Annotated in this window: 41 protein-coding genes, 1 tRNA gene and 5 pseudogenes (1 of these 47 cut by a window edge); 23 read left to right on the plus strand and 24 right to left on the minus strand. The window is 71.6% G+C overall.

The window, feature by feature from the left end; all coding sequences use genetic code 11:
- Positions 1–526 carry the start of a hypothetical protein gene (locus tag ACFYZL_RS09365; RefSeq protein WP_384747389.1) on the minus strand. The gene continues 1,280 nt to the left of window position 1, outside the view, so 526 of the gene's 1,806 nt are visible here — the first part of the coding sequence; the start codon lies at positions 524–526; its stop codon lies off the left edge, out of view.
- Positions 526–601: transfer RNA gene (locus ACFYZL_RS09370), tRNA-Ser, on the minus strand. Before ACFYZL_RS09370 ends, ACFYZL_RS09365 begins: the two co-directional genes overlap by 1 nt.
- A 212-nt stretch (positions 602–813) precedes the next feature.
- On the opposite strand from ACFYZL_RS09370, the gene ACFYZL_RS09375 reads away from it, so the two are divergent.
- Complete coding sequence (locus ACFYZL_RS09375) at positions 814–3,840, plus strand: alpha-mannosidase (RefSeq protein ID WP_388677500.1); 3,027 nt, start codon at positions 814–816, stop codon at positions 3,838–3,840.
- Between the two features lie 8 nt (positions 3,841–3,848).
- Here the strand turns inward: ACFYZL_RS09375 and ACFYZL_RS09380 are convergent, their stop codons facing one another.
- Positions 3,849–5,285 carry an alpha/beta fold hydrolase gene (locus ACFYZL_RS09380; protein ID WP_388677503.1) on the minus strand — a complete coding sequence of 479 codons (1,437 nt, stop codon included), beginning with the start codon at positions 5,283–5,285 and terminating at the stop codon, positions 3,849–3,851.
- Between the two features lie 234 nt (positions 5,286–5,519).
- Between ACFYZL_RS09380 and ACFYZL_RS09385 the strand changes: the two genes are divergently transcribed.
- From ACFYZL_RS09385 to ACFYZL_RS09395, 3 genes are all read left to right on the plus strand, one after another.
- Complete coding sequence (locus tag ACFYZL_RS09385; RefSeq protein WP_388677506.1) at positions 5,520–7,544, plus strand: FAD-dependent oxidoreductase; 2,025 nt, start codon at positions 5,520–5,522, stop codon at positions 7,542–7,544.
- Between the two features lie 56 nt (positions 7,545–7,600).
- Complete coding sequence (locus tag ACFYZL_RS09390) at positions 7,601–8,014, plus strand: PaaI family thioesterase (protein ID WP_384747399.1); 414 nt, start codon at positions 7,601–7,603, stop codon at positions 8,012–8,014.
- 73 nt (positions 8,015–8,087) lie between these two features.
- On the plus strand, positions 8,088–9,437 hold the full coding sequence (locus tag ACFYZL_RS09395) for an MFS transporter (protein ID WP_388677510.1): 1,350 nt from the start codon (positions 8,088–8,090) through the stop codon (positions 9,435–9,437).
- Here ACFYZL_RS09395 and ACFYZL_RS09400 read toward each other — a convergent pair.
- Positions 9,367–10,953 (minus strand): alpha/beta hydrolase, encoded by a 1,587-nt coding sequence (locus ACFYZL_RS09400; RefSeq protein WP_384747415.1) that lies wholly within the window; start codon positions 10,951–10,953, stop codon positions 9,367–9,369. The two genes, ACFYZL_RS09395 and ACFYZL_RS09400, sit on opposite strands and share 71 nt — an antisense overlap.
- Positions 10,954–11,135: 182 nt before the next feature.
- Between ACFYZL_RS09400 and ACFYZL_RS09405 the strand changes: the two genes are divergently transcribed.
- The 4 genes from ACFYZL_RS09405 to ACFYZL_RS09420 all read left to right on the plus strand — a co-directional run bounded on the left by ACFYZL_RS09405 (position 11,136) and on the right by ACFYZL_RS09420 (position 15,205).
- Entirely contained in the window at positions 11,136–11,708 is a 573-nt protein-coding gene (locus ACFYZL_RS09405; RefSeq protein WP_388677513.1) for a hypothetical protein, read from the plus strand.
- Between the two features lie 131 nt (positions 11,709–11,839).
- Complete coding sequence (locus tag ACFYZL_RS09410; RefSeq protein WP_384747407.1) at positions 11,840–12,424, plus strand: helix-turn-helix transcriptional regulator; 585 nt, start codon at positions 11,840–11,842, stop codon at positions 12,422–12,424.
- Between the two features lie 145 nt (positions 12,425–12,569).
- The gene (locus ACFYZL_RS09415; protein WP_384747410.1) at positions 12,570–13,778 is read left to right on the plus strand and encodes an MAB_1171c family putative transporter; all 1,209 of its coding nucleotides are present in this window, start codon (positions 12,570–12,572) and stop codon (positions 13,776–13,778) included.
- Entirely contained in the window at positions 13,775–15,205 is a 1,431-nt protein-coding gene (locus ACFYZL_RS09420; protein WP_388677517.1) for an NAD(P)/FAD-dependent oxidoreductase, read from the plus strand. Before ACFYZL_RS09415 ends, ACFYZL_RS09420 begins: the two co-directional genes overlap by 4 nt.
- Before the next feature lie 114 nt (positions 15,206–15,319).
- On the opposite strand, the gene ACFYZL_RS09425 is transcribed toward ACFYZL_RS09420, so the two are convergent.
- Positions 15,320–16,528 (minus strand): IS701 family transposase, encoded by a 1,209-nt coding sequence (locus ACFYZL_RS09425; protein WP_388677520.1) that lies wholly within the window; start codon positions 16,526–16,528, stop codon positions 15,320–15,322.
- A 74-nt stretch (positions 16,529–16,602) separates the two neighbouring features.
- Positions 16,603–16,860 (minus strand): annotated as a pseudogene (locus ACFYZL_RS09430) (IS5/IS1182 family transposase); the annotation flags it as partial.
- A 171-nt stretch (positions 16,861–17,031) separates the two neighbouring features.
- Here ACFYZL_RS09430 and ACFYZL_RS09435 point away from each other — a divergent pair.
- A complete protein-coding gene (locus tag ACFYZL_RS09435; RefSeq protein WP_388677523.1) occupies positions 17,032–17,556 on the plus strand; it encodes a hypothetical protein in 525 nt (174 codons plus the stop codon).
- A gap of 82 nt (positions 17,557–17,638) precedes the next feature.
- On the opposite strand, the gene ACFYZL_RS09440 is transcribed toward ACFYZL_RS09435, so the two are convergent.
- The 3 genes from ACFYZL_RS09440 to ACFYZL_RS09450 are packed head-to-tail and all read right to left on the minus strand — an operon-like array spanning position 17,639 to position 20,328.
- Positions 17,639–18,904: a multidrug effflux MFS transporter gene (locus tag ACFYZL_RS09440; RefSeq protein WP_388677526.1), complete on the minus strand. Its 1,266-nt coding sequence runs from the start codon at positions 18,902–18,904 to the stop codon at positions 17,639–17,641.
- 3 nt (positions 18,905–18,907) lie between these two features.
- A complete protein-coding gene (locus ACFYZL_RS09445; RefSeq protein ID WP_388677529.1) occupies positions 18,908–19,552 on the minus strand; it encodes an NAD(P)-dependent oxidoreductase in 645 nt (214 codons plus the stop codon).
- 23 nt (positions 19,553–19,575) lie between these two features.
- Complete coding sequence (locus ACFYZL_RS09450; protein WP_388677532.1) at positions 19,576–20,328, minus strand: MBL fold metallo-hydrolase; 753 nt, start codon at positions 20,326–20,328, stop codon at positions 19,576–19,578.
- An 81-nt stretch (positions 20,329–20,409) separates the two neighbouring features.
- Here ACFYZL_RS09450 and ACFYZL_RS09455 point away from each other — a divergent pair, with 81 nt between their 5' ends.
- Together ACFYZL_RS09455 and ACFYZL_RS09460 are read left to right on the plus strand one after the other, a co-directional pair.
- Complete coding sequence (locus ACFYZL_RS09455; protein ID WP_384746483.1) at positions 20,410–21,039, plus strand: winged helix-turn-helix transcriptional regulator; 630 nt, start codon at positions 20,410–20,412, stop codon at positions 21,037–21,039.
- Between the two features lie 671 nt (positions 21,040–21,710).
- Positions 21,711–21,836, plus strand: a complete 126-nt coding sequence (locus ACFYZL_RS09460) for a hypothetical protein (protein ID WP_388677535.1) — start codon at positions 21,711–21,713, stop codon at positions 21,834–21,836.
- 1,049 nt (positions 21,837–22,885) lie between these two features.
- Here the strand turns inward: ACFYZL_RS09460 and ACFYZL_RS09465 are convergent.
- Positions 22,886–24,964 (minus strand): glycosyltransferase family 4 protein, encoded by a 2,079-nt coding sequence (locus ACFYZL_RS09465; RefSeq protein ID WP_388677538.1) that lies wholly within the window; start codon positions 24,962–24,964, stop codon positions 22,886–22,888.
- Between the two features lie 229 nt (positions 24,965–25,193).
- Here ACFYZL_RS09465 and ACFYZL_RS09470 point away from each other — a divergent pair, with 229 nt between their 5' ends.
- On the plus strand, positions 25,194–26,480 hold the full coding sequence (locus ACFYZL_RS09470) for a glycosyltransferase (protein WP_388677541.1): 1,287 nt from the start codon (positions 25,194–25,196) through the stop codon (positions 26,478–26,480).
- A 26-nt stretch (positions 26,481–26,506) separates the two neighbouring features.
- On the opposite strand, the gene ACFYZL_RS09475 is transcribed toward ACFYZL_RS09470, so the two are convergent.
- Positions 26,507–27,208: a YqjF family protein gene (locus ACFYZL_RS09475; protein WP_388677544.1), complete on the minus strand. Its 702-nt coding sequence runs from the start codon at positions 27,206–27,208 to the stop codon at positions 26,507–26,509.
- 565 nt (positions 27,209–27,773) lie between these two features.
- Here ACFYZL_RS09475 and ACFYZL_RS09480 point away from each other — a divergent pair.
- Together ACFYZL_RS09480 and ACFYZL_RS09485 are read left to right on the plus strand one after the other, a co-directional pair.
- On the plus strand, positions 27,774–28,109 hold the full coding sequence (locus tag ACFYZL_RS09480; RefSeq protein WP_388677547.1) for a hypothetical protein: 336 nt from the start codon (positions 27,774–27,776) through the stop codon (positions 28,107–28,109).
- Positions 28,110–28,452: 343 nt separating this feature from the next.
- Positions 28,453–28,632, plus strand: a pseudogene (locus ACFYZL_RS09485) (hypothetical protein); the annotation flags it as partial.
- A gap of 22 nt (positions 28,633–28,654) precedes the next feature.
- On the opposite strand, the gene ACFYZL_RS09490 reads toward ACFYZL_RS09485, so the two are convergent.
- From ACFYZL_RS09490 to ACFYZL_RS09505, 4 genes are all read right to left on the minus strand, one after another.
- Positions 28,655–29,422 carry an amino acid ABC transporter ATP-binding protein gene (locus tag ACFYZL_RS09490; protein WP_388677550.1) on the minus strand — a complete coding sequence of 256 codons (768 nt, stop codon included), beginning with the start codon at positions 29,420–29,422 and terminating at the stop codon, positions 28,655–28,657.
- Positions 29,419–30,324 (minus strand): amino acid ABC transporter permease, encoded by a 906-nt coding sequence (locus ACFYZL_RS09495; RefSeq protein WP_384726004.1) that lies wholly within the window; start codon positions 30,322–30,324, stop codon positions 29,419–29,421. Before ACFYZL_RS09495 ends, ACFYZL_RS09490 begins: the two co-directional genes overlap by 4 nt.
- 10 nt (positions 30,325–30,334) lie before the next feature.
- Positions 30,335–31,213 (minus strand): ABC transporter substrate-binding protein, encoded by an 879-nt coding sequence (locus ACFYZL_RS09500; RefSeq protein WP_384746489.1) that lies wholly within the window; start codon positions 31,211–31,213, stop codon positions 30,335–30,337.
- A 208-nt stretch (positions 31,214–31,421) separates the two neighbouring features.
- On the minus strand, positions 31,422–32,267 hold the full coding sequence (locus ACFYZL_RS09505; RefSeq protein WP_388677555.1) for an SAM hydroxide adenosyltransferase: 846 nt from the start codon (positions 32,265–32,267) through the stop codon (positions 31,422–31,424).
- A gap of 1,223 nt (positions 32,268–33,490) precedes the next feature.
- Between ACFYZL_RS09505 and ACFYZL_RS09510 the strand changes: the two genes are divergently transcribed.
- On the plus strand, positions 33,491–33,772 hold the full coding sequence (locus tag ACFYZL_RS09510) for a hypothetical protein (protein ID WP_384746491.1): 282 nt from the start codon (positions 33,491–33,493) through the stop codon (positions 33,770–33,772).
- Positions 33,773–33,807: 35 nt separating this feature from the next.
- On the opposite strand, the gene ACFYZL_RS09515 is transcribed toward ACFYZL_RS09510, so the two are convergent.
- Positions 33,808–34,296: an ANTAR domain-containing protein gene (locus ACFYZL_RS09515; protein WP_388677558.1), complete on the minus strand. Its 489-nt coding sequence runs from the start codon at positions 34,294–34,296 to the stop codon at positions 33,808–33,810.
- On the opposite strand from ACFYZL_RS09515, the gene ACFYZL_RS09520 reads away from it, so the two are divergent.
- Positions 34,268–34,570 carry a hypothetical protein gene (locus ACFYZL_RS09520; RefSeq protein WP_388677561.1) on the plus strand — a complete coding sequence of 101 codons (303 nt, stop codon included), beginning with the start codon at positions 34,268–34,270 and terminating at the stop codon, positions 34,568–34,570. The two genes, ACFYZL_RS09515 and ACFYZL_RS09520, sit on opposite strands and share 29 nt — an antisense overlap.
- A 2-nt stretch (positions 34,571–34,572) precedes the next feature.
- On the opposite strand, the gene ACFYZL_RS09525 is transcribed toward ACFYZL_RS09520, so the two are convergent.
- Together ACFYZL_RS09525 and ACFYZL_RS09530 are read right to left on the minus strand one after the other, a co-directional pair.
- Positions 34,573–35,073: an ANTAR domain-containing protein gene (locus tag ACFYZL_RS09525; protein ID WP_388677625.1), complete on the minus strand. Its 501-nt coding sequence runs from the start codon at positions 35,071–35,073 to the stop codon at positions 34,573–34,575.
- Positions 35,033–36,604, minus strand: a complete 1,572-nt coding sequence (locus tag ACFYZL_RS09530) for an FAD-dependent oxidoreductase (RefSeq protein ID WP_388677564.1) — start codon at positions 36,602–36,604, stop codon at positions 35,033–35,035. The genes ACFYZL_RS09525 and ACFYZL_RS09530 overlap by 41 nt, the downstream gene beginning before the upstream one ends.
- Before the next feature lie 853 nt (positions 36,605–37,457).
- Between ACFYZL_RS09530 and ACFYZL_RS09535 the strand changes: the two are divergent.
- Positions 37,458–37,661 (plus strand): annotated as a pseudogene (locus tag ACFYZL_RS09535) (plasmid stabilization protein); the annotation flags it as partial.
- 180 nt (positions 37,662–37,841) lie between these two features.
- Here ACFYZL_RS09535 and ACFYZL_RS09540 read toward each other — a convergent pair.
- Positions 37,842–39,131, minus strand: a complete 1,290-nt coding sequence (locus tag ACFYZL_RS09540) for a serine/threonine-protein kinase (RefSeq protein ID WP_388677567.1) — start codon at positions 39,129–39,131, stop codon at positions 37,842–37,844.
- Positions 39,132–39,829: 698 nt separating this feature from the next.
- On the opposite strand from ACFYZL_RS09540, the pseudogene ACFYZL_RS09545 reads away from it, so the two are divergent.
- Positions 39,830–40,185, plus strand: a pseudogene (locus ACFYZL_RS09545) (transposase); the annotation flags it as partial.
- 48 nt (positions 40,186–40,233) lie between these two features.
- Here the strand turns inward: ACFYZL_RS09545 and ACFYZL_RS09550 are convergent.
- The 5 genes and pseudogenes from ACFYZL_RS09550 to ACFYZL_RS09570 form a co-directional block, all read right to left on the minus strand.
- Entirely contained in the window at positions 40,234–40,671 is a 438-nt protein-coding gene (locus ACFYZL_RS09550; protein WP_384746496.1) for a VOC family protein, read from the minus strand.
- Between the two features lie 441 nt (positions 40,672–41,112).
- Positions 41,113–41,612, minus strand: a pseudogene (locus ACFYZL_RS09555) (translationally-controlled tumor protein).
- Between the two features lie 594 nt (positions 41,613–42,206).
- Positions 42,207–42,482: a hypothetical protein gene (locus ACFYZL_RS09560; RefSeq protein WP_388677570.1), complete on the minus strand. Its 276-nt coding sequence runs from the start codon at positions 42,480–42,482 to the stop codon at positions 42,207–42,209.
- 334 nt (positions 42,483–42,816) lie between these two features.
- Positions 42,817–43,104 (minus strand): hypothetical protein, encoded by a 288-nt coding sequence (locus tag ACFYZL_RS09565; RefSeq protein WP_388677573.1) that lies wholly within the window; start codon positions 43,102–43,104, stop codon positions 42,817–42,819.
- A 30-nt stretch (positions 43,105–43,134) separates the two neighbouring features.
- On the minus strand, positions 43,135–43,446 hold the full coding sequence (locus ACFYZL_RS09570; RefSeq protein WP_384746500.1) for a hypothetical protein: 312 nt from the start codon (positions 43,444–43,446) through the stop codon (positions 43,135–43,137).
- Between the two features lie 39 nt (positions 43,447–43,485).
- Here ACFYZL_RS09570 and ACFYZL_RS09575 point away from each other — a divergent pair, with 39 nt between their 5' ends.
- The 5 genes from ACFYZL_RS09575 to ACFYZL_RS09595 all read left to right on the plus strand — a co-directional run bounded on the left by ACFYZL_RS09575 (position 43,486) and on the right by ACFYZL_RS09595 (position 46,509).
- Positions 43,486–43,704, plus strand: a complete 219-nt coding sequence (locus tag ACFYZL_RS09575) for a hypothetical protein (RefSeq protein ID WP_384746501.1) — start codon at positions 43,486–43,488, stop codon at positions 43,702–43,704.
- On the plus strand, positions 43,701–44,396 hold the full coding sequence (locus ACFYZL_RS09580) for a DUF6875 domain-containing protein (protein ID WP_388677577.1): 696 nt from the start codon (positions 43,701–43,703) through the stop codon (positions 44,394–44,396). The genes ACFYZL_RS09575 and ACFYZL_RS09580 overlap by 4 nt, the downstream gene beginning before the upstream one ends.
- Positions 44,315–45,196 carry a protein kinase gene (locus ACFYZL_RS09585; RefSeq protein WP_388677580.1) on the plus strand — a complete coding sequence of 294 codons (882 nt, stop codon included), beginning with the start codon at positions 44,315–44,317 and terminating at the stop codon, positions 45,194–45,196. The genes ACFYZL_RS09580 and ACFYZL_RS09585 overlap by 82 nt, the downstream gene beginning before the upstream one ends.
- Positions 45,190–45,678, plus strand: a complete 489-nt coding sequence (locus tag ACFYZL_RS09590) for a GNAT family N-acetyltransferase (protein ID WP_388677583.1) — start codon at positions 45,190–45,192, stop codon at positions 45,676–45,678. The genes ACFYZL_RS09585 and ACFYZL_RS09590 overlap by 7 nt, the downstream gene beginning before the upstream one ends.
- A 306-nt stretch (positions 45,679–45,984) precedes the next feature.
- Positions 45,985–46,509, plus strand: a complete 525-nt coding sequence (locus ACFYZL_RS09595) for a hypothetical protein (RefSeq protein ID WP_388677586.1) — start codon at positions 45,985–45,987, stop codon at positions 46,507–46,509.
- Positions 46,510–47,176 lie beyond the last annotated feature (667 nt).

A 47,176-nucleotide genomic window follows, 5' to 3' on the forward strand; every position in this document is an offset into this window, starting at 1 on the left:
CGTTCGACTTGGGGTCCAGGTGCTTGGTGCAGCGGGTGTGCACGGCCGCGAGGGACCGGTACCGCTCCAGCAGCGCCGCGCCGTCGGCGGTCCACTCCGGGCCGTGGGCGTCCGCGCGCCGCCAGTGGGCGAGCAGCTCGTCCTCGTACGGCCGCCACACCGTCAGTGCCTCGCGTTGTGCCTCGACGGCGGCGTCGGGCCCCCGGCGCGCCAGCAGGGCGGCGGCCTCGCCGACGGTACGCCGGTGCACGAGTTCCGGGCCGGGGGAGGGCAGCTCCGCGGGCCGCGGGGCGAACCGCACCTCGTGGGCGTGGGGCCGCAGCTCGTCGACGAGTCCGGCCGCCGCGGCGGCCTCCCCGGCGCGCAGCAGCCAGGCCACGACGGGCAGCGCGGCCTCCTCGGGCGTGCGCACCTCGTACCGTCCGCTGTCCAGCAAGGAGCGCAGCCGGGCGAGGCCTTCGTCCGTGAGGCAGTGGGCGAAGAGCTCGGGTGGCGGCAGGTGCACGAGAGGATCGATGGTGTCCATGGTCGGCGTGGCAGGTTCCGCCCCTGCGCCCTCCGACTGAGCAAGTCGGTGCTCTGGCTGCTGAGCTACACGCCGTTACCGGGGAAACCTAGACGTTCGAACACCGCTCGCACAACCGGGATCCCGGCGGGGCACCCGCCCGCGGTTCAGCCGCACTCCCGCGAAGGGCAGGGCTTCACCCCGTGGGTGCCCGGGATCAGGGCCGTCTGCTCCTTCGGCGGCGCACGCCGCTCTTCGGGGAGGTCTTCGGAGGTATCGGATCGGATCCGGGAGGGAACCGACTCCCCATGCACGATGACCGCGGCATCACCGAACACCGTCTCCGCAGGGTCCTGGGCGAGCGCATCAAGCCCGCCGTCCGCTCGCACCGCGTTCCGCTGACCGTCGAGCGGTGGGACGCCCCCGGCGAACCCGTCCCCGTGGCCGAGGGCCTGGCGGCGCCCTACGGACCCTGCGCCCCCGGCGACGCGTGGGGACCGGCCTGGGGCACGACCTGGTTCAAGGTCACCGGTACCGTCCCCGCCGAGTGGGCGGGCCGCACCGTGGAGGCCGTCCTCGACCTCGGCTTCGACCGGATGATGCCCGGCTTCCAGTGCGAGGGCCTCGTCCACCGGGCCGACGGCGGTGAGATCAAGGGGTTGAACCCGTACAGCGACTGGGTGCGCGTGGCCGACCGGGCGGTGGGGGGCGAGCGGGTCGAGTGGTACGTGGAGGCCGCCTCCAACCCCGTTCTGGTCGACCAGACGGCCACCTTCGAGGGCGACCGGCTGACCTGCGGCGACCGGCCCCTCTACCGGCTCGCCCGGATGGACCTCACCGTCTTCGAGACCGAGGTCTGGGAACTGGTCCAGGACCTCGAAGTGCTCCACGACCTGATGACGCAGCTCGACACCGAGGACGCCCGGCGGTACGGGATCCTGCGCGCCATCGGCTCCGCGCTCGACGAGGTGGACCTCGCGGACGTGCCCGGCACGGCGGCCGCCGCGCGCGAACGCCTCGCCGGCGCGCTGGCCGCCCCCGCCGAAGCCTCCGCGCACCGGATCACCGCGGTCGGCCACGCCCACATCGACTCGGCGTGGCTGTGGCCGCTGCGCGAGACGGTGCGCAAGGTCGCCCGGACCGCCTCCAACGTGGTCGGTCTGATGGACGAGCACCCCGGGTTCGTCTTCGCCATGTCGCAGGCGCAGCAATTCGACTGGATCAAGTCCCACCGGCCGGGACTCTTCGAGCGGGTCAAGAAGAGGATCGGGGAGGGCCGCTTCGTGCCCGTCGGCGGCATGTGGGTGGAGTCCGACACCAACATGGTGGGCAGCGAGGCGATGGTCCGCCAGTTCCTCTACGGCAAGCGGTTCTTCCTGGAGGAGTTCGGCATCGAGACGCGCACCGTCTGGCTGCCCGACTCCTTCGGCTACTCCGCCGCACTCCCGCAGATCGTCGCGCTCTCCGGATCGAAGTGGTTCCTGACGCAGAAGATCTCCTGGTCGCAGGTGAACCGCTTCCCCCACCACACCTTCTGGTGGGAGGGCATCGACGGCACCCGCGTCTTCACCCACTTCCCGCCCGTGGACACCTACAACTCCGACCTCGGCCCCGCGCAGATGGCGCACGCCGCACGCAACTACCGGGAGAAGGGCCGGGGCTCGCGCTCGCTGGCCCCCTTCGGGTGGGGTGACGGCGGCGGCGGACCCACCCGTGAGCACCTCGCCCGCGCCGAGCGGCAGCGGAACCTCGAAGGCTCCCCGAGGGTGGAGATCGAGCGCCCGGACTCCTTCTTCGAGAAGGCCCACGCCGAGTACGAGGACGCGCCCGTCTGGACCGGCGAGCTCTACCTGGAGCTGCACCGCGGCACCTACACCTCCCAGGCCAAGACCAAACAGGGCAACCGGCGCAGCGAGTCCCTGTTGCGCGAGGCCGAGTTGTGGTCGGCGACGGCCTCGTCGCGGGTCCCGGGCTTCGCCTACCCGTACGAGGACCTGGAGCGGATCTGGAAGACGGTCCTGCTGCACCAGTTCCACGACATCCTGCCGGGCTCCTCCATCGCCTGGGTGCACCGCGAGGCACGCGAGACGTACGAGCGGGTACGGGAGGAACTCCGGGCCATCACCCTCGCCGCCCAGCAGGCGCTGGCCGGGCCGGGCACGGAGGAACTGGTCTTCAACTGCGCCCCGCACACCCGGCGCGGCATCCCGGCCGGCGGCGCGGGCCGCCCGCCCGGGCACGGGCAGCCGCCGGTCACGTCCGGTGAACGGCCCGGTGGCGGGTACGTCCTCGGGAACGGGCGGCTGGCCGTGGAGATCGACGGCCGGGGCCTGATCGTCTCGGCGTACGACCTCGAATCGGACCGGGAGTCGGTCGCCCCGGGCGCCGCCGCCAACCTGCTCCAGATCCACCCCGACTTCCCGAACATGTGGGACGCGTGGGACATCGACGAGTTCTACCGCAACAAGGTCACCGACCTCGTGGGCGTGGACTCCCTGGTGCTCGACGACGCGGGCCCCGCCTGCGCGACCGTCGCCGTGACCCGCTCCTTCGGCTCCTCGTCGGTGGTGCAGAGGGTCACCCTCCGGGCGGGCTCGCGGACGGTGGACATCGTCACGGACGTGGACTGGCACGAGACGGAGAAGTTCCTGAAGGCCGCCTTCCCGCTGGACGTGAAGGCCGAACGCACCGCCTCCGAGACCCAGTTCGGACACGTGTACCGGGCCACGCACACCAACACCTCCTGGGAGGCCGCCAAGTTCGAGATCTGCGCCCACCGCTGGATCCACGCGGAGGAGCCCGGCTGGGGCGTGGCCCTGCTCAACGACTCCACCCACGGCCACGACGTCACCCGTGACGTACGGGCCGACGGAGGCCAGACCACCACGATCCGCCTCTCCCTCCTGCGCGCCCCGCGCTACCCGGACCCGGAGACCGACCAGGGCCGGCACACCCTGCGGTTCTCCCTCGCCCCCGGCGCCGGCATCGGCGACGCGGTCCGCGAGGGCCACGCGCTGAACCTGCCGGAGCGGGTGGTCCGGGGCGCGGGCGTCGTGCCCCCGCTGCTCTCCGTCGACGACGACGCGGTCGTCGTCGAGTCGGTCAAACTGGCCGAGGACCGCGGCGGCGACGTCATCGTCCGCCTCTACGAATCCCTGGGCGGCCGCGCCCGGGCCACCCTGACGGCGGGCTTCCCCATCGCGGCGGCCGTCGAGAGCGACCTGCTGGAACGGCCCCTGGACGGCACGGCCGTGGGGGCCGCGGCCCCGGACGGCACGGTCGCCCTCACCCTGCGCCCGTTCCAGATCGTCACGGTCCGCCTGCGTCGCGCCTGATCCACCGGTCAGGCACCGGGCGCCGTCGCCGCCCTCCAGGCCTCGGGGCTGCGGTAGTGGTTGCGGTGTCCCGCGGCGAGCACCCGCCGCAGCGCGGGCAGGTGCTCGGTGTCGGCGGGCAGCCCCAGCCGGTCCAACAGGCCCAGCGCGGGCTCCGGTTCGAGGTTCCCGTAGACGTCGTGGTAACCGGCACGCAGGGCACGGAAGACGGCAGGGCGCAGCTCGGGCACCCGCGCCGCCGCCTCGTAGGTGGCGGCCTTGGCCTTCCACGGCACCGGGCCGGAACACTCCAGCACCCGGCGCGCCCGGCGCAGCAGCGGCTCCGGGGCGCCGGGCAGCAGCCGGTCGCGGTCGTTGCCGAGGACCTCGGCGAAGGCCTCCTCGGAGGTGTGCCAGACCTCGAACCAGTCGTACCAGAGGGAGTCGGTGATCGCGGGGTACTCCCGGACGGCTTCGAGCCTGCGGCGGTAGCCGCCCCAGAGCAGCTCCGCCGGCAACGGTCCCTCGGGCCCGAGATGGGCCGCGTGGACCTGGTGGGTCACCAGGGAGTGACCGCCGAGCAGGTCCATCAGCCCGAGCGCCACCCGCAACCTGCCCGCCAGGTCGAGCCGTTCGTCGGTGAAGGCCATCGAACCGAGATCGTTGCACAGGTCCTCCCCGGCGAGGTTCCGGGCGGGCGGCTCCGCGTCGTACCAGGCGTCGGGCCCGGTCTGGGTGATGCCGTCCTCGGCGAGCCGGCGCCGGGCGATCTCGGCGTCCGGTACGTCGGCCAGGAAGGAGGTGACCGCCGCGGTGAACTCCTCGGGAGCGGCGGCGTGCACCAGGTGGCCGACCGGGATCGTCGTGAGCCGGGCGTCCGGGATCCGGCGGACGAGTTCGGCGATGCCCTCGTGCGGGACGTGACTGTCGGGGCCGCCCGCCACCACCAGGGTCGGGGCCGTGATCCGCGACAGGCCCTCCAGCCAGGACGGGTCGGGGCGGTCGAGCTGCGGCCGGACCGCGAGCACCATCGCCCAGTCGAAGGCGAGCTCGCCTTCGGGCCGCACCGGGGCCACCGGTTCGCGGGGGAGCGGCGCCGGGGTGTCCTCCAGCACCAGCCGGACCACCCGCCACGGGCTGTGCTGGGCGACCAGGTGCGCGACCACGCCGCCCATCGAGTGGCCGACCAGGTCCACCCGGTCCAGGCCGACGGCGTCCAGGAACCCCAACACGTCGTCGCGCATCAGCGCCGGCGAGTACGTGCCGGTCCACTCGCTGCGGCCGTGGCCGCGCAGGTCCAGGGCGTACACCCGGCGGTCCCGCGCGAGCGCGTCGCCCACCAGGGCCCAGTCGTCCGAGGTCCGGCCCAGCGCCGGCAGCAGGAGCAGCGGGTCGCCGCCGGGCGGTCCGGCCACCCGGTACGCCAGCCGGACGCCGTTCACCGTGAGGGTGTGGTGTTCTGCCATCCGGCCGACAGTACGCGCCGCGGCCCGGCTGCTCACCCTGGCCGCCCGGGTCGACCCGTCGTCCTCGTCCGCCGGATCTCGGCGATACGGGCGGCGTGAACTCCGCCACAGCCGGGGCCCGCCTTCCCGGGGAATCCGGGGGAGGCGGGCCCCAGCTGTTTTGCACTTAGTTGCAAAACGGGGCTCCCCTCGCTAGAACAGGTTCATCACCCCCGCGCGAGGAGGCGCCCCCTCATGAGTTCCCAGAGCCGGTACCCGCACCTGCTGAGCCCCCTGGACCTCGGCTTCACCACCCTGCCGAACCGCGTGATCATGGGGTCCATGCACACCGGCCTCGAAGAGCACGAGGGCGGCTTCGAGCGCCTCGCCGCCTTCTACGCCGAGCGCGCCCGCGGCGGCGCCGGGCTCATCGTCACCGGTGGCATCGCGCCCAACGACGCGGGCCGGCCCTTCGAGGGCGGCTCCCGCCTCACCACCGAGGACGAGGCCGCCGAACACCGGGTGATCACCGACGCCGTGCACGCCGAAGGCGGCCGGATCGCCATGCAGATCCTGCACTTCGGGCGCTACGCCTACCACAAGGACCTGGTCGCGCCGAGCGCGATCCAAGCCCCCATCAGCCCCTTCGTCCCGAACGAGCTCACCGACGTCGAGGTCGAGCGCACCGTGGAGGACTTCGTCCGCGCCGCCCGCCTCGCCAAGCTCGCCGGGTACGACGGCGTCGAGATCATGGGCTCCGAGGGCTACCTGATCAACGAGTTCATCGCGGCCGCGACCAACAAGCGCACCGACCGCTGGGGCGGCGCCTACGAGAACCGCATGCGCTTCCCGCTGGAGATCGTCCGCCGTACCCGCGCGGCCGTCGGCGAGGACTTCATCCTCGTCTACCGCCTCTCCATGCTCGACCTGATCCCCGGCGGCTCCACCCTCGAAGAGGTCGTGCGGCTCGCCAAGGAGGTCGAGGCGGCCGGCGCCACCATCATCAACACCGGCATCGGCTGGCACGAGGCCCGCATCCCCACCATCGCCACCTCCGTCCCGCGCGGCGCCTACACCTGGGTCACCAAGCGGCTGATGGGCGCGGTCTCCGTCCCCCTCGTCACCAGCAACCGCATCAACACCCCCGAGATCGCCGAGGAACTCCTCGCCGACGGGCGCGCGGACCTCGTGTCGCTGGCCCGGCCCTTCCTCGCCGACGCCGACTTCGTGGCCAAGGCCGCCGCCGGTCGCCCCGAGACCATCAACACCTGCATCGGCTGCAACCAGGCCTGCCTGGACCACACCTTCAGCGGCAAGATCACCAGCTGCCTGGTCAACCCGCGGGCCTGCCACGAGACCGAACTCGTGCTCTCCCCGACGAAGCTGAAGAAGCGCGTCGCCGTCGTCGGCGCCGGCCCGGCCGGTCTGGCCTGCGCCGTCTCCGCCGCCGGCCGCGGCCACGCCGTCACGCTCTTCGAGGCCTCCGGCCACATCGGCGGCCAGCTCGACATCGCCCGACGCGTCCCCGGCAAGGAGGAGTTCGAGGAGACCATCCGCTACTTCGGCACCCAGCTCGCCGAGAGCGGCGTCGAGGTCCGGCTGAACACCCGCGCCGACGTCGAGACGCTCCAGGGCTACGACGAGGTCGTCGTCGCCACCGGAGTCACCCCCCGCACCCCGGAGATCGAGGGCGTGGACCACCCCAAGGTCGTCAACTACCTCGACGTGCTCCAGGGCGGCGCCCCCGTCGGCGAGCACGTGGCCGTCGTCGGCGCCGGCGGCATCGGCTTCGACGTCGCCGAGTACCTCACCGACAGCGGCGAAGGCGCCTCCCAGGACCCCGACGTGTACTTCCGCCACTGGGGCGTGGACACCTCGTACGCCGGACCCGGCGGGCTCGCCAAGCCCGAGCGCCCCGCGCCGCCGCGCAAGGTCCACCTGCTGCAGCGCAAGACCACCAAGGTCGGCGCCGGCCTCGGCACCACCACCGGGTGGATCCACCGCGCCGAGATGAAGCACCGCGGGGTCGTCTCCGTCGCCGGCGCCGCGTACGACCGCATCGACGACGAGGGCCTGCACATCACCGTCGGTGAAGAGCAGCACCTCGTACCCGCCGACACGGTGGTCCTGTGCACCGGACAGGAGCCGCGCCGCGACCTGTACGAGGCGCTGCGCGCGGCCGGCGTCGAGGCGCACCTGATCGGCGGCGCCGACGTGGCCGCCGAGCTCGACGCCAAGCGGGCCATCCGCCAGGGCACGGAGCTGGCCGCCACGCTTTGACCCGTGACGGCCGAAAGGGGATTGTGGCGGCCCGGCGGGGCCGCCACAATCGCCCGGTGACGTTCTCCCCCGCTGACGCAGACAAGATCCTCAGCCACCACTTCGCCCCCTGGGTGCTCGCCCTCGGCCTCACCGTCCAGGAGACGGGCGAGCGGCACGCCGTACTGCGGCTGCCCTGGTCCGACGAACTGGCCCGGGACGGCGGCGGCCTCTGCGGGCAGGCCATGATGGCGGCCGCCGACACCGCCACCGTCATCGCGATCTCCGCCGCGCGCGGCGCGTACGGGCCGATGACCACCGTCCAGCAGTCGACCAGCTTCCAACGCCCGGTGGTCGGCGCCGACGTGATCATCCGGGTACGGGTCACCAAGCTCGGCAAGCGGATGGCCTTCGCCGACATCATCCTGACCCCCGACGGCTCCGACGAGCCGGCCGCCACGGCGTCCACCGTCTACGCGCTGCTCGGCTAGGGCATTCCCGCCCCCTCCGCATGCCGGGGAAAAGCAAGTGACAGTCCGGGATTCCGGCCACTAGCGTCCCGGTGTGCGGGGGAACAAGAACTTCAACGTCTTCTGGCTCGGCCAGGCGCTCTCGGTCCTCGGCGGATCCATCTCGCTGCTCGCGCTGCCGCTGCTCGTCCTCGACGCCACCGGGTCCATCGTGCAGATGGGCCTCATCACCGTCGTCTCGGGCGCCACCGGCATCGGCACGGGCCTGTTCGCCGGATACGTGGTGGACCGGGTGGACCGCCGTCGGCTCATGATCGTCTGCGATCTGACGCGGGCGGTGCTGCTCGGCGCGCTGCCGCTGGTCTGGTGGGCGGGGCCCCGGATCTGGGTGCTGTACGTACTGACCGCCGTCGTCGGCGTGCTCAGGACCCTCTTCGACGTGGCGTACGTGACGGCGGTGCCGCAACTGGTGCGCCCCGAGGACCTGACCACCGCCAACGGGCGCCTGTTCGGCACCTTCGCCCTGGGGACCCTGCTCGGGCCGGCCGCGGCCGGGTTCATCGCCGCCGGGGTCGGCCCCGACTGGGCGCTCGCGGTCGACGGGGCCACCTTCCTCGTCTCCGCCGTCAGCCTCCGCTGGGTGACCTTCCACCGGCCGTCCGCGCCGTCCGGGCCGTTGGGGTCGCCGGAGCCGGCGGAACCGGCGGAGCCGTCCGGGAAGCGGCCGGCGGCCGGCGGGGAGGTGCTGCGGGAGATGTTCGTCGTCGGCTTCCGCTTCCTGTGGGGCCACCCGCTGCTGCGCCCGCTGACCATCCAGCTGACCCTGCTGACCTTCGTCACCATGGGCGCCACCGACCTCTTGGTCTTCCACGTCGAGGAGGACCTCGGCAGGGACTCCGTCACCCTCGGCTACGTCATCGCCGCGGGCGGGGCGGGGTCCGCCGTCGCGGCCCTCGCCGCCGGGCGGCTGCGCCGGGTCCTCGGCATCGGCGTCTGCTGGCCCGCCGCGCCGGCCCTGATCGCGGTGTCGGTCGCCGGCATCGGGATCAGCGGGAGCGTGCCGGTGATCGCCGTGCTGTCCGCGGTGTTCATGTTCGGCAGCACCCTCGGCGGGGTCTGCACCATGACCCTGCGTCAGGAGGTCACCCCGGACCACCTGCTGGGCCGCGTCACCTCCGCCTTCTGGACGGTGCACAACGCCTCGGGCCCCATCGGCGCGGCCGTGCTCACGGCGCTGGCCGCCCGCCACGGCGTCCCCGCGATCAGCCTGGCCGGCGGCGCGCTGTGCCTGCTGATCCTCGGCGGAGCACTGCTGACCCCGCTGCGCGGCGGCCGGGCCGATGCGCAGCGGGGTCCGTACGGGGAGGGTCCGGTCAGAAGCGGCCGGGTCCGGCGGGGAAGGGCAGCGGACCCGACGGAACCGGGGAACCGGGCCGGGCTTTAGCGGCCGGCGGCTGCGGGGCCGGGTTCCGGCAGGTCACGTCCCGGTCGGGCAGCCGGCCCGTGGCCAGGTACGCGTTCACGTGCGCGTTGGCGCAGGAGTTGGGGTCCGCCAGGTACACGCCGTGGCCCTCGCCGCCCTCCACCAGCACCATCCGCGAGCCGTTCAGCGCCCGGTGCAGGCCCTGCCCGCTGGTCAGCGGCGTCTGCGAGTCCCACTCGTTCTGCACGGTCAGCACGTTCGCCCGCGTCCGCATCGGGGTCGCGGCCTCCACGGGCCGGTTCCAGAAGGCGCACGGCTTGATGTTGGACGCGAAGTCCCCGTACAGCGGGTACTTCGCCTTGTCCCTCACCGCGTCACGCTCGTACTGCTCCGGGTAGCGCGGCCACGTGCCCGTGTCCCCGCACACCACGGACCAGAACACCGAGACGTCGTTGTCCGAGGCCGGTGCGGCGGCGCCGCTCCCGCCCGTGAGCAGCCGCTTCACCTCCGCGGCCGAGGCACCCGCCGGGAGCGGCTTGCCCTCGGCCGCCGCCTTGAGGGCCGCGACCATCGGGGTGGCCTGGGCCGGGTAGAAGAACACCGCCCGCGCGGCCCGGATGACGTCGCCCGTGACCTTGACGCCCTCGAACTCGATCGGCTCCCGGTCGGCGCGCGCCACCAGCCCCCAGAAGCCGGCGGACACCGCCTCCGGGCTGTCGCCGAGCCCGTACTCGGCCGAACGCTCGGCCGCCCACTTCGTCCACCGGGCGAAGGCGGGCTCGGCCTGCGTCGCCCACTGCTGGAGCATGCCCCGCCAGATCTGCTGCGGGTCCACCCCGCTGTCGAGCACGAAGCGGTCGGTGCGCTGCGGGAACATCTGCGTGTACACCGCGCCGAGGTAGGTCCCGTACGAATAGCCCACGTAGGAGAGCTTGCGCTCGCCCAGCGCCGCGCGGATCACGTCCATGTCGCGGGCCGTGTTGCGGGTGGTGATGTACGGCAGCACGTCGCCGGCCTTCTCACGGCACTTCTCGGCGACCGTCCGCGCCCACGCCACGTCGGAGGAGAAGCCCTCCGGGTGGTAGGGGCGGTCTATGGGCCTCTCGGCGTCGGTCAGTCCGCAGGAGAGGGGACTGCTCGCGCCGACCCCGCGCGGATCGAAGCCGATGAGGTCGTACTGGTCGCGTACGTCCTTGGGCATCGCTTCGTCCATCATCAGCGGCAGGTCGAGCCCGGAACCGCCGGGGCCGCCGGGGTTGAGCAGCAGTACACCGTGCCGTTTGGCCGGATTCTCGCTCTTGACGCGGGATATCGCGAGGTCGATGGTGCGCCCCTGGGGGCGCCGGTGGTCGAGCGGGACCTTGAGCGTGGCGCACTCGTACGAGGCCGGCTGCTCGGGGCTGCAACGGTGCCATGCGGGCTTCTGCTGCCCGGACTCCTGCGCGGGGGCGGCCGCCCAGGCGCCGGTCGCGGAGAGCAGGGGCACGGTGGTGGCGAGGAGAGCGGTGGTGGCGAGCAGCGGTGCGAGGCGTTTCATGCGCACGTGGCCGTTCCTTCCCTTCGGTCTGGAGGGCGAAGTCGTATGTCCCACCACCCTGTTGCACGCGCGGACGGGGCGAATCATCCCGGAGGGCGGGACTTCGTGCTCCTCACGAACGAGCCGAAATCAGGACAACTGGCCGACACGCGGAAGGTGGTGGCTGCACGCGGTCGCGGCCCGTGCGGGCCGGTCCTGAATTCCAGCCGACCGGCCCGCCCGGGATCGTGCTCGCCGGGATCCTCGCCGACCGCAAGATGCGGCACACGACGACCGGGCGGCTCGCGCCGGCCTCCGCCGTCTCCATCGACGCCGTCACCTGGGTCCTGCCGGCCCTGGCCGTCGGCCTGCCCCCGGGCCGGGACGGCTTCGCGACGGCACTCGCGGTGCTCGCCGTCGGGGCCCCGGCGGCCGCCGCCACCCAACGGTTCGGGCTCACCGACGTGTTCGGGGCGGTCCTCGTCGGACTGGCCCTGCCCGCGGACGGCGAGCGCGGCCCCTGGACCGCCGCCGCCGGAGCCCTCGGCCGGGCCGGGCCACGGCTGCTGCCCGTGCTGTTCGTCGTCCCCGGCACCACCCTGGCCGCCGGACCCGAGACGGTGCTCGACTGGCGGGCCCTGCTCCACGCGACCGCCACCGCACGGTGCGGGCCGCTGCTGTGGGCCGTCGACCGCCGGGCCGCGGACCCGCCCGACCGGCCCGACTTCGCCCCGGCGCTCCCGAACCACCCGCTGAAACGGACGAGTCGAGGGTAAACGATCGTTTCAACTGTGGAATCGATCGTCATTCTGATCTAAGGTTTCGCAGGTCCGGGCGGTGTGTCCGGTCCGAGTGCTGTCCTCGAACCGTCGTACGAGGACCGCGGTCACCACCGTCAGGAGGATCCGTGACCGACGAGGGTGCCCCGCACCTGAAGAGCCTGGGACTCCTCGAAGAGCTGATCGAGAAGGCCGACCTCGACGGGGCCGCGGTCCTCGACCCGACACCACTGTCGCTGAGCACCGGCCTGCCCGAGAGCGTCGTACGCGCCGGCCTGCGAGGCCAGACCCTGTACGAGACCGATTTCCAACAGCAGGTGGCGCAGCGGCTCGACTTCCTCCGGGAGACCCGCCGCCGCCCGGACGGGCTCCAGCACTCCCAGGCCGAGATCGCCGACGGCGCGGGCGTCACGCCCCAGTGGGTCGGTGAACTCCTCAAGGGCCGCAAGGTGCCGAGCCTGGAACTGGCCGCCCGCATCGAGGACTTCTTCAAGGTCCCGCGCGGCTTCCTCACCGCGACGCCGTCCCAGGCGCTCAACCGGGCGCTGGAGGAACGGCTGGCGAGCGAGCAGGCCCGTCAACTGGAGGACCTGCGGGAACTCAAGGAGCGGTACCAACTCCGGTCGATCGCGTTCCGGGGCGCCCCGGAAACCCTGGCCAAGATGCGGGACCTGCTGGATTTCATCATGAGCGACGACGAGCAGCAGAAGTGAACGGGAGCGAGGGGGTGGGGACCATGAGGAGCCGGCGACGCCGCGGGCGGCAGCTGCCGCCCAGTGAGGGAGTCATGCGCATGAACAGCCTTGTGCCCGGACGGCCGGGCACCGGCTTCACCGCCGGAACGCGCGGGGCGGCGGCATGAACGAGCCCAATGGCGCGGCCTTCTACATCCCGGGGGCGCTGCTGCTGCTCGCGGGCTTCCTGAAGCTGCCCCCGCTGTGGCGCAATCCCAAGGACGAGCTGCTGCGTTCCGTGTGCGTGCTGCTCTTCGCGGCCGCCGGCGTCTTCGCCACGGCCGCGGTCCCGTCCATCGCCGCCATCAACCGGTTCACCGGGATACCGAACGCGGCCGCACCGGTCGTGTACACGATCCTGACCGGGTTCTCCGGGGCCAATCTGGTCCTCATCATCCGCTGGAGCAGCGGTCCCGAGGACGCGGAACGGGCCGCCCGCTGGTCCCGCCGCTGCAACTGGGCCACCGTCGCGGTCATCGCCGCGATCAACGGGCTCTTCGTACTGGGCGACGCCCCGCGAGAGCGGCTGGTCGACCTCGACACGTACTACGCGAACACGCCCTACATCCGAGAGATGATCGTCCTGTACCTGGTGGCGCACACCACCGCCGCCGTCACGATGACCGTGCTGTGCTCCCGCTGGGCGCGCGTGGTGCACGGCCCCCTGCGGGCCGGCCTGATCTTCATCGTCATCGGCTACATCCTCAACCTGGTGTACGACGGGCTGAAGTTCACCGCGCTCGGCGCCCGCTGGACCGATCACGACCTGGACCGGCTGAGCTGGCCGATCGCCCCGCCGATCGCCGCCGTCTCGGCACTGCTGATCGGCATCGGCTTCGTCCTGCCGCTGCTGTCCCAACGTCTCATGGACTACGCCGGGATGTGGCGCCGCTACCACCAGCTGCAGCCCGCCTGGCGCGAGCTGCGGGCGGCGACCCGGCACAGCATCAACCTGGCCGGCGGAATCTCGACACCCATCGAAGTACGGGTGACGCAGATCGAATCCGACATCTACGACGGCATCCTCAGCGTCCACCCCTTCCTCAGCCCCGAGGTACGGGAACTCTCGCTCGCCGAGGCGCGCAAGACGGCCCCCTCCGACGAGGAGGCGGCCGTCATCGCGGACGCCGCCGTGCTGGCCCACGCCGTGGTCATGTGGAGCAGGCACGCGGCCGGACAGTCCGAGGCGCCCGCGGAGCACGCCGGGGACGGACCGTTGCTCGCCTCCGCCAACAGCGCCCGCGGGCTCGTGCGCCTGTCCCGGGCCCTGTCGAGGTCCGCCGTCGTCCGAGCCACCCGTGAAGCAGCCGTACTAGAGAGCAGTGCACGATGACCCAGAACCCTTCCGGCAGACTCCGAGCCGTCGTCCTCGGCGGCGGACTGGCGGGCACCCTCGCCGCCGCGGCCCTGGCGCCGCACGTGGCGGAGGTCCTCGTCGTCGAACGGGACACCGTGCTTCCCGAGACCGCGTCCCCCCGACCGAGGCTGCCGCAGGCCGCCCACGCCCACATGCTGTGGTCGGGCGGGGCCGACGCCATCGAGGAACTGCTCCCCGGCACCACCGCCACCTGGCTGGCGGCCGGCGCCCACCGGATCCCGATCCCGAACGGGATGGTCTCGTACTCCCCGGCCGGCTGGTTCCGACGCTGGACCGAGACGCACTACCTGATCGGCGCCAGCCGCGACCTCGTCGACTGGGGGGTGCGCACCGAACTGCGGGCCGCCCACCCGAACGTACGGATCCGCACCGGCGTGCGCATCGCCGGGCTGGTCGGCGACGGGTCCGAGGTGACCGGCGTCCGGGTCCTCGACGAGGCCCGGGAGGAGGAGGTCATCGACGCGGACCTCGTGGTCGACGCGACGGGCCGTGACTCCAAGGCCCCGGAGTGGCTCGCCGGGATCGGCGGTCCCGTGGTCGAGGAGACCGTCGTGGACGCCGGCGTGCGCTACGCCAGCCGCCGCTACCGGGCGCCGGAGGGCGCCGGGTCCGACTGGCCGGTCGTCAACATCCAGGCGGACCCGCGGCTCGGCACGCCCGGCCAGGTGGTCTCCGTCATCCCCATCGAGGACGGCCAGTGGCACGTCAGCCTCTCCGGTACCCGCGGTGGGGAGCCGAGCGGCGACGAGCAGCTCTTCGAGGAGTTCGCCCGAGGGGTGCGCCACCCACTGGCCGCCGACTTCCTGGCCCGTGCCGAGCCGATCGGCGAGGTGGCCGTCTACGGCCGGACGGCCAACCGGCAGCGACTGTACGAGAAGGCCCCGATGCCCTCGGGGTTCGTCGTCCTCGGCGACGCGGCGACCAGCCTGAACCCGGTCTACGGGCACGGCATGTCCGCGGCGGCGCTCGGCGCGCTGGCCCTGCGCGACACCGCGGCGAAGACCCCGGTCGACGCGCCGAAATTCGCCCGGCAGGCCCAGAAGGCCATCGCCGGACCGGCCTCCGCGGCCTGGCTCCTGGCCGTGGGCCAGGACCGCTTCTACCCGGACGCGGTGGGCAAGGCCCCCACCCTGGGCGACCGGCTCGCGGCGCGGTACGTCCAGCGCCTGAACCGCACCGCGATCGGCAACTTCCTCGTGGTCCGGGCGCTGACGGAAGTGATGGCGATGAAGAAGCCGGCCGCGGTCCTCGGCAGCCCCGACGTCCTCCTCGCGGCAGTCCGCGGCCTGCGCCGTCCCCTGCTCGACGGGCCCCAGCTGACGGAGCGGGAGCGGAGCGTCCTGGACCGGGAACCGCTGCGTGCGGGGGCGGACAAGCCCTAGTAGGGCTTTGTTAGCTCGTGTCGTAGGGCTGCCGGGTGGGTTGTCGGCAGGTGGGGCAGGTTCCGGTCCAGGTGGCGATGAGGTGTTGGAGGAGGTCCAGGGCCTGATAGAGGGTCAGGCCCTGGCAGGGGCTTTTGGGCTCCTCCGCTGTTCGGTCAGGAAGAGGTGGGCGGCGGTGACGAGGGTGACGTGGCGGTGCCAGCCGGTGAACGAGCGGCCCTCGAAGTGGTCCAGGCCCAAGGCGGTCTTCAGTTCCCGGTAGTCGTGCTCGATCCGCCAGCGTGCCTTCGCCAGGCGGACCAGGTCCTTGGCGGGGATGTCGGCGGGCAGGTTCGAGATCCAGTACTTCACCGGCTCGTCCTCGCCCTCCGGCCACTGGGCGATCAGCCAGGTCAGCGGGATCGTGCCGTCCTTGGCCGGTTTCGGCCGGCGGCCGGCGAGACGGACTCGCAGGAGCACGAAGTGGGAGCTCAGGGCCGCTTTGGAGCCCTTGCGCCAGACCAGGGCCCTCCCGTGTTCCCGCCCGGCGGCCAGCACGTGCTCCCGCAGGGAGACCGGGCGGGAGCGGTAACGCGGCAGCGGCCGTGGGCCCAGCCCGCCATAGGCGGGCTGGTGAGGTTCGGCGCTCTGCGCGTGGGCCGTCATCTCGCCCTTGACCTGCAGCACGTAAGCCAGACCGCGGTCCTCCAGGCCGTGGCGGAAGTCCGCGTTCGCGCCGTAACCCGCGTCCGCGACCAGGACGGCGGGCCGAAGCCCGATCGAGGCGAGTTCGTCGAGCATGTCCAGGGCGAGGCGCCATTTCGGCTGGTGATGCTCGCCCTCGGGGATCCGGCATGCCTGGCGACGTCCGGCCGCCTCCGGGCCGTCCCATGACTCGGGCAGGAACAAACGCCAGGCCAGCGGGCACGAAGCGGTGTCGGAAGCGGCATGAACACTCACGCCGATCTGGCAGTTGCCGACCTTCCCCAGAGTGCCGGAATACTGCCGGGCCACCCCGGGCGAGGAACGGCCGTCTTTGGGGAAACCGGTGTCATCCACCACCCACACCTGCGGCCGCACCGCCCGCACCGCCCGCCAGGCCAGGCGGGCCCGGACTTCCCCGACCGGCCAGGTCGAGGTCGTCATGAACTGCTGCAACTGCTGGTGATCGATCCCGAGGCGCTCGGCCATCGGCTGCATCGACTTGCGGCGGCCGTCCAGCAGCAGCCCCCGCAGATACAAGGCGCCCTTCTCACGCTGATCCCGCCGCACCAGCGGCGCGAACACCTCGGAGGCGAATTCCTCCAACCGGCCCCGACACGCGGCAAGTTCCCCAACCCTCATACAACCAGCGAACTACCAGACACCCACCGTGACAAGACCAGCTAACAAAGCCCTACTAGGATGTGTCCGGCCGATCATGTTCGGAGCCAGCTGATGAGGGCTTTGGCAGTTGCGGTGCCGAGGCAGACGTAACGGCGTTTGTCGTAGCGGATGGCCACCGCCCGGTGCTGTTTGAGCCGGTTGATGGCCCGTTCGACGGTGTTGCGCTTCTTGTGCCGGTCCTGGTCGCAGCCGGGTGGCCGTCCGCCGCGTGAGCCTTTGCGTAGGCGGGCGGCCTGGCTGTCGGTCTTCTCCGGGATCGTGTGCCGGATGCCCCGGCGCCGCAGGTATTGACCGCAGGGGCCGGCCTTGTCCAGCCCGGCGAGGCGCTGCGTACCGCGCACCAGACGTTGGATGCCGAGCAGTTGCGGAAGCTGTCGCATGACCAGCATGTGGTGATCGGGCGCCTCGCGCGTACGGCGCGCGCTCTGGCCGTGGAGGCTGGGCAGGCGGTGAGTGAGCCGGTGTTGCACGAGGTCGAGCAGATCCTGCACGCGGTCCTTGCCGACGCTGATACGGCGTCCCTGTGGGAGGCGGGCCGGTTGGTGAAGGCCCCGGACGCCGCGGTGGGCTTCACCGGTCTGGAGTCGGCGCCCGGCGCTGCCTTTCCTCGGCGGACGGTCCGGCCCGCCGTACCGGCCAAGGAGCAAGTGCAGCCGCCGAAACCGGATGCCGAAGGGCGTGCGGCGCAGGCGCGCCGTGAACGTGCGAGGGCGGCGCAGGCGGAGGCAGCCGAGACGGCGGCGGAGGCCGAGCGCTTGGAGGCGGCGCAGGCTGCCGCGCAGGAGCCGGCGGACCGCGCGGGCGTGGACGTGGTGGCGGCCGAGGACGACGCACGGGCTGCGGGGGAGCGGCTGGAGACGGCGCGTGCTGCGAGCGTGGATGCGGCCGCCGGCCTGAAGGAGGCGGGCCGAGCGGCCGCGAAGGCGCGGACGAAGGCGGAAGCGGCGGCTCGGAAGGCCGCCAAGCTCACCGGCCCCGAGGAGTGAGGGGCGTCGCTGCACCCGACCGTCGTGGTACGTCTGGCACGCTGATCGCGGAATCATCCTGTTCGCCAGACGCTGGCCCGATTCACTGGATGTCGGCTCGTCTGCGATCGATGTGCCGGCGAGGTCGCCGGTGGCCGGCACGTCCTTGGCGAGCCGGCCTGCGAGTGTGCTCACCGGGCATCGACCGGGTGAGGACGCCGAGTGTGAGCAGAGCGAGCGCCGGCAGCACGGCGACGATGATTCCCATCGGCAAGGCGTCGGTGGCGCCACCCGCGCCGGCCAGCGGAGCAAGTGCCCCGCCGAACATGAACTGGCTGAAGCCGAGCAGAGCGGCCGCCGACCCGGCGTGTCCGCCGTGGTCGGCCAGGGCCTGGGCCGCGGCGTTCGGCATGACCAGGCCCACGCTGGAGACCAGGACGAACAGGCCGAGCAGGAGCACGGGCAGGGGTGCCCGTGTCAGCACCGCGCCCAGGACCGTGGTACCACCGGCTGTCGCGCCCAGCAGACCGGCGAGCAGCAGTACGCGAGCGCCGGCCCGGGCCACCAGCCGGCCGCTGATCTGGGCGGCTGCGATGAGTCCGGCGGCGTTGACGGCGAACACGGCGCTGTACTGCTGCGGTGACAGGCCGTGGATCTCCTGCAGGACGAACGGCGAGCCGGAGATGTAGGCGAACATCGCCGCGAAGACCAGGCCGTTGGCCAGGACGTACCCGGTGAAGACCCGGTCACTGAGCAGCTGCCCGACGACAGCCGGCAGTGGCTGGCGTGACGCGGAGGACCGGGTCTCCGGCAGTCCTGCGGCGGAGGCGGCCAGCATCACGGCGCCGAGTACGGCCAGGCTCACGAAGATCCCCGGCCAGGCCGTGACGCGCAGTAGCTGGCCGCCGAGGACCGGCGCGAACACCGGCGCCAGGCCGGTGATCAATGTCAGTGCGGAGAAGAGACGTGCGGTGCGGGTTCCGGAGGTGCGGTCGCGGACCATGGCGTTGGCGATGACGATGCCGAACGCCCCGCCGATGCCCTGAACCAGGCGTAGGCCGACGAAGGTCCGGACGTCGGGCGCCACCGCGCAGAGCGCGCTGGCGATCGTGTAGAGGGCGAGGCCCGCCAGCAACGGACGCCGCCGGCCGTAGGTGTCGCTCAGCGGCCCGGCGATCAGCTGCCCGATGGCCAGCCCGGCCAGGCAGGCGGTGATGGTGAGCTGGGTGGCCGCGGCGCCGGCGCGTAGGTCGCCGGCGAGGTCCGGCAGTCCGGGCAGGTAGCCGTCGATGGACAGTGGTCCCAGGGCCACGAGCGCTGCGAGCAGGACGATGAGTCGGGTTTGCCGGCCGGCGGCGTCGTTGCTCATGGCTCAGTACGCCACGGTGATGCGGCGGCGGATCGCGGTGCCGCTCTCGATCGTGTCGGCCAGGGCGATCGCGTAGTCGGCGTACGAGATGCGGCTGTTGCCGTCGTCGTCGGTGAGCAGGGTGTCCCCGGCGCTGCGGTAGGCCCCGGTCCGCTCGCCCGCTCCGATGACCGCGGCGGGTGACACGTACGTCCAGTCGAGGTCGTGCACGCCGCGGTAGAGGTCGAGCGCCTCGGACTGGGCCTCGGCATTGGCCTTCCACAGCGCGGGGAAGTCCGGGTCGTCCATGACCCGGGCGCCGGTCGGCGTGCGCAGGCTACCGGCACCGCCGATGGTGACCAGGCGGGTGACGCCGGCTCGGCGGAGTCCGTCGATCAGCGCACGGGTGGCACCGACGATCGTGGCGCGGTCGTTCTCCTGGCCGATCCGGGGGCCGACGGCCGACAGTACGGCGTCGTGGGAGGCGGCGAGGCCGGCGACCGCGGCGGCGTCGGTGACGTCACCGGTGGTCACGGTCAGGGCCTTGTGCTCGAGTCCGTCGACGTGGCCGGCTCGGGTGACCGCGGTGACGGTGTGGCCGCGACGCAGTAGTTCCTCGGTGGTGGGTCGGCCGATGTTGCCGCTGGCACCGAACAGGACGATCTTCATATGTTGCTCCTTGTTTCTGATGGTCACAGGACGGGCCGGCCGTCGGCGACGATGGCCGCGGTGATGCCGCGCTCGTCGGCGGCGTGCTGGAAGCGCCGCTCGATGTCGGGTTGTTCGGTGTAGAACGGCGGGTTGTGGAACAGGCCGTAGTGCATGGCGCAGACGGCGCCGGCGCCGAGTGCGACGGCGGCCTCGACGCCCTGCTCGGGGGTCATGGTCGCCGGGACGTTGGCCGCGTAGCCCTCGAAGTGGGCGATGACGCCGTTGACCGGGACGAACGCGACGTCGAACGGGCCGTGGTCGCGGGCGATCTGCCACCAGCTGCCGTGCCACTGGGTGTCGCCGCAGTGGATGATCCGCCGGCCGGCGCCTTCGACGACCCAGGCGACCTGGTCGCAGTCGTTGCCGCGCCAGTCCAGCGAGGTCACCGGGGTGACGGTCAGCTCTCCGATGCGGCGTGACTGGCCCAGGTCCTGGGCGACGGGGGTGATGCCCACCTCGTGCAGCGCCGCAGCGCTCGGGGTGTGGCAGCCGATCGTGCCAGTGGCCGCGATCCGGGCGATCAGGTCGTGGTCGTAGTGGTCGGGGTGCAGGTGGGTGATGAGGGCGTGGGTGCCGGGCGGGGTATCGACCGGGTCGACCGGCCGGTGCGGCGGCCCCATCACCGGCGCCAGCGGAGCGACGTTCTCGAGCGGATCGATCAGAAGACGGGTGTCGCCGAGACGGATCTCGACGCCGGCCCAGGCCAGCCGACGCACGGAAAGGGTTGGGGTCATGGGCAGCGACGCTAGACCGACCTTGTTGAGAAAGTCAACAAGCAAGTTTTGAATCTCAACGCCACGTTGTAGGGTGGTGGCATGCGCACCTATGGGCAGTACTGCGGCATCGCGAAAACACTGGACACCGTCGGCGACCGATGGACCCTGCTGATCGTCCGTGAACTGTTCGCCCTGGGTCCGTGCCGGCACACCGACCTGCGCAACGGGCTGCCCGGGATCGCCAGCAACCTGCTGGTCGACCGGCTCCGCGAACTCGAGGAAGCCGGCCTGATCCACCGCGAGGCCGCCCCACCGCCGGTGGCCACCACTCTGTTCTCCCTCACCGAGCGTGGCCGCGAGCTGGAGCCGGTGCTGCGGGAGCTGAGCCGGTGGGGCATGCCGCTGTTGCGTCAGCCGGGCGGCAGCGACACCTTCCGCACCCACTGGCTGGACATGCCCGCCCGGGCACTGACCGACCACCACCCCGACCAGCCGGCAATCGCCCTGCAACTGCACGCCGACGGCAACGAAGACCTGGTCATCGAAGTCAAGGACGGCTCGGTGCACACCCACGCCGGCCGGGTCGACCACCCCACCGCGTCCCTGACCGGACCGCCGCACCTGCTCGCCGCGACCCTGCTCGGCGACCTCGATCTGAGCGCCGCAGTACGGCAAGGCCTGCGGCTCAGCGGCGAACGCGAGGCAGTGCTGCGCATCCTGCCCCGCTGATCCGGGTGTGAGACTGGTAGGAACATCGGTACCGTGGTTGGCACCGAGAACGATCATGGTCGGCCATCAGACTGGCATCACCGGCACCGATGATCCCTTCCCCATCGAGGCGGACCTTGTTACGTAGGGTCATGGCCCTGCCCCATCCAGGCTTCAGCACTCCGCGGGTTCCGGACGTGGACGACTTCGCGATCCGCCGCGGCCAGACCTACTTGAGGTCCTGGCCCGCTGCCCCGAGCTGGACACGGCCGCCGGACGTGTCCGGGACTTCGGGGAGATACTCACCGGCCGCCTCGGCTCCTCACTCCCCACGTGGATCGACGCAGTCGAAGCCGGCCAGCTGCCCGGCCTCACTGGCTTTGCACTCCACATGCTCCGGAACCTCGACGCAGTAACAGCCGGCCTCACCCTCGACTGGAGCTCCGGCAGCATCGAGGGTGCCGTCTCACCGCATCAAGAAGATCAAGCGACAGCTCTACGGTGGAGCCGGGTTCGAACTACTCCGAAAAATGATCTTGCTCCAGTAGTTCCTCGCGCCAATGTGGCTCTGCTGCTGGTCAGCACCTTCGAGGTCAGAGCTTGGTCGTCCAGGCCCGACAGGGTGCTCACTCGGTGCCAGCCAAAGCTCAGGCTACGACTCTCAGCCCTTCGGGCAAAAGTACGCTGCCCTCATGACGCTCTACTTCGACGCGGCGGCGGCGCTGTTCCAGGTGCACCCGAGCTGTAACGGTCGCTGGGAGGACCGCCTGTGGCTCAACGTCCCGGGGCCGGTGTACGGCGCCGAGACCGATAACTGAGCGACAGGTCGACTCGAAGCCCCGCGAAACGGCGACGACCTCACCGTCCCGATCACCACAACCACCCCGCCGGCATCACGGGTGGACAACACCCGACGTGGTGAGTCACCGGTGACTCACCACGACCTCCCCACTGCAGGTCATCGCCCTGCTCACGGGCTCACGGCGACCTCACCGGTGAGTGACACGCTCTGCCGGTGTGGTGCCGATCAGGGGATGGGGGCCCAGGTGGACCACTGTCCGGTGGTGTAGTTGGCGTCCTTGTTGAGCGCGGTCCCCTCTTCGTCGAGTGCGTAGACCCGCACGGTGTTGCCCATGGGGATGGAGGTGAGGCTGGTGAGTTGGCTGCCGCCGAGGCTGCCCCACCGGCCCCAGCAGTCCGCGGATGTAATCCCGCATGCGGCGTCGTGGTTCGATCCGGCCGAAGCGGGCCCCGATCGTCAGGAACAGATTCTCGAGTTCGTGGCCCCACGCGCTGGTGGGCACGTCATTGATCACACTCGTGGACTGCTCCGCAGGCTGTCACTACATGCGGCGGGGGCATACGTTCGCGGGACGGTCACCCAGAACCGTCCCGCACCCGCCCACACACCGCTACACTCCCCACACCCAAGCCGTTGACCAGCAGTAATGAAGAAGTCCGGCTGGAGTACCAGGGGCGCGCGACAGCATCCGAGAGACCCGGTGGTACCGCAGCATCGGTTCGAGTGCCCCGACAGCCCCGACAGCCCCGACAGCCCCGGCTGCTGCGGTTGAGGAGGCCGCCCACCGGCACGCCGCGTGTCCCGCAGATGCGCCCTCAGGAGCAGCGAGCACCAGGGCCATCGCGAACCCGAGGCGCACGATCCCCAGGTTGTATGCCAAGACAAGTACGTGGTCCGTGGTACTGGTGCGTGACGGGGGCAGCGTCCCAGCGCAGTCGTGCGTGATGCGGTGGGGTTGGGGCGACCGTGGCGTACCGCCGCAGGAGGGCGACTTCCACGGCGGCTGGATCACCTCGGAGAGGTGCGCGGGCCGTTCAAGGGCGAGCCGGGAACCCTGCCCAGGGGTCAGCCGGGGTGCAAGGCGATGTAATGGGCTGCCAGTTCGGCCGCCATGCGCGTCACGGAGAACCGTTCGGCGACCAGCTTCCTGCCCGCGGCCGCGTACCGGCGCCGGTCGTCGGCGGAGGTGGCGGCGACCCGCCGCAGGCCCCGCATCAGGCCCGACTGGCCGGACGTGTCCATCAGGAGGCCGTTGACCTGGTCGCGGAGGTAGTGCGCGACCCCGCCCCGGCGCGGACCGGCGACGGGAAGGCCGGCGTCCATCGCCTCCAGGACCGCGATCCCGAACTCCTCCTTCGCGCTCGGGCAGACGTACCAGCAGCAGGAGTCGTCCCCGCGCTGTGCCAGGGCACGCTGCAGTCGGCGTACGTCGGTGTTCGGCAGGGCCGGCAGCAGGGCCAGGCGGCGCGCCGCCTGCGGGTACGGGGCGAGGAGGGTCTCGATGCGGCGGCGGACCTCGTCCTCCACCTCGGTGCCGGTGCCGGGGCTGCCGCCGACGAGGACCAGGGCCGTGGTGCGGTCGGAGCCGGTCGCCAGCCAGGACCGGACCAGCAGGTCCTGCTGCTTGACCGGGTGCAGCCGGCCCACGCACAGCAGCACGGGCAGCTCGCGGTCCCCCGGGTCGAGGGCGTCGGGGCGCGCCCCGTCCCTGTAGAGCCGCTGCAGCGCCTCGTCCCGCCGGACGTCCTCGTCGGGTGCGGGCCGGTAGGGGGCGATGCCTTCGGGCGGGGCGCTGGGTCCGCGTCCTTCGTTGAGCCGGGCGAGCCCGGGGAAGTGGCGGACGAGTTCGCGGGTGCCGCCGCGTCCGGGGATGCCGACGACCCTGTCCGCGCGCTGGACCAGCCGGTCGGCCAGGAAGACCCGGTGCAGATCTTGCCGGAGGGCGTCCGCCGCCCTGGGGTCGGCGGGGTCGCTTGCGGCATGGCGTTCGGCGAGTCCGCGGTGCGGGTCGGGCGTGGCCGTGAAGACCCGCGCGGCGCCCAGCCGCTCCGCGGCGTCGACGAGGGCCAGGCTGCCGTCGTCGGCGTACCGGACGTGCACGACGTCCAGGGGCCGTGCCATGGCACCGAGCAGGCGGACCGCCCACCAGGTGAGGGCGGGACGGTGGCGGGGCATGTCCACCTGCGCCGGGGTCGAGGGGCAATCGACGGGGAGCCGCAGGACCCAGTGCCCGGGGGCCCGTTCGTGGGCGAGCCGGTCGTCGGCGGCGAGGTCCTCGTGCCCGGCGGTCACGACGGTGATGACGCCGGATATCCCCTCGGTCGCGGCCAGCCGGTCGCCGAGCCCGCCCAGCAGCACCGCCAGCCCGCCGCTCATCCCCTGCCCCGGGGTGTCCAGGCTCCCCAGCAGCATGGACTGCGCGATCAGCCGGCCCCTGGGCTCCTTGGTCCCCGGGCCGAACGCGGGTGGCGCGGAAGCCAGGAGGAGCCGTTCGTAGACGTCCCCGGCCTCGGAAGGATGCGGCGCATGGGCGGGGCCGCCGGGGAGCTGACGCAGATACCGCCAGGCGGAGTGGCGTACCGCCCGGTGCGCGGTGGCGCGCGCGAGCGACGCGCTCTGGAGCGGAGTGAGGGGACGCAGGTCGGCGGCCACCGCGAGGTCCAGCAGATGACCGACGACCGGCCCGTCGCGGGACTCGCCGAGAGCGGCGCGCAGTACCTCCTCGGCGTGCCCGTGGCCGTACCAGCGAACGGTCTCCGGCCACAGCTCCGTCACCACGGCCATCAGGCGGGGGTCCCCCTCCCGGTGGGCGAGCAGGGCCTCCGGCGTCAGTGGCACGCCCAGCCGGGCGGCCCGACGCAGACCCGCCACGGCCTTGTCCCGGCGGTCCGTCCCCGATCGCACTCCGGGCGGGACGGCCCGCGACCGCAGGCCGTATTCGGCTTCGAGCAGTGTCGCCAGTTCGCCCTGCGCGTCCGGAAGCCCTCCGTCGGGGCCGGGCCCCGGGAGGTGCGCGGTCCAGCCGGAGCCGGTGAAGAACGCGGTGCGGGCGGCCACCAAGGGGTCTCGGATGTCCTGGCCCGCTCCTGCCGGCCGTGCGGGGTCGTGAGCCGCCGAGGGGGGCGCGAAAGCGATGCCGACCACGGGTTCTCCTGTCTCGGGGGACGGCGCTGACCTCCGTGATTCGCCGTGTGACGCCCGTGCGGATGCACCTGCGTGCGGTGTTCATCGCCACACCGGCCGACCTGCCCGGACGCGGCTACGATGCGCTGGCCCGGGTCTGCCGGACAGCGGACCGAAGACGCCTTGGCCGGGGGTTCGCATGCCGCGTGTCGTTGTCGTAAGTCCTCCCTTCGTCTCCCACGCACGACCGATGTCGGTCCTGGCCGGCGCACTGCGCCGGCGCGGTGCGGACGTGCACTTCTGCTGTGCTCCGGCGTTCGAGCACCTGGCGCGGGAGGCCCGGGTGGGCTTCGAGCCGCTGTCCGTGACGCGCAATGCCAACACTGGGGTCGCCGAGGCGACCGTGCAGGACGCCCGGGAGGCGGCCCGGCTGGCGGAGTTCCTGGACGCCACCCGCGAGGGCGCCGTGCCGGCGCTGCTGGCCCAGGCCCGCCACCGGCGGGCCGACCTGCTGGCCGACCCGGACAGGGTGCTCGACGCGCTGCGCTCGGCCCACCGGCGGCTGCGCCCCGACTGGTACGTCGTGGACCAGCTCAGCTACCCGGTCACCCTGGCCCTGCACTGCCTGGGCCTGCCCTACGCCACCTTCTGCCCCGGACACCCGAGCTATGTGCTCTCCGGCCCCGACGCCTACTTCGGCCTCCCGCAAGCCTGGCCCGACGCGCTGCGGCCCGATCCGGAGCGGCTGGGGGAGCTGAGGGCCGCGGCCCGGCAGAACGACGAGGCCTTCACCGCCCTGTTCGCGGCCTTCGCCCGGCGGCACGCGCCCTCCCGGCCGGCCCCGGGCCGGGCCTTCGCCCTCAGCTCGCCGCACGCCGTCGTCCACGCCTACCCGGCGTTCCCCTGGCTGCCCGCGCCTGCGCCGGGCCCGGTCCGCCTGTTCGCCGGGCACATGGCCGCGGGTGCGGGCCCCCTGGACGCGGAGTGGGACGCGCGCCTGAAGATGCTGCGTTCGAGCGGTGAGCGGGTCGTCCTCGTCGCGCTCGGTACGTTCCTGTCCGCGCGCGACGACGTCCTGCGCACCGTCGTCACGGGGATCCTCGACGGCATGGCGGACGTGTCGGTCGTCGTCGCGGCCGGAGGACGGACGGCCGCGCTGGCCGATCTCGCGGGCGCACGGGCCGTGGTGGTGCCGTCGGTGCCCCAGCGCGCGTTGCTGGAGCGGGTGGACGCGATGGTGCACCACGGGGGCGGCAACTCCTTCACCGAATGCCTTCGGGCGGGCGTGCCCGCGGTGGTGCTGCCCTTCTCCAGCGACCAGTTCTCCGTGGCCCGGGACGCGGAACGCGCGGGTGCCGGTGTGGTGCTCGACCCGAACGGGCTGTCGCCGGGCGACGTCCCCGCGGCGCTCGGGACGTTGTGGCGGAGCGTGAGCCCGAGCATGCCCGGCCTGGCCGAGGCGGTACGGGGGCGGGGGCCGGGGTGGGCGGCCGGAGAGCTGCTGTACGCCATGGGCCGGCGGAAGCCCGCGCGCTGATCCTGGCGCCGCCGTGCTCGGGCGGGTCAGCCGGGCCACGTGCCGGGTACGGCCAGGGGCACCGGGGGGCCGAAGACCACTGGGAGGCCGGGAGCGTACAGCACGCTCACGGGCTCGCCCTGGGGCCTGGACAGCCCGGCCGCCGCGACCAGGCCGTCCTCCCAGCCCAGCAGGGTGCACCTGCGGAAGGACCAGGCGGGGTGCGCGTTGGGCAGGTAGTAGGTGCGCCCGAGGAACCGCTCGTGCAGTCCCCAGCGTTGCGTGAGGAATTCCTCCAGCGGCGTGGCGGTCACCTGCTCGTCCGCCACGTCCAGCCACACCCGCGCCCCGGCCCGCGCGCCCTGGCGCCGCCTCGTGCGGTACAGCAGCCGGCTGTCGAACCACCGGCTGTACATGCGCGACCACCGGTAGGGCAGGCCGAAGGCGCCGCGGGCCGTCAGCACGGGCAGGAGCCGGTCGCAGTCCAGCGAACGGAACACCACCCCGCGACGTCCCATGGCGTCGCGGCTGTACAGGCGGACGTTGACCTCACCGAAGCTCCCCAGGTAAGGCAGGGCCGGCATCCGGCCGACGGCTAGGTCGTCCATGCGGAAGAAGACCAGGCCGACGTACGCCCGGCCCCGGTGGAGGTCGGGCACGGTGCCGTACGGCAGCAGCCGGGCCACCTCGCACGGGTCGGCCGGCCAGTGCAGGAACACCAGGTCCCGCCAGCGCTGCCGGAACAGCACGCGCCGGACCGTACGCGGAGCCAGCGCTGTCAACGCCTCCGCGGGCCGGGCGCCGTGGGACGAAGGTCCGTACCCGGGACGTCTCCTCGACATGTCCGCCCTACCTCACCGCGCCGAGCGCCGCACCGCTGCCCGGCGCGCACGACGACACCGTCCGGGGCGTGCGGCCCTGCGGCCGGCGCCGCCCCGATGACCTGTGGCACCCGGCACCGGAATCCGCGCGTCCCGTCCCTCCATGGCCCGCCTCCCGGTCCGTGCCGACGTTCTGGCGCCACACATCCGGTTCGGCGGTAGGCCCTCGCGCGGATGCAGGGGCGAGCACGGCGGCAAGGGGCACGCCTGCCTGTCGGCGACATGGCCGGCCGGCTACCGCCACCCCCGGAACCAGTGGAGTGCCGAGCTGATGGCGGCCGTGCCGGGCGCGTTCGCGCAGCCCCGGCCGCTCATCGAAGACGCCGCAGCAGCCGGCGACCCCATCGAGGTTCTTCCCGCCGTCTTCCACGCCCCATGGCATGGACAGCTGACGACACCGCTTCAGCCGCTCCGGCAGAACGGGAGGTACCCGGTGACCACAAAGCGCAATGCACGGCCGGCCGTGAAAGTCGGGGCGCATGTCCGGTTCCGCGGACTGAAGTGGCAGGTGGTCGCCCTGTCCGGGCGGGACATCCGCCTCGTCGGCCCGGACGGCGGTGAGACCGTGCTCGCCGGGTACCTGTGCGCCGACCCCGGCTTCACCGTCATCAGAGCCGACGCGCCCCAGGCGGCCCCGAAGTGGGGGCTGTTCGAGACCGCCCCTGCCACGGCACGCGAGAACGCGCTGGCCTGGCAACGGCACGTGAGGGAAGTCGCATGTGGGCTGCCCGGCGGCCCTGGCAGCGAAGGAGTCGTACGGGAGCAGTGAGACCCCGCCCGGCACACGCCGGCCGAGCGGGAACAGGCCAAGGCCGAGGAACTGACCGCGGCTGTGACCGTGCGGTGGGGCTGGCCTGCCTTGTGGGCAGGGGAAGGATGTCGCTGTGCCGCAGCCTTATTCGGAAGAGTTCCGCCAGGACGTCGTGCGGGTCGTGAGGAACCTTGGTCCGGGTGTGACGGTCGAGCAGGTGGCCACTGACTTCGGCGTCCATCCGATGACGTTGTGGAAAGTGGATGCGCCGGGCGGACATCGGCTACGGGGCCACGGCCGCCCTGGACCGGCCACCGAGTCCGCGTCGACCAAGGCCACCGAGCGGCTCGCGGGTAAGCGCACCACCCTGGTCGTGGCACACCGGTTGAGCGCCGCCGCGCGCGCCGACGGGGTCGTGGTCATGGACCACGGCCGGGTCGCGGAGGACGGCACCCACGCCGAACTGGTGGCCCGCGGCGGCCGCTACGCCGACCTGTGGCGCACCTTCGAGGGCGAGGACGAGGCGGCTGCGGCGGCGTAGCGCCCGTTTGTGGGACCAGGCTCTAGACGACGACCGTGCCGTCCCGTCCCGGGAGGTCGAGGACCCGGGAGAGGAAGCGCCGCGTGGCCTGCTCCCGGGGGGCGGTGAAGACCTGCTCGGCGGTGCCCTGCTCCACGATCACGCCGTTCTCCAGGAAGCAGACCTGGTCGGCGACTTGGCGTGCGAACTCCATCTCGTGCGTGGCCATCAGGATGGTCAGGCCGCGCCGCTTGAGGTCCGCGACCACCTCCAGCACCTCGCCGACCAACTCGGGGTCGAGGGCCGAGGTGATCTCGTCGAAGAGCAGCAGTTCCGGGTCCGTGGCGAGCGCGCGGGCGATGGCGGCGCGCTGCTGCTGGCCGCCGGACAGCCGGTCGGGGTGCTCTCGGGCCTTGTCCGCCAGCCCGAACCGGGCCAGGAGCTCGCGGGCCGTCTCCTCCGCCTGCTTACGGGGGACGCCGTGGGCCCGGCGGGGCGCCAGGGTGATGTTGTCCAGCACGCTCAGGTGCGGGAACAGGTTGTAGGCCTGGAAGACGATGCCGATCCGCTTGCGGGCGGCATCGGTGTCCAGCCGTGGGTCGGTCAGCTCGCTCCCGGCCAGGTGGATCGTGCCGTCGTCCACGACGTCCAGCATGTCAACGCACCGCAGCAGGGTGGACTTGCCCGATCCCGAACCGCCGATGAGGCAGACGACCTGGTGCTCGGAGACGTCCAGGTCGATGGAGCGCAGGACCACCCGCGGCCCGTACTGCTTGCGTAGGCCCCGGACCCGCAGCAGGGGTTCGATCATCGGCCGGCCTCCGCCCAGGTGCGCTGCGCCGCCCGCCGCTGGAGCCGGTCGGCGAAGCGGGTGAGTGGGATGGTCACGGCGATGAACAAGAGGGCTGCTCCCAGGTACGGGGTGTAGTTGAAGTCGTAGTCCGCCTTGATCTGGGCCTGCCGCAGCGCCTCCAGCGGGCCGAGGACCGCCACCAGCGCGGTGTCCTTCTGGAGCGCGATGAAGTCGTTGAGCAGCGGCGGGAGCACGTTGCGCACCGCCTGCGGCAGCACCACGTGCCGCAGGGTCTGGCGTTCGCTGAGCCCCAGCGCCCGCGCGGCGGAGCGCTGCGCGGGGTGGACGGAGTTCAGCCCGGCCCGCAGGACCTCGCCGACGTACGCGCCGTAGGAGAGGACCAGGGCGATCACGCCGAGCACCCAGGGCTCGGAGGGGGTGCCCTGCAACCGCAGCGCGGGCAGACCGAATCCGACCAGGAACACCAGGAGCAGCGTCGGTATGCCGCGGAAGACGTCCACGTAGAGAGTCGCGGCCAGCCGCAGGGGCTGGAGGCCCGGTGCGCGGGTCACGCGCACGAGGGCGGTCAGCAGCCCGAGGACCAGGATCAGCACCTCGGCGACCACGAACATCCGGATGTTGAGCCAGAATCCGTGCAGGAGGTCGGGGAAGGCCTTGCGCAGCTCGGCGCCGTCCAGGAAGAGGGAGTCGACCCGTTCCCAGCCGGGTGAGGAGACCGCGGCCGCTCCGACCGCGACCAGGAAGAGCACGGTGCACACGGCGGAGGTCCAGGTGTGCCGCCGCTTGCGGGCGCGCCGGAAGTGCCGGCGCTCCACCTCGCGCTCGCTGGGCCGGTAGGTGTCGTCCACGGGGGCGGCGGCGGCCGCCCCGTGCGGTGCGCGGGTCTTCGTGAAGTCCACGGCGCGCCCGCTACGGCTTCAGCGCGGGAACGTTCGCCGAGGCGGACAGCCACTGCGAGGTCAGCTTGGCGAGGGTGCCGTCGGACGTGAGGGCGTCCAGGGCCTTGTTCACGCACGGGGTGAGCTTGCTGCCCTTGGACAGGAGCAGCCCGAACTCCTCCGGGGTACCGCCCGCGTACCCGAACTGGCCCACGATCTTCGCGTTGTTCAATTCCGCGCCGGCCAGGTAGAACACGGTCGGCAGGTCGGTGACGATCGCGTCGATCTGGCCGTTCTTCAGTGCGTTGACCTCGTCGTTGGTGGTGTTGAAGACGCTCGGCTGCCGGGACGGCTTCAGCTGGTCGAGCACGGCCTGATAGCTGGTGGTGGCCACCTGTACGCCGATCCTGGCGTCCTTGAGCGCGGCCAGCGAGTCAGCGTTCGCGAATTTCGAATTGTCCAGGGTCAGGATGGCCTGGTCGGCCTTGTAGTAGCTGCTGGAGAAATCGACGGCCTGTGCCCGCTGAGGGGTGATGGAAATCTGGTTGATGTCGAAATCGAAGTTCTTCGCACCGGGTGCGTAGGAATGTGCAAAGGGTTCGACGACCCACTTCACCTGGTCCTTCTGGAAGCCGAGTTTCTCGGCCACCGCGTAGGCCACGGCACTCTCGAATCCCTTGCCGTTGGCGGGAGTGTTGTCCTCGAACCACGGAGCATAGGCGGGGGAGTCGGTCGCGACCGTCAGCTTGCCCTTCTCGTGGAGGGCGAGTCCGTCAACGGTGCAGTTGGGAGCGGCGGAGCCGGCGGAAGAAGGGCCTGCGGAGGAAGTGCTTCCGGGCTGTGGCGCGCAGGCGCCCGCCGTCAGCACGACGGCAGCGGAAAACACCAGGGCTATACGAGTGCGGGACATCGGAGGTCCTTCGGGAAAGGTTCGGCAAAGGGGTACGGGAAAGGGGCGGCGCTGTGTGGTCAACGACACAGGTCGGCGGCGCAGCGCACGTTGTCCACGTGGCGGCGGCGTACCAGGGGAATATTTCCGAACACGCGTTCAGTATTCCGGTTGGCGGGTATCGGTGTCAATGCGGACCGCGTCGTCGTTGCTGCGAATTGACGGCTTGTCAGCTGGTGAGGCGGAAAACCCGGTCCCCCTGGCTCAGGCCGAACAGCTCCGCCGCGGAGCCGCCGCGGACCACCAGTTCGGCGAATCCGACACCGGAGCTCCCGACGGTGATCCCGGGCTCGCCCAGCGGCACGTCCGGGAGCCTGTCGTAGCAGCGGACCGTGACGCTGCGGCGCTCGCGCCGGTTGTGGACGGTCAGGCCGGCCGCGGCGCCGGTCCGCTCGTAGCCCGGCAGGTCGGCAGCGGGGCGGTCCAACTTGCAGTTGCCGAAGTTGTCCACGACGGCGACCCGTACCTCCTGCGCGGCGAGGGACGGCACCGGTGCCGGCTCGGCGGGCACCGGGCGACCGTCCGCCAGCCAGCGGGCCAGCAGCGGCACGTACCAGAGGCTGCGGAACTGGGTCCGCACCATCTCCTCCACCTCGGCCGGAGCCAGATCGGCCCATCCGGCGGCGCCCGCCTCCAGCACCTCGCGCACATCGGTGACCTGGACCTCCGCCAGCCCCAGGTAGTTCGCCAGCGGGGCGAGGACCCGGTGGCTGAGGGTAGAGATGATCAGGTGCTGTCCATGGCGGAAGTAGCAGAACGGCACGCCGTTGGGCCAGTGGCCGTCACGCGGGGCGATGTTGACCAGCACCACCAGGGGCTGCGTCGGCCCGCCGGTCAGGTCCGTGGAGCGGAGCAGGTCCAGCAGGGTGAGGGCGGCCGCGCCCTCCGGGTCCGGCCCGTCCAGCGGGACGACGGTGGGAGTGGCCCCGAAGAGCGCGGCGATCCGTGCGGACTGCCGGGCCAGCGCGTTGGGGTCCGCGCAGTCGGTGAGGGAGACGACCGGTACACGGGTCATGGCGGTTCTTCGCCTTCTGTCGGGGTCTGATGGGGTGCCGGATGACGGATCCGGGCAACAAAAAAGGACCCTCCGTGTCCGGAGGGTCCGTCGCATCTCGTGCGCGCACACGGCTTCGCTAGCGAAGCGCCTCCGAAGGCGGGGGCATCATTCGCATCATGGCGAGGCGGAAGGTGTGCTGCATGGCCGGGACGGTAGCACCACTGGGCGGCGCCGTGGACAAGCCGTCCAGAATGTGAAACGGGGGTGCGGCCCCGGGCCGCGCAGAGATCGCCGAAGAGCAGGTTCCCCTGGGGCGTCCTCCTCGGTGCCGGTGTAGTACTCGCGCACGGCGCCGAGGAGCTCGTCCACGGGGGGGGGTCGGTCAGTGCCACCGGCAGGGGCTCGCCCGTGAGGCGGCCGGCCCCGGGGAACTCCTCGCGGTCACCCGGCGCATACCGGCTCCAGGTTCCGCCGGCTTCGCCCACGGCAAGCGCGGCACCATCCACCAGGCGTACCGCGACGGCATGGAGGACCTGTTGACCGAACTACCGAGGGGTGAGCTGGAGTCTCCCCGCAGTTCGACGCACGGTGACGAGATCGGCCTGTCGGCTGAGCGCACACCCCCTCGAAGCCGTCCCCTACAACCGTCCTGATGTGCTGTCATCACGAGTCGTTGGAGACCACAGCGGTTCGTGGAGGATCAGGTGCAGGAGCGTACGGAGTTACGGGATGTCACAGCACTCGCGGTGCCGAGGATCGGTCGGGTCGAGGAGACTGGCGACCCGGCCCTGCCGTTCCGGCTGCTCGATGGGGACGGTGTCGAGGTGGCGGCGGTCAGCGAGTTTCTGCTCGACATGCTCGCTAACGACGACAGCCCGGCTTCGCTCCGCTCGTACGCTTACGAGCTGCTGGCGTGGTTCCGGTTCTTGTGGGCCGTCGACGTGCCGTGGGATCGGGCAGGCCGGGGGGAGGCCCGGGACTTCGCGCTGTGGCTGAGGTTGGTCAAGAAGCCACCGCGGCCGCGACGGCCGGATGCTCCGGCCCCCGGGTCAGTCAACCCGGTGACCGGGAAGCGGTACGCGGGTGAGAACTACGCGCACCGCACCCGGGGCACGCGCGGGCGGTGGTCCGCAGCTTCTACGAGTACCACCGTGACATGCACGGACGGCCGCTGCTCAACCCGTTCCCAAAGGCCAAGCGGGCTGAGGACGAGCACCTCACCACCCACCACAACCAGATGCATGCGCGACCTGACCTTCCTCGATGGGGTGGGCCTGAACAGCCTGCTCGACTTCGCTGGCCGCCTGGACGCGCGGGGCATCGCGTTCTTCGCCTACAACTGGCAGCACCAGCCGCGCCGCCTCCTGGGCCTCCTCGACGAGCTGTACGCGCCCGACGACACGGGTGGCCGGCCCACCCGGTTGCTGCGCCGTCTGCAGGACTTTGCCGCTGCCGCCCGGACGGCCGGAGCAGCAAGGGCCCGACAGGACGACCCGCGCCGGGCCGGCGTCCCGCGACGATAGGCCCGAGCGCAGCGGGGCGCCGACTGGCCGGGAGCTCAGGGTGCCGCGGTGAGTACGGCGTGTGGGGTCAGGCGCCGTCGTACCAGGTCTTCGGCGACGTCGGCGGGGCGCTGGTGGTGGTCGGCCGCGTAGGTGTGCAACCGCTCTATGTCTTCGGTGGGGGTGATGTGGGCGGTGGCGGCGAGCATGCCGGCGGCGGTGTCCAGGACGGCTTTCGCGGAGAGGGCCGCCTGGGTGCGGGTGACGATGTCGTACGGGCGCAGGGGTTCACGGCTCCACGTCAGCACGGAGGTGGTGGCCGTGCCGGCCAGTGCCTGCAGGAGGCGGGCGTCTTCCGGCAGGACGGGGGTGGCAGTCCGGGCGAGGAGGTTGAGGGCGCCGATGGTCTGGCTGCGCAACTGCAGGGGGAAGCTGTGGACGGCCGCGAAGCCGGCGGCCTGGGCCAGGGGGGGTGAAGACGGGCCGGCGGTCCCCGTCCTCTGCCAGGTCGTCGGCGTGGACCGGACGGCCGGTGGTGTACGCATCGATGCACGATCCTTCGGACACCTGCGTCTGGAACATTTCGGTCAGCTCGACCCGGTCCTCGGTGACGACCACCGACTGCAGGCGGTCGCGGGCGTTGACGAGCATGACTCCGGCTGTGTCCATGCCGGCGAGGCGTACGCAGTGTTCGACCAGGCGGCGCAGGAGCGTGAGGGGGTCCACGTCGTCGGCGACGGTATCGGTGAGGCTGACGAATGCCTCGGTGATCGCCTGCTCGCGGTTCATGTCCGTCGTCACCCCAGCCGTGCGGGTTGAACCTAGTCATCGAACCTGACTCTTCCGGCGAGGACGTCACGCGCTGCTTCGGTGACGCTCTGTCCTTGGGCGAAGGCGTGGGCCCGCAGGCGGGCCAGGGCCTGGGGGCCGTCCAAGTCGAGGAACACCATGATCATGCCGGTGGCCTGGTGGACTTCCTCGTGGTCGCGTTCGGCCGCATCAAGCCAGGCCGCCTCGCCGGGGGATTGCTGGGCCTCGAGGGCGAGCAGGGCGGTGGTGATTGCGTCGGCCGCGGGGAAGGCGAAGGAGCGGTCTCGTTCGGACGGCAGGAGCTGGCCGCCGACCGACCCTTCGTCATCGATTTCCGCACCGACCCGGCCGTACCGCCCATTCCCCGCACGCCACCCTCGACAGATCGACCGGCTGGGGGCCCCGGTGCTGACGTGCCGCTGCGGACTGGCTGGAGCGTCACCTCGTCGCGGGCCGGTCCTCTGAGGCCGTTCACGCGTCGGGGCGCCCGTCCAGGTCCAGGTCTGCCGGATTCCGCCGTTCCAGCGGTCGCATCGCCGGGCCCTGCAGGACCTCGCCGTCGACGTCGAAGCGGGAGCCGTGGCAGGGGCACTCCCAGCTGCGCTCGCCGTTGTTGAATGCGACCAGGCAGCCCATGTGCGTACAGACGGCCGACACCGCGTGCAGCCCTCCTTGATCGTCGCGGTGGACGGCGCAGGGCCCGCCTCCCGCCCGGACCACGGTGCTTTCGCCCGCCCCCAGCGCGCCGACGGGACCGTTCGTACCCTCCCCGACTGTCTCCAGGCGGTCCTTGACGAAGTGCTTGGCCGTGTCCCACTGCGTTTTGAGGAAAGCGGGGGCCGACCCGAGGGCGGCACCCGAGCGGCCGGGGTCGTACAGGGCCGCCCATGGTTCCTCGGTTTCCGTGACGAGCGAGGCGATCAGCCGTCCGGCCAGGACCCCGCCGGTCATACCCCACCCGGCGAAACCGGTGGCCACGTAGACGTTCTCGCCGCCGGCTCGCATCCGACCGATGAGCGGGAGGCCGTCGGTGGCGCTGTTGTCCTGTGCCGCCCATCGGTGGCTTTCCTCGAACCCGGGGAAACGCTCCTGCGTCCAGGACCGCAGACGGGCATACCCGGCTTCCGTGTCCTCACCTGTGCCGGGCGTGAAGGCCTCTCCCGTGACGATCAGGAGCCGCCGTCCGTCGCCGAGGGGCGTGGTGCGGACGGACCGCTTACCGCCCTCCCGGGTGATGTACATGCCCTCCGGATCCCGGCGGGAGGGTAGCGGTCCTGCGATCACCAGGTCGCGGTGCTGCGTGAGCCGGGTGGTCAAGGCAGCGTGGTCGAAGACCGGGTGGTGGGTGGCCACGACCACGTGGCGGGCGGAGACGGTGTGGCCGGCGGAGGTGGTGAGACGGCAGGGGTCGCCGCTGTCCACCTCGGTGACCCGCGTGTTCTCGTGGATGCGGCCGTCACGTGCGATGAGGTCCTCCACAATGCCGCGTAGGTATGCGAGGGGGTGGAACTGGGCCTGGTCCTCAACCCGGACGGCGCCCGCGACCGGGTACGGCAGGCCGGTCTCGGTGACGAAGGAGGCGTCGAGACCCGCCGCCCGCGCGGCTTCGGCCTCGGCGCGCAGTGCCTCGACCCCGTCGGGCTCTTCGCAATAGGTGAGGGCCGGCCGGCGTTCCAGGTCGCAGTCCGTACCGAGATCCCGGGCCACCTCGAGGATGCGGTGCAGGGCGACGCTCTGGGACGCCGCGTAGAGGCGGGCGGCATCCTCCCCGTGCTCGGTGCGCAGCCTGTCGTAGACGGTGGTGTGCAGGGCGGTGATCTTGCCGGTGGTGTGCCCCGTCACGCCGCCCGCGAGTCGGCGCGCCTCCAGGACAACGACGCTCAGCCCGGCGCGGCAGAGTTCCCAGGCCGCACTGAGCCCGGCGATACCGCCGCCGATGACGGCCGCGTCCGCCTCGGCGTCGCTGGTCAGGGACGCGGACGAGGGCATGTCGGCTGTCTGCATCCAGTAGGACCGGTGGACGTCGGGAGGAATCGGAGTCATGCCCCGCCACTGCCCGGGAAGCGGGCCGCGATGCATGGACCCGACCTGAAGCTGCCCGGAGCGCAGCTCCCCGAAGCCCTGCCCGAGAAGCGCCTCCAGCCCGTCTTCGTCCGCGACACCACCCCGGCCGAGCCCGCACGCTGACACGAGGTCGGCTCATCGGTCCGGCGGGTCACGTGCAGGGTCGGGCTGTACCGCCTGACGGTGATGCTGAAGGCGCAGGCTCGGGTCAGGCTCGATGCGTGCTCGCCCGGCTCCCCCGGCGCCTCCGCGGCCTCGCGCAGCGCGGGTTCGAGGCTCGACCGACGGCCCTTCGGACCACAGGTCCAGGACTCGCTCGCCTGCATGGCCGGGGAGGCCAAGTGCATGACAGGACCCCGCCGGGTGACTACCGGCCCGGCGGGTTCCTGGGTGCGTGGGGTGTGGCGGTGGCTGCTCTCAGCGGTCTTTGCCGCGCGTTTCGTCCTCGCCGCGGTCGCGCTTGCCCTGGTCCTGACTGCTTCGCTTGAGTTCCTCGGGGCTCTTGCCCCGGGCGCCTTCCTGCTCGGTCCCGGGGTGTGCGGGGTCCTGGCCGGAGCGCAGGCGCTCCTGCTCTTCGCGGCCCTTGCCCGGCCCCTGGCGCTTGTTCTGCTTGCCGGCCGTGACGGCGACCCCTCAGTGACGCGGGGGACGGAAGACTCCTCCACGCCAACCTGACACGGAAAGTAGCACCCCGCTTTATTTGAGTAACCAAGTGGGGCGGTTGGGTGACCCCGTGCTCGACGACTCCTCGCCCGGCCCCGGACGAGGGGCGGGATGCTCTGGCTGCATTCAGCATGACCGTGACCCGACACCGTCGAGACAGGGATGTGTCATGCCCAGAGGTTCCAGTTCCAAGCGTGAGCGGCAGTACGAGCACATCAAGGAGTCCGGTGAGAAGCGCGGCATGTCCGAGGGCCGTGCGAAGGAGATGGCCTCTCGCACGGTGAACAAGGAGCGCGCGCGGTCGGGGGAGAGCAAGACGTCCAGCCGCAGCTCCACGCAGGGCAAGTCCGCCTCGCAGCGGGGCGGCGGGCGAGTACTGGCAACGGTTCTGGCCCCCGAGAGCCCTGGGTTTGTCGGTCAGAAGTAGGAACGGTCAGCCGCTCAGAGGGGCAGTTCGACGGCCGCCAGGGGATGCCTTGGGCTGCACGGAGGTTGTTGAGTGCGTCGGAGAATGCGGTCGGCTGCGGGTGCGATGACTGCGCTCTCCGATCCACTATGGCGTGGGCGTGACACGTCGGCGGGTGGTGATGTCGCGGTGGACGTACGTGGCGATGGCGAAGGCGGCCACCGTGCCGTACCCCCATACCTGGTTGTAGGTCAGGGCGCCGGCGGCGATTCCCTGGGCGACCCCCACGACGTGGCCGATCTCCAGCACGGCCGCCGCGTAGCCCACGGTGCGGAGCAGGCGCCCGGAGCGTGGTGTGAGTGCCGCGGCGCATCCCAGAAGGGCCACCGGAAGGGGGAGGGCGGGGTAGCCGGGGCCCCAGTCGGGGAAGGCGATGAGCGTGAGTGCGAGCAGGAGTACGGAGGGTCCGAACCGCTTCACCGCCTCGTAGCGGTCCGCCTCCGTGTGGGCGGGCGGGGCCGGGGCGACGGCCGCGACCGTGGCCGGGATGGTGGCCGGGATCGTGGGGGCGGGCACCGGGAGCTCGGGCTCGGGCGGTACGTCGAGCCGGCGCAGGGCCTGGGCGAGAGCAGCGGCGTCCCGGTAGCGCCGGGCCGGCTCCTTATGCAGCAGGGTCAGCACGAGGTCGTCCCAGGCCGCGGGGATGCCCGATGACACCGAACCAGGCGCCGGGGGTTCCTCGGTGAGGTGCGCCGAGAGGTAGCCGACCGTGTCCGGGGCCTGGAACGGCAGGCGTCCGGTGAGCAGTTCGAAGATCAGGCATCCGACCGCGTACAGGTCGCTGCTCAGCTCCGGGACGCCGCGCGCTTGTTCGGGGGCCATGTAGGGAGGCGTGCCGACGATGAAGCCGGTCCGCGTCAGGCGGTCGCCGGTCACGGCAGGGTCGGCGGCCCGCGCGACGCCGAAGTCGAGGACCTTGACGATGCCGGACGGCGTGACGAGCACGTTCGACGGCTTGATGTCCCGGTGCATGATCCCGGCGTCGTGCGCTGCGGCCAGCGCGTCGCATATCTGGGCGCTCCACCGCGCCACAAGCGGCGGCGCGACGGCGCCCCGGCGCAGCGACGCGTCCAGACCCTCGCCCTGGACCAGTTCCATGACCAGGAACGGAACCTTGTCCTCTCCCTCGCCGGACTCGCCGAGGTCGTGGATCGTCACGATGTTGGGGTGCTGGAGGCGGGCCGTGATGCGTGCCTCGCGCAGGAACCTGGCGCGCGCTTCGTCTCCGCGGGTGCCACCACCGGCGAGCAGGGAGATCACCTTGACGGCGACAGGCCGGTCCAAGGTCTCATCGCGCGCCTCCCATACCTGCCCCATTCCGCCCTCACCGAGCCGGCGCCCCAGCCGGTATCGGCCGCCCAGAAGATGACCCTCCATGGCCGCGTTTCCCCCGTCCCCACAGACCTCGCCCCGCCTCGCGCCGCGAACCGGCGCAAGGAGATCATGACCCGGACGGCACAACCGGCGCATCCCCTCACCGGATGTCCGGCCTGGCTGGGCTACGGCCGGGGAGCTCCCTCCAGGGCCACCCTGAGCAGAGTCACCATCGGTCAGCATGGCCCTTCCGGCACAAGCCGCGTGGAGCACAACCAAGGCCCCGAAGCAAGCACCGGGGCGTTCTCGAAACTCGGCTCTGCGTGCGGAACACCCGTCTCGGTGACGTGCCGGGTGCTCAAGCTCGCCAGACAGCCGTACTACCGTTGGCTCGACAAGCCGGTGGCCGACGCCGTCCTCGCTGGCCGCGGCGGACGGGAAGTCGGTGTGGCGCTGGTCGCCTGCTGGTGACTGGTCCAGGATCGGCGGGCCGGCGTTTCGCCACTACCGCTCCCTCGCATCCGGGAGTGAGAACGCTGGTCCCGGACGCGGGCGCGTCGGCGCGAATACGTGTGGCGAACGCGCGGGTCGGTCGTTCCGCTGACGGCGGCCTTGGCACCGGACTCCTCCCAGGCCCGGTACAGCGCTCGGTCGTCCATCGCCGTGACGGCCCTGGACAACGCCGTGGCCCGGCGTGGCCGCACCTCGTCCAGGCTTCAGCGCTGAGGTGACAGGACGGCCTGGATCAGCTACGAGTACCGGGCGCCGAGTTCCTGGCCGCCACCGGCGGCGACATGGCCGTCTTCGGCACCCCCGACCGTCTCGCTGGCTTCGGCGGCGTCGCCCCGGTCCCGCGTGACTCCGGCAAGATCAGCGGCAACCTGCGGCGTCCGCAACGCTACAACCGCTGGCTCCAGCGCGTCCTCTACACCTCCGCGCTCTTCAGCATCCGACGGTCCGAGGAATCCCGCCGGTTCTACGACCGCAACGCGCCGAGGGCAAGCGGCACACGCAAGCCGTCCTTGCCCTCGCACGCCGCCGCGTCAACGTCCTCTGGGCCCTCCTCCGCGACGGACGGCGCTACGAGCCAGCTCCGCCGACAAGGGCTGCCGCATAGGAAGGGAGGCGACACGCTGCGCGCGGCCAATTGGCCTGACCGACCTCGTCAGACCAGGCAAAACTCGTTACCTTCCGGGTCTGCCATCACCACGTGATCCGGCCTGCCCTGCAACTCGTCCTCGCGGAGCACGGTCGCGCCCGCAGTGGTCAACCGCTGGACCGCCTCGACCACGCGCGGCCAGCGCACCTCCCACGGGGTTTCACGGCCGCCACCAACTTGGACGTCGATATGCAGCCGGTTCTTCGCCGCCTTCGGCTCCGGCACCTTCAGGAAGGACAAGGTGGGGCCCACGCCGTCCGGATCTGAGAGGTACGCCCCGTCATCCCACTCGTCCTCCGGAACCTCATGATGCGAGAACCACTCCTCCCAGCTCCCGAACCCTGCGGGCGCGGGCTTCTCCGCGTAGCCCAACGCCAGCGCCCAGAACGCGGCCAGTTTCCCCGGGTACGCACAGTCGATCGTCAAGCTCCACTTTGTCGCCATGAGCCCTCCCCAGTCGGATGAACGGACTGTACCGCGCACCTCCGACACCTCCTGCCCGCTATCTCAAGCGTGCGCCACGGCTTGACGAACGGCATTAGGAATCGGTGGTGCACGGTCGAGCTTCACTGGCACAGGACAGGCGATGCCGTGGTGAGGCCCGCCAGTTACGCGATCTGGAGCCCTCGATGAGCGAACAGCCGGCCCCCGCCGACACCGTCCGGCAGCGGTGACCTCGGCCGACATGGCCTCGCCTGACCTGTGACAGCGAATCTGCGCCGATTGCCATCCAAGTTGGACCGCGCACTTCGTGTCGGCGAACCTGGACCGCCGCTGTGCGGCGCACTTGCTGGGTCTCTCTGTCGTTGGTCCCTGCCCGAGCAGGCCAGATCGCTGCGCGCCCTGCCCGAGCGGTGTGAAGCATGACTGGCGTCGTGCTGCGGACTACACGTCTTCGACCCGGAGGCCGTGCTCGAAGAATGTGAGGTACGGCGTGGTGCCGCCGTCGCGGTGGTTCAGCAGGGCGACCATGCCATCGACGTTCATGCCCGCGCCCGTATAGAAGCGGTAGTCGTCGAAGTTCGCCAGGACTTCCTTGGCCAGGGCGGCCGACTCCCTCTCGAAGCCTCGGCGGCCTCCGGCTTCGTCTCGCTCAGCGTGGCCGTCAGGTGCTTCAGGTAGCCCTTGATGTAGATGGTGTACGACTTCTTGTCGAACGAGGTCTCCACCAGGCGGTGGGCGTGCGCCACGTTCAGCACCTGCTCGGAATCGGCGGAATCCTCCGCCGCGGCGGCCGTGTCCGACTCCTCGCCGAGGTCGACCTCCACGCCTCTGTTCACTGAGATCATCTGGGATTCAACCTCGTAGCGTCCCTCCATCTCTTTGACCGGGAAGGCGTCGCTGAAGAGCTCGTCGCCGCTGATGGTGTCGATGAAGAGGCGCATGGTTTGCACCGGTCCTTTCTCGGGCGGTCGGGCACGAGCCCGGATTCGCCGGACCGGCACCGGTCGGCGGTCGTCCTTCGACCGTGTCGTCAAGCACACAGGGTGATGGACCTATTGCGCAACGTGCCGCGTGGAAGGTCATTCGATCCGGTGGACCCAGAGCGGCAAGTGTTGCGGTCACGGTGGCTGACCTGCGGCGGCCCAGGTTCGCCGACACGAAATATGGTTGGTCCAACTTCGATGGCAACCGGTCCAGGTTCTCGCTGGCACGGGTCAAACGCACTCACCCGGGCCGTGCAACACCGACGCTGCAACACGACTGCGCGTTGCACCCCTGACCTGTACAAACGTGGCCCAACAGTGGGCGAACGCGGCCGCCTCCTCCACCTTCTGGTGGAACGTCATGACCGTGCGCAGGTTGTACGCCGCGGCGTGCTCCAGGAGCGCGGCCTGGAGCGGCGCCAGGCGCTGGCCCGCTTCTCTGTCTCGCCCAGGACGGGGGAGGGGGCGCGGATCTCCGGCGGTGCTCCGAGTGCGGTGAACCGCTGCCGCCGGAGTTGAGCCGCTCACGCCTGGGTCGCTTGGGGCGGCTGGTTACATGCCAGGCATGCCTGGCATGCCGCCGCCCCCGCCCTTCTTCGGGCCCATCTGCTTCTGGAACCCGTTCTGTCCCTTGTTGAGGCCCTGCTGGAAACCGTTGACTCCCGCCTGGTTGCCGTCCATGAAGGCCATGCCGCCCTTGTAGAAGGACGCCTTGCCGTTGGCCATGCTCTTGTTCATGCACCCCTTCACGCCCCGGCAGTCGGTGGCGGCAGCGGTGGTGGCGGGGGCGGCGACAGCCAGAACAGTTGTCAGCAGGGTGACCGTCATAGCGGCGCGTTGTATAAGAGAAGTCATAGTCGGTGCAACGATCACCGGTTGACTCGGTCACCCATAGCCGCAGGTGGGTATGGGCGGGGCCCGGGACCGTGATCCCGGGGCCCCGCCCGTTTGTTTTCATAGAGATTCACGGCCCGCTCGGTCACCTGGGCAGTGAGGGTGGTGTGGGGCACGGTGGTGCCGGCGGCGGCGGCGGTGCGGGCGGCGCGGAAGCGGGCCGCGTCGAACCCGTAGGGGTGTGGCTCACACTCTTGACCTACCCGCCCCAGGCCAGGTGCGTTCACCCTGAACAGACCATGGGTGACGGGGTTCTTGCACGGTCCGTTCAGGGGCGGGGCGCACGACGGGCGCGGGCGGCGAGTTCGGCGAGGGTGGGCGCCGGCTGGCGCCAACGGCGTCCCACGACGGTCTGGCGGCCGGTGAGGGTGCGGGTGGTGAACCCGGGCGTGAAGTGCTCGTCGCCGTCCTCGAAGGTGATGAGGGTGGCGGCGCTGTGTTCGGCGGCGTGCGCGATGGCGGCGGCACCAGAGCTCTCCGTGGCGGTTCGGGTGCTGGCGGAGCTGATTCCGCCGGTGGCGCCTGTCTGACGGATTCCTCGATCTGGGGTAGGCATGGCTGCTCTGCGCCGTGGGGCGGATGTTTGCTACCTGGTGGTGCGGGTGATGGTGACGGATGCCTGGCCGTCGCCGGGGAAGGTGTAGGTGTTGTGCCCCGGGGTGACGTTGAGGGTTCCGGTGCCGAGGGTGTTGCCGGTGCCTTGTTCGTTGGTCTTGGCGAGGTTGACGACGATCTGCTTGAGTACGGCGTCGCCGTCGTCGAGGCTGGGCACGGGGATGGTGATGGTCTTCATGGACTGGAGCTTGTTTTCGTATTCGGCGGGGTAGCAGGTGCCGCTGGGGGTGCGGCAGTTGAAGCCATTCCTGAAGCGTTCGACGCGGAAGATCCGCTCGTCCATGGTCGACCGAACCGTTTGGCAGGCGTACTCCGGCGGGGCGTGCTTGTCGCACTCCTTGCGGGTGCGTTCGACGGCGAGGTAGATGCTGCCGTAGACGGGGGCGCCGGCTGTCCCGTCGGTACCCACGGCACCCTCGACGAGACGGCCATCGCCCGCTACCGCGAGACCGGCACCGTGGTCGCCGAGTGGGACTGCGGCCCCGCCGGCGGCGACGGCGACGACCTCACCCCCGAGCAGCCCCCGACCCACCGCCCGTGAACCGCACCCGTCCCAGCGCGGCGCCCCGGCCCACCGCCGGGGCGCTGCGCCTCGTCGAAGCCAGCACCACCGCTCCGGCCACGATCCACATCAGCGCGTACGTGCGGCAGATGACCGCCCACTGCCCCTACTTGGCTCCCTCCCTCCAGCAGAGCCTGACGAGCTGGACCGTGTATCGGGCCGACGGCGAGCCCGCGGCGGTGGAGGCGGAGCTGTTCCACGCTGGTGTCCAGGCCGCGGAGTGGCTGCGCCCGCTGCTGAAACGGCCGCACGGCGGGCTGCGGTGCGAGAACATCGTCCTCCTCGGCGATGTCCCCGGGGCACGGCATCGTGACCTGTTGGCCTGGCCGCACTGGGTCCTGAAGAACCTCTACGGCCCCGTCGGGATCATGTTCGGCAAGTTCCACGCGGGCGAGGAGGAAACCACCCGGGCCGGCGCCCGGATCCCGGCCGCCCCTGTCTCGTTCCTCCCTGTGAGGGCCGCCGTACGCCGCCGCGACCCCCGCTTCCTCACCGAGACCCCGGACCTGGCGGCCGCGCTCGCCGTCGCCGAGGACGACGGCCGCGACCTCCTCGAGCACGTCCCCGACCAGTGGAAGGAGATCAAGACATGGGCCAAGCGCTTCCTCCCCCCGGTGAAGCCCTCACCCGCCTCACCGAACAGCTCGATCCCCTCACCGCAAGGCTCCTGAGCGACCGGCGCGGCTCCCGGGCCTGGAAGATCCAAGGGCCCCGGGGAGCCGTGGCCGTGAAGGCGAACAGCCCCGACGAGGCCGCCGCCCGGGACAAGACAGCCGAGATGGCCCAGGAGGACGAGCACCTCCTCCGCCTCACCGCGGCCGGGGTGATCCGGCCCGGCTACCGCGTCGACGCCGGCCCTTGGGACGGTGGCCGGTGGCTCGCGGTCCGCTGGGTCGACGGCGTCCCGCTGTGGCGGGCGCTCGCCCTGGCCCGTGGCCCCGAAGGCGACCGGCCCTCGGTGAGGCCCTGGCTCCAGCAGATCGCCCGCACCTGGTCCGAGCACCTGGCCGGCCTGCACGCCGCCGGATGGGCCCACGCCGACGTCCAGCCCACCAACACCCTCATCACCGAAAGCGGCCGCGCCGAGGTCATCGACTACGCCCTCGCCTGCGGCCCCGACCCCGATGGGCGCCTGCCGTACCGCGGTGCCCTGACCCACACCACCGCCCCCGAGATCGCCGCCGCCGTCCTCGCGACCCCGGCGGACACACACGTTCAGGCGGAACCGGCCGCTGACGTGTGGAGCCTGGGCGCCTCCTTGTTCTGGTGCTGGACCGGTCACCGCCCCGTCCCTTACGACGACAGCACCGATCGCCCGGACAAGCTGGCCGTCATCGCCCAAGGCCGCACCACCCCGCTGGCCGACGTACGGCCCTGGCCGTTTCCCACCTTCGCGGCCACCATCACCGCCTGCCTGGCACCCGACCCCGCCGACCGCCCCACCGCCAAGGAACTGATCGCAGCATGGTGACCCTGCGCGCCCTGACCCTCGACGACGCCCCCGCCCTCACCCGCATCTACAGCGGAGCCTCGGTCCGCTACACCACCGGCCGCGCGCTCCCCCTCGACCAGGCCCAGGAGAAGATCCGCAGCGCCCTTACCCGGGCGGCCGAGACGCCGAGGGCGCAGTGGAGCTGGGGCATCCTCGCCGCCGACGAGATGATCGGCCTCATCGCCCTGCGCCGCCGCTCGCCCGTCATGGGGACCATCAGCTACATCCTGCGCGAGGACACCTGGGGCAACGGCTACGCCACCGACGCCGCACAGCAGGTCGTCGCCTTCGCCTTCACCACCGCCGGCCTGGACCGGGTCGAAGCCATGCACCACCCCGACAACCCGGCCTCCGGCCGCGTCCTGGCCAAGGCCGGCTTCAACCGCACCGGCACCACCGACCAGCCCGCCGGCGACGGGTCCGCCGTGCCGTACGAGGCGTACGCGATCCAGTGCGACTGAGCACGCTGGTTGTCACCAGCACCCAGGCGCGACCTGGTGTCCCTCGTCGGCGTGAGCACGGTTGTTTTCACCAGGTGCGCACGCTACTTGTCACCAACTCGCCGTTCGCAGGCTTGTTGTCACCTGGGCCGATCTCGTGAGGCGGCCCTGACCGGCGCCGGTCGGCGTGGCCGATCTTGCAGCAGCTTGGGCCGAGGGCTGTCCGGTCTCAGGAATCTCCGAGTATGCCGACTCGCCGGTCCGCGGACAGGCCGATCCAGGCCAGGCCCCCTGGCGCAGGAGACGCTCCTTCCCTTACAACGGACCATGGCCAATCGCCGCCTTGCTCCTGACGACCTGCCGGCACCGGAAGAGTGGAGCGATCCGGAGCGCCGTCTGTGGTCGGCGTTCCGTGACGGCGGCGTGCTGGACCTGTGTACGGGAGTGGCGTCCGAGGATGACCCCGCCGGCGGGGCGGCGTGGGGCCCGGAGCGGCAGATCAGGGCCCTGGTCATCGCACAGCTCCTGCTGGAGGGGCCGCCCGCCCGTCCCGGGAAGGTGCGCGCGCTTCGTGTCACGGGCGCGCGAGTGACCGGTGCGCTCGACCTCACGTCGGCGACTGTCGACTGCGAGATCGACTTCGACGCGTGTTCGTTCGCCGAGGTCCTGAGCCTCCGTCATGCTTCGGCGCTCGCCGTCTACCTCCAGAAGTCGCACCTGCCCGAGCTCAGTGCGGAAGCCCTGCGCTGTCCGAGCCTCGACCTGCGCGACGCGGTCGTGGAGGGCAACGTATGGATCCAGGGCAGCCAGTTCAGCATCGGGCGGTGGCGCTCGCGGTGTGCGCGGTCCTGACCACGCTGGAGAACCCCGCCGCGACCCTCGACGACGTTACCCGGTCCTGCTTCGAGTCCCCGGCCCCGGAGATGGCGGCCCGCTTCGGATGGCGGGTGCGGCCTGCGGCGCCGGAGCACACGTGCCCGGTGTGCGGGGGCGGGGTGATCCTCGCGAGTCGGGGTTGGGCGTCGTGCGCGAGCGCGGATTGCAGGTGGGGTGACATGGCCTGCGAACTGTCGGGCGCGCTCCCGGGGTGGGAGCGGTGAGAGGCGGGCCGATAGGCCGGATAGGTGAAAGGGGCGGCGGATTCGCCGCCCCTTTTGTATGCCTAATGGGGGTTGATGGACAGCCCTGCGGGCTGGCCCGCCCCCTATGTGCCCTTCGGGCACGGGCGGGCAAAAGAGCTGCCCTTCGGGCAGGTCGCTTCGCTCCCGGGCCCCTTTGAAGGCGCTTCGCCGGGGCCCGCCCCTGCGGGGCGAAGGAAGAAACCCGCCTTGGGCCGGGCTGGGTGGGCCCGCCGCGGCCCCATGCCATACACGCCGGGGTGCTCGGCGCGGCTTCTGGCGTAGTCGCTCACTCGAATGGCTTGTTGTGCTGGAGAGGGTAGAAAGCGCGTGGCAAGGTGAATCGATGGGTTTAATCGGCTTCGAGTGAAACGAGTCTTCCCGATGTCTCATGGATTTCC

Source organism: Streptomyces sp. NPDC001717 (genome assembly GCF_042892775.1).
Lineage (GTDB): Bacteria > Actinomycetota > Actinomycetes > Streptomycetales > Streptomycetaceae > Streptomyces.

What these genes read in the sequence shown, in the direction of transcription:
- ACFYZL_RS09425 (WP_388677520.1), bottom strand. Translation starts at nt 16,528, where the DNA reads ATGAGGGTTGGGGAACTTGCCGCGTGTCGGGGCCGGTTGGAGGAATTC.
- ACFYZL_RS09450 (WP_388677532.1), bottom strand. Translation starts at nt 20,328, where the DNA reads ATGACCCCAACCCTTTCCGTGCGTCGGCTGGCCTGGGCCGGCGTCGAG.
- ACFYZL_RS09400 (WP_384747415.1), bottom strand. Translation starts at nt 10,953, where the DNA reads ATGAAACGCCTCGCACCGCTGCTCGCCACCACCGCTCTCCTCGCCACC.
- ACFYZL_RS09415 (WP_384747410.1), top strand. Translation starts at nt 12,570, where the DNA reads ATGAACGAGCCCAATGGCGCGGCCTTCTACATCCCGGGGGCGCTGCTG.
- ACFYZL_RS09460 (WP_388677535.1), top strand. Translation starts at nt 21,711, where the DNA reads ATGACGCTCTACTTCGACGCGGCGGCGGCGCTGTTCCAGGTGCACCCG.
- ACFYZL_RS09380 (WP_388677503.1), bottom strand. Translation starts at nt 5,285, where the DNA reads ATGGCAGAACACCACACCCTCACGGTGAACGGCGTCCGGCTGGCGTAC.
- ACFYZL_RS09440 (WP_388677526.1), bottom strand. Translation starts at nt 18,904, where the DNA reads ATGAGCAACGACGCCGCCGGCCGGCAAACCCGACTCATCGTCCTGCTC.
- ACFYZL_RS09585 (WP_388677580.1), top strand. Translation starts at nt 44,315, where the DNA reads ATGGGCCAAGCGCTTCCTCCCCCCGGTGAAGCCCTCACCCGCCTCACC.
- ACFYZL_RS09445 (WP_388677529.1), bottom strand. Translation starts at nt 19,552, where the DNA reads ATGAAGATCGTCCTGTTCGGTGCCAGCGGCAACATCGGCCGACCCACC.
- ACFYZL_RS09420 (WP_388677517.1), top strand. Translation starts at nt 13,775, where the DNA reads ATGACCCAGAACCCTTCCGGCAGACTCCGAGCCGTCGTCCTCGGCGGC.
- ACFYZL_RS09540 (WP_388677567.1), bottom strand. Translation starts at nt 39,131, where the DNA reads ATGGAGGGTCATCTTCTGGGCGGCCGATACCGGCTGGGGCGCCGGCTC.
- ACFYZL_RS09565 (WP_388677573.1), bottom strand. Translation starts at nt 43,104, where the DNA reads ATGCCTACCCCAGATCGAGGAATCCGTCAGACAGGCGCCACCGGCGGA.
- ACFYZL_RS09455 (WP_384746483.1), top strand. Translation starts at nt 20,410, where the DNA reads ATGCGCACCTATGGGCAGTACTGCGGCATCGCGAAAACACTGGACACC.
- ACFYZL_RS09470 (WP_388677541.1), top strand. Translation starts at nt 25,194, where the DNA reads ATGTCGGTCCTGGCCGGCGCACTGCGCCGGCGCGGTGCGGACGTGCAC.
- ACFYZL_RS09590 (WP_388677583.1), top strand. Translation starts at nt 45,190, where the DNA reads ATGGTGACCCTGCGCGCCCTGACCCTCGACGACGCCCCCGCCCTCACC.
- ACFYZL_RS09570 (WP_384746500.1), bottom strand. Translation starts at nt 43,446, where the DNA reads ATGGACGAGCGGATCTTCCGCGTCGAACGCTTCAGGAATGGCTTCAAC.
- ACFYZL_RS09510 (WP_384746491.1), top strand. Translation starts at nt 33,491, where the DNA reads ATGCGCGACCTGACCTTCCTCGATGGGGTGGGCCTGAACAGCCTGCTC.
- ACFYZL_RS09595 (WP_388677586.1), top strand. Translation starts at nt 45,985, where the DNA reads ATGGCCAATCGCCGCCTTGCTCCTGACGACCTGCCGGCACCGGAAGAG.
- ACFYZL_RS09560 (WP_388677570.1), bottom strand. Translation starts at nt 42,482, where the DNA reads ATGACGGTCACCCTGCTGACAACTGTTCTGGCTGTCGCCGCCCCCGCC.
- ACFYZL_RS09375 (WP_388677500.1), top strand. Translation starts at nt 814, where the DNA reads ATGCACGATGACCGCGGCATCACCGAACACCGTCTCCGCAGGGTCCTG.
- ACFYZL_RS09500 (WP_384746489.1), bottom strand. Translation starts at nt 31,213, where the DNA reads ATGTCCCGCACTCGTATAGCCCTGGTGTTTTCCGCTGCCGTCGTGCTG.
- ACFYZL_RS09385 (WP_388677506.1), top strand. Translation starts at nt 5,520, where the DNA reads ATGAGTTCCCAGAGCCGGTACCCGCACCTGCTGAGCCCCCTGGACCTC.
- ACFYZL_RS09490 (WP_388677550.1), bottom strand. Translation starts at nt 29,422, where the DNA reads ATGATCGAACCCCTGCTGCGGGTCCGGGGCCTACGCAAGCAGTACGGG.
- ACFYZL_RS09505 (WP_388677555.1), bottom strand. Translation starts at nt 32,267, where the DNA reads ATGACCCGTGTACCGGTCGTCTCCCTCACCGACTGCGCGGACCCCAAC.
- ACFYZL_RS09550 (WP_384746496.1), bottom strand. Translation starts at nt 40,671, where the DNA reads ATGGCGACAAAGTGGAGCTTGACGATCGACTGTGCGTACCCGGGGAAA.
- ACFYZL_RS09515 (WP_388677558.1), bottom strand. Translation starts at nt 34,296, where the DNA reads ATGCGTACACCACCGGCCGTCCGGTCCACGCCGACGACCTGGCAGAGG.
- ACFYZL_RS09530 (WP_388677564.1), bottom strand. Translation starts at nt 36,604, where the DNA reads ATGACTCCGATTCCTCCCGACGTCCACCGGTCCTACTGGATGCAGACA.